The organism is Methylobacter sp. (genome assembly GCF_036845245.1).
Classification (GTDB): domain Bacteria; phylum Pseudomonadota; class Gammaproteobacteria; order Methylococcales; family Methylomonadaceae; genus Methylobacter_A.
This window is the reverse complement of record NZ_DAIUEH010000004.1, coordinates 115343-173013: the sequence shown is the minus strand read 5'-3', so window position 1 is coordinate 173013 and position 57671 is coordinate 115343. Positions and strand designations below refer to the sequence as shown.

Annotated in this window: 42 protein-coding genes and 1 pseudogene (1 of these 43 cut by a window edge); 20 read left to right on the top strand and 23 right to left on the bottom strand. The window is 47.5% G+C overall.

Annotation, left to right across the window (positions count from 1 at the left end; all coding sequences use genetic code 11):
- Nucleotides 1-360: 360 nt before the first annotated feature.
- From V7051_RS03550 to V7051_RS03520, 7 genes are all read left to right on the top strand, one after another.
- Nucleotides 361-3159, top strand: a complete 2799-nt coding sequence (locus V7051_RS03550; RefSeq protein WP_333873516.1) for an HD domain-containing protein — start codon at nt 361-363, stop codon at nt 3157-3159.
- Between the two features lie 396 nt (nt 3160-3555).
- Complete coding sequence (locus V7051_RS03545; protein ID WP_333873515.1) at nt 3556-5925, top strand: type I restriction-modification system subunit M; 2370 nt, start codon at nt 3556-3558, stop codon at nt 5923-5925.
- 9 nt (nt 5926-5934) lie between these two features.
- Nucleotides 5935-7032, top strand: coding sequence for a PDDEXK nuclease domain-containing protein (locus V7051_RS03540; protein WP_333873514.1), 1098 nt, complete (start codon nt 5935-5937; stop codon nt 7030-7032).
- On the top strand, nt 7022-8353 hold the full coding sequence (locus V7051_RS03535; RefSeq protein ID WP_333873513.1) for a restriction endonuclease subunit S: 1332 nt from the start codon (nt 7022-7024) through the stop codon (nt 8351-8353). The genes V7051_RS03540 and V7051_RS03535 overlap by 11 nt, the downstream gene beginning before the upstream one ends.
- A 508-nt stretch (nt 8354-8861) precedes the next feature.
- Entirely contained in the window at nt 8862-11894 is a 3033-nt protein-coding gene (locus V7051_RS03530; RefSeq protein WP_333873512.1) for a type I restriction endonuclease subunit R, read from the top strand.
- A 171-nt stretch (nt 11895-12065) separates the two neighbouring features.
- The gene (locus V7051_RS03525; protein WP_333873511.1) at nt 12066-12416 is read left to right on the top strand and encodes a Rap1a/Tai family immunity protein; all 351 of its coding nucleotides are present in this window, start codon (nt 12066-12068) and stop codon (nt 12414-12416) included.
- 159 nt (nt 12417-12575) lie between these two features.
- Complete coding sequence (locus V7051_RS03520) at nt 12576-12944, top strand: DUF5522 domain-containing protein (protein ID WP_333873510.1); 369 nt, start codon at nt 12576-12578, stop codon at nt 12942-12944.
- A 388-nt stretch (nt 12945-13332) separates the two neighbouring features.
- Here V7051_RS03520 and V7051_RS03515 read toward each other — a convergent pair whose 3' ends face one another.
- The 5 genes from V7051_RS03515 to V7051_RS03495 all read right to left on the bottom strand — a co-directional run bounded on the left by V7051_RS03515 (nt 13333) and on the right by V7051_RS03495 (nt 19568).
- Nucleotides 13333-13659, bottom strand: coding sequence for a P-II family nitrogen regulator (locus tag V7051_RS03515; RefSeq protein WP_333873509.1), 327 nt, complete (start codon nt 13657-13659; stop codon nt 13333-13335).
- 8 nt (nt 13660-13667) lie between these two features.
- Nucleotides 13668-16736: an efflux RND transporter permease subunit gene (locus V7051_RS03510; protein WP_333873508.1), complete on the bottom strand. Its 3069-nt coding sequence runs from the start codon at nt 16734-16736 to the stop codon at nt 13668-13670.
- Complete coding sequence (locus tag V7051_RS03505) at nt 16733-17899, bottom strand: efflux RND transporter periplasmic adaptor subunit (protein WP_333873507.1); 1167 nt, start codon at nt 17897-17899, stop codon at nt 16733-16735. Before V7051_RS03505 ends, V7051_RS03510 begins: the two co-directional genes overlap by 4 nt.
- Nucleotides 17896-19188: a TolC family protein gene (locus tag V7051_RS03500; RefSeq protein ID WP_333873506.1), complete on the bottom strand. Its 1293-nt coding sequence runs from the start codon at nt 19186-19188 to the stop codon at nt 17896-17898. The genes V7051_RS03505 and V7051_RS03500 overlap by 4 nt, the downstream gene beginning before the upstream one ends.
- A 119-nt stretch (nt 19189-19307) precedes the next feature.
- A complete protein-coding gene (locus V7051_RS03495) occupies nt 19308-19568 on the bottom strand; it encodes a hypothetical protein (protein WP_333873505.1) in 261 nt (86 codons plus the stop codon).
- A 1276-nt stretch (nt 19569-20844) separates the two neighbouring features.
- Between V7051_RS03495 and lgt the strand changes: the two genes are divergently transcribed.
- Nucleotides 20845-21651 (top strand): prolipoprotein diacylglyceryl transferase, encoded by an 807-nt coding sequence (gene lgt, locus V7051_RS03490; RefSeq protein WP_333873504.1) that lies wholly within the window; start codon nt 20845-20847, stop codon nt 21649-21651.
- Between the two features lie 205 nt (nt 21652-21856).
- On the opposite strand, the gene V7051_RS03485 is transcribed toward lgt, so the two are convergent.
- The 3 genes from V7051_RS03485 to V7051_RS03475 all read right to left on the bottom strand — a co-directional run bounded on the left by V7051_RS03485 (nt 21857) and on the right by V7051_RS03475 (nt 27442).
- Entirely contained in the window at nt 21857-25723 is a 3867-nt protein-coding gene (locus tag V7051_RS03485; RefSeq protein ID WP_333873503.1) for a non-ribosomal peptide synthetase, read from the bottom strand.
- A 318-nt stretch (nt 25724-26041) separates the two neighbouring features.
- Nucleotides 26042-26743 (bottom strand): MBL fold metallo-hydrolase, encoded by a 702-nt coding sequence (locus V7051_RS03480; protein WP_333873502.1) that lies wholly within the window; start codon nt 26741-26743, stop codon nt 26042-26044.
- Between the two features lie 102 nt (nt 26744-26845).
- Nucleotides 26846-27442 carry a DUF6875 domain-containing protein gene (locus V7051_RS03475; RefSeq protein WP_333873501.1) on the bottom strand — a complete coding sequence of 199 codons (597 nt, stop codon included), beginning with the start codon at nt 27440-27442 and terminating at the stop codon, nt 26846-26848.
- Nucleotides 27443-28630: 1188 nt separating this feature from the next.
- Here V7051_RS03475 and thyA point away from each other — a divergent pair.
- Together thyA and V7051_RS03465 are read left to right on the top strand one after the other, a co-directional pair.
- Complete coding sequence (thyA, locus tag V7051_RS03470) at nt 28631-29464, top strand: thymidylate synthase (protein ID WP_333873500.1); 834 nt, start codon at nt 28631-28633, stop codon at nt 29462-29464.
- A gap of 46 nt (nt 29465-29510) precedes the next feature.
- On the top strand, nt 29511-30125 hold the full coding sequence (locus tag V7051_RS03465) for an inorganic pyrophosphatase (protein ID WP_333873499.1): 615 nt from the start codon (nt 29511-29513) through the stop codon (nt 30123-30125).
- Nucleotides 30126-30189: 64 nt separating this feature from the next.
- Here V7051_RS03465 and V7051_RS03460 read toward each other — a convergent pair whose 3' ends face one another.
- Nucleotides 30190-31206 (bottom strand): asparaginase, encoded by a 1017-nt coding sequence (locus V7051_RS03460; protein ID WP_333873498.1) that lies wholly within the window; start codon nt 31204-31206, stop codon nt 30190-30192.
- A gap of 46 nt (nt 31207-31252) precedes the next feature.
- Between V7051_RS03460 and V7051_RS03455 the strand changes: the two genes are divergently transcribed.
- Nucleotides 31253-31744: a dihydrofolate reductase gene (locus V7051_RS03455; protein ID WP_333873497.1), complete on the top strand. Its 492-nt coding sequence runs from the start codon at nt 31253-31255 to the stop codon at nt 31742-31744.
- 88 nt (nt 31745-31832) lie between these two features.
- Here the strand turns inward: V7051_RS03455 and V7051_RS03450 are convergent, their stop codons facing one another.
- Both V7051_RS03450 and apaG read right to left on the bottom strand, forming a co-directional pair.
- Nucleotides 31833-32678: a symmetrical bis(5'-nucleosyl)-tetraphosphatase gene (locus V7051_RS03450; RefSeq protein ID WP_333873496.1), complete on the bottom strand. Its 846-nt coding sequence runs from the start codon at nt 32676-32678 to the stop codon at nt 31833-31835.
- 2 nt (nt 32679-32680) lie between these two features.
- Nucleotides 32681-33058, bottom strand: a complete 378-nt coding sequence (gene apaG / locus V7051_RS03445; RefSeq protein ID WP_333873495.1) for a Co2+/Mg2+ efflux protein ApaG — start codon at nt 33056-33058, stop codon at nt 32681-32683.
- A gap of 71 nt (nt 33059-33129) precedes the next feature.
- Here apaG and V7051_RS03440 point away from each other — a divergent pair, with 71 nt between their 5' ends.
- The 6 genes from V7051_RS03440 to V7051_RS03415 all read left to right on the top strand — a co-directional run bounded on the left by V7051_RS03440 (nt 33130) and on the right by V7051_RS03415 (nt 40183).
- Nucleotides 33130-33702, top strand: a complete 573-nt coding sequence (locus tag V7051_RS03440; RefSeq protein WP_333873494.1) for an ankyrin repeat domain-containing protein — start codon at nt 33130-33132, stop codon at nt 33700-33702.
- A 19-nt stretch (nt 33703-33721) separates the two neighbouring features.
- Nucleotides 33722-35083, top strand: coding sequence for a UDP-N-acetylmuramate:L-alanyl-gamma-D-glutamyl-meso-diaminopimelate ligase (gene mpl, locus V7051_RS03435; protein WP_333873493.1), 1362 nt, complete (start codon nt 33722-33724; stop codon nt 35081-35083).
- Between the two features lie 102 nt (nt 35084-35185).
- Nucleotides 35186-36202, top strand: a complete 1017-nt coding sequence (trpD, locus tag V7051_RS03430; protein WP_333873492.1) for an anthranilate phosphoribosyltransferase — start codon at nt 35186-35188, stop codon at nt 36200-36202.
- Nucleotides 36203-36216: 14 nt separating this feature from the next.
- On the top strand, nt 36217-37017 hold the full coding sequence (gene trpC, locus V7051_RS03425; RefSeq protein ID WP_333873491.1) for an indole-3-glycerol phosphate synthase TrpC: 801 nt from the start codon (nt 36217-36219) through the stop codon (nt 37015-37017).
- Nucleotides 37018-37351: 334 nt separating this feature from the next.
- Nucleotides 37352-39007, top strand: a complete 1656-nt coding sequence (locus V7051_RS03420) for a GGDEF domain-containing protein (protein WP_333873490.1) — start codon at nt 37352-37354, stop codon at nt 39005-39007.
- A gap of 24 nt (nt 39008-39031) precedes the next feature.
- Nucleotides 39032-40183: a mechanosensitive ion channel protein MscS gene (locus V7051_RS03415; RefSeq protein ID WP_333873489.1), complete on the top strand. Its 1152-nt coding sequence runs from the start codon at nt 39032-39034 to the stop codon at nt 40181-40183.
- 54 nt (nt 40184-40237) lie between these two features.
- On the opposite strand, the gene V7051_RS03410 is transcribed toward V7051_RS03415, so the two are convergent.
- Entirely contained in the window at nt 40238-41512 is a 1275-nt protein-coding gene (locus V7051_RS03410) for an OmpP1/FadL family transporter (protein WP_333873488.1), read from the bottom strand.
- Between the two features lie 346 nt (nt 41513-41858).
- Between V7051_RS03410 and murI the strand changes: the two genes are divergently transcribed.
- Nucleotides 41859-42665, top strand: a complete 807-nt coding sequence (gene murI, locus V7051_RS03405; RefSeq protein WP_333873487.1) for a glutamate racemase — start codon at nt 41859-41861, stop codon at nt 42663-42665.
- A gap of 209 nt (nt 42666-42874) precedes the next feature.
- On the opposite strand, the gene mtnC is transcribed toward murI, so the two are convergent.
- The 4 genes from mtnC to V7051_RS03385 all read right to left on the bottom strand — a co-directional run bounded on the left by mtnC (nt 42875) and on the right by V7051_RS03385 (nt 48367).
- Nucleotides 42875-43555 carry an acireductone synthase gene (gene mtnC, locus V7051_RS03400; protein WP_333873486.1) on the bottom strand — a complete coding sequence of 227 codons (681 nt, stop codon included), beginning with the start codon at nt 43553-43555 and terminating at the stop codon, nt 42875-42877.
- Nucleotides 43552-44112, bottom strand: a complete 561-nt coding sequence (locus V7051_RS03395; RefSeq protein ID WP_333873485.1) for a 1,2-dihydroxy-3-keto-5-methylthiopentene dioxygenase — start codon at nt 44110-44112, stop codon at nt 43552-43554. The genes mtnC and V7051_RS03395 overlap by 4 nt, the downstream gene beginning before the upstream one ends.
- Nucleotides 44109-44729 carry a methylthioribulose 1-phosphate dehydratase gene (locus V7051_RS03390; protein ID WP_333873484.1) on the bottom strand — a complete coding sequence of 207 codons (621 nt, stop codon included), beginning with the start codon at nt 44727-44729 and terminating at the stop codon, nt 44109-44111. The genes V7051_RS03395 and V7051_RS03390 overlap by 4 nt, the downstream gene beginning before the upstream one ends.
- A 134-nt stretch (nt 44730-44863) precedes the next feature.
- Nucleotides 44864-48367 (bottom strand): EAL domain-containing protein, encoded by a 3504-nt coding sequence (locus V7051_RS03385; protein WP_333873483.1) that lies wholly within the window; start codon nt 48365-48367, stop codon nt 44864-44866.
- A 215-nt stretch (nt 48368-48582) separates the two neighbouring features.
- Here V7051_RS03385 and V7051_RS03380 point away from each other — a divergent pair, with 215 nt between their 5' ends.
- The gene (locus V7051_RS03380) at nt 48583-49590 is read left to right on the top strand and encodes a DUF475 domain-containing protein (RefSeq protein WP_333873482.1); all 1008 of its coding nucleotides are present in this window, start codon (nt 48583-48585) and stop codon (nt 49588-49590) included.
- 225 nt (nt 49591-49815) lie between these two features.
- Here the strand turns inward: V7051_RS03380 and V7051_RS24600 are convergent.
- A pseudogene (locus tag V7051_RS24600) lies at nt 49816-50251 on the bottom strand (IS1 family transposase); the annotation flags it as partial.
- A gap of 354 nt (nt 50252-50605) precedes the next feature.
- On the opposite strand from V7051_RS24600, the gene V7051_RS03370 reads away from it, so the two are divergent.
- A complete protein-coding gene (locus V7051_RS03370) occupies nt 50606-52087 on the top strand; it encodes a hypothetical protein (RefSeq protein WP_334181121.1) in 1482 nt (493 codons plus the stop codon).
- A 526-nt stretch (nt 52088-52613) separates the two neighbouring features.
- Here V7051_RS03370 and V7051_RS03365 read toward each other — a convergent pair.
- The 6 genes from V7051_RS03365 to V7051_RS03340 form a co-directional block, all read right to left on the bottom strand.
- Nucleotides 52614-53357, bottom strand: a complete 744-nt coding sequence (locus tag V7051_RS03365) for an ABC transporter ATP-binding protein (RefSeq protein WP_333873480.1) — start codon at nt 53355-53357, stop codon at nt 52614-52616.
- 71 nt (nt 53358-53428) lie between these two features.
- Complete coding sequence (locus V7051_RS03360; protein ID WP_333873479.1) at nt 53429-54766, bottom strand: ABC transporter substrate-binding protein; 1338 nt, start codon at nt 54764-54766, stop codon at nt 53429-53431.
- An 86-nt stretch (nt 54767-54852) separates the two neighbouring features.
- Nucleotides 54853-55920 carry a branched-chain amino acid ABC transporter permease gene (locus V7051_RS03355; RefSeq protein ID WP_333873478.1) on the bottom strand — a complete coding sequence of 356 codons (1068 nt, stop codon included), beginning with the start codon at nt 55918-55920 and terminating at the stop codon, nt 54853-54855.
- 13 nt (nt 55921-55933) lie between these two features.
- Nucleotides 55934-56815 (bottom strand): branched-chain amino acid ABC transporter permease, encoded by an 882-nt coding sequence (locus V7051_RS03350; RefSeq protein WP_333873477.1) that lies wholly within the window; start codon nt 56813-56815, stop codon nt 55934-55936.
- A 17-nt stretch (nt 56816-56832) separates the two neighbouring features.
- Nucleotides 56833-57609, bottom strand: a complete 777-nt coding sequence (locus V7051_RS03345; RefSeq protein WP_333873476.1) for an ABC transporter ATP-binding protein — start codon at nt 57607-57609, stop codon at nt 56833-56835.
- On the bottom strand, nt 57606-57671 hold the end of the coding sequence (locus tag V7051_RS03340; RefSeq protein ID WP_333873475.1) for an AMP-binding protein. Its footprint extends 1080 nt past the window's final position; only the last 66 of its 1146 coding nucleotides appear in the window; its start codon lies beyond the right edge, outside the window — the gene reads right to left on this strand; the stop codon is at nt 57606-57608. The genes V7051_RS03345 and V7051_RS03340 overlap by 4 nt, the downstream gene beginning before the upstream one ends.

Below are 57671 nucleotides of genomic sequence, written 5' to 3'. Positions count from 1 at the left end.
AAGTTTTGCCAAATTTACACTAAAAAGAGCGTTAAAATTTTCCAAAATCAATTTCTATCTTATTGATAATAAGAGTATATGCATTTTTAATGGATGGCAAAGACACGTCGATTAGTGTAAAAAATTTAAAGCTGTTTTCCAACAACTCGCTTCCACACGGACGTTGAATGGCAGCTAGCTGGTGTGCAGCGGCCCTATATTTCAAGTCTTGAATGTCGTAATTTGGCCGAACTTGCTCTTTCGACGTCGAAAGAGCAAATCCGACATCGCAGTTACCTAATTTCAAATCAATAACAGTCGTTGAGGCTTATCGTCTATGCTCATATTTATCTTTGAGCCGTTAACTAAATAAAGGCAGCTATGCAGATCAGAGATCCAATAACTGAACTACACGACACGAAACTATACGGTCACCTACTGTCACTCGATCAGGAGTACGCAGACCGGATCACGACTTTTGTTCGTGAAGTCGCGCCGCTGATGGCAACAATCAAGGATCACTTTCCGTATTACACCCGTCATGACGCACATCACGGCTATCAGGTGGTGAGCAGGATCGTGCAGTGCCTGCTCACCTCATGTCTTGATCTCACGCGCCCGGAGGCCTTGAATGTTCAAGAGATATTTCTGCTGATTGCCGCAGCATACGCTCATGACCTAGGCATGACTGTCTTTCCGGGAGAGGAACAGGATTTGGCGAAAAAGCTGGGCCTGCCTCTTGAACCAGGCTGGCTTACCAACGAGGGTCTTCAACGCTACTTGCGGCAGAACCATTCGAGCCGAGGGGGCGAGTACATCGACAAGAATGCTGAACGGCTTGGCGTCCCCCGCAATCTTGTTGCCGCCTTGGACCTTCTGATGAAGGCGCATAACTACTCCATCCCCCAACTGGAGGGAGACCTGCAACGCCCGTTCGCGGCTGGTCAGAAAGAAAGCGATCTGGCTCAATTGGCCGTGATTGTGTGTGTTGCCGATGCCATCGAGTTCAGCGATACCCGTGTTATTGATGGCGTCCTTGACCGTGTTGGCACGGACGACAGCCGGGCTGCAAGAATCTCCTATGTCGAAAACATGAAGCATGTGTGCACAGGGGATAGCCTTGCAGTAACCGACGATGGACGCATCATTGTGAGCGGCACGTTCGCGGATGCAAATGTGCTGGCCCTTGCGCATCGTACCTTTGACCAAATGGAAGAGTGGATTCAGGGGTACAGCGATATTGACCACCGCTGCAAGCATCGGCGGCTTAAAGCAAGAGGGGAGTCCTTTCAGCGTGATCTTGTGTTCAGTGGCGGAAACTTTCAGCGCCTGGGTGTCAGGTTGAACAAGCGCAGCGTCATCGACCTTATTGCGTCGAATGCGATATGGCGTACTCATCAGGGCATCGCATTGCGCGAGCTTGTGCAGAACGCTGTGGAAGCCTGCCGCTATAGGGCGCATCACTCTGCCCCGTCAGACAAATATCAGCCGGAAGTCCGTGTTGTATTCGATAGGGAACACCATGCGGTAACGGTCAGTGATAACGGGTGCGGGATGTCTGAGCGCACGGTCCTCAATAATCTGCTGACCGTGGGCAGCAGCAGATCCCGCGAGGCCGCATACACGGAAAGCGACTATGCGCCGATAGCTCGGTTCGGCATCGGCTTTTGGTCTGTCTTCACAATCTCAGACGTAGCCACTGTGTCCACCGCTGCTTTTGAAGATTATAGGGGCCGACCAGGCGAAGCCCGGCGTGCGCGGGGCTTCGCGTTCGACGTTCAATTGACCGAGCTGAAAGACTTCACTGTCTTTACTCCGGTCGAGAGACCTTGCGGCACTACTATCACGTTGAAGCTCAAGCCCGAAGTGGTTATTGATGATGTCTACACGGCCTTGAAGGCACAATTGCTTTGTTCAATGATGCCTCTAACACTAGTTCTGGATGGGGTTGACGAAAACCTTGGGGCCGACGTACCTGATGTAAGCGAAGAGATTCTGTTCGGTGTGCGTCACCATACAGCGGAGGACCTCGGGATCAAGATTTTTCAATACAGGGGGGCAACATCACGAACCGAACTGGCTGTTGGGCTCGCGTACCGGATGGGAGATGGTCGAGCGACGTTTATGGCAAAGCCGGGAATACCCATGCTTAGCGTGATTAGTGGGATTCGGACGCAGCGATCAGCCGTGTGTGGCTTCTCGGTGCCCGTGCGAGTGACGTCTCTATGCATAGATTTATTCCGCGTTGGCCTCTGTAACGTGAATGCCCGGACGCCGCAGGGCTTCGAGTTCTCCATCGACAGGCAACAGCTCAACAGTAATGCAGCCGAGCAGGAGTATATAGATGATGCACGGCAACTCTTCCATGAGAGCTATCGTGCCTTTCTCAACGAAACTGATTCTTATCGTCCGGAGGCCATTCATGCCTTGCAAGAGGAAGCTGCTCTAAGCGGCGGCAATGTTTACGACCAATTTACAGGGGCTGAGCTAGCTACCGCCAAAGCAAGCTTTCCTGATCTTATTTGTGCCAAGCTCATCCCGGTCAATCCGGGCGTGCCATTCAGCACGGCAAAGGAAAGTGCTGAATTTCTAGATCTAAACGAGCTTTCCAATACAGATGGTCTGATTTTCTGTTTGCAGGCGACCCGTTCTCCAATGCGATACGAACCATCCATGCACTTGAACCTGGAGGACAGGGGGGCACTTGAGATTGCATATGCGCTGGCACAGAAAAACGCACAAGAGCATCCGGGCGAGCCCATCTATCTTGTGCAGCCGGATCGAACGTTCTCAATGCTATTCGATAACGATCCTTCTGCAAAGGCAAGCATACTGTCTCTCAATGGACAGCTTGATCTTTGCATGCTGAGTGTTCGACTGAGGGATGTAGACTATGAGAATCCCCCTGTGAAAATCATTTCAGATATTGGTGGCCCGTGGGCGGGGGCTCTCTACTGGCGGGAATTCCAGACACCTGACAATAAGCCCTACCTGTTCCTGGGAAGGTATCGCGTCCTAGTTAAGCCTGGCTCCCCACTAGAGACGCATCTCAAATCTCTTGTCGACGAAAAGAGATTTGCAACCGTTTCATCTATCATTAATCTGCTGAAGGAAGATGAGGCGGGACACAAGCCATCATCCTTAGAGAACATCCTATCGAACTCCTCATCCAAAAGCTGACATTCACTACTGACGTAATCGTATCGAAATCGATGGCCTGGTTTGTATCGGAACTAGTGGTGATTTTCAATCGGAATAGGTAGCGTGGTGGTAGGCTTGCTGGGATTTCATAAATTGTGAGATTTTGTTGGTTTTTTACCATTAATTATGAGATTTCTAGCTAAATATAAAATCCCATAATTAATGTAACCAATTGATCTTTTTATATTTTAATTTTTCATTAATTATGAGATATGATAAGTTTTATCAACTACTTTAATTAAACAGCACGTCATACCGGCAATTTCTGCTGGTATGACGTATTGGGAATTCTCGTTAACATAGGTTTATAGCAAATTCCAACGAGGGATAAGCGGCTTGGTTATTCAAAATTTAAGAACATAAAAACAATTCAAAATGAATCACGCCGCACACAATAAACTTGTCTCATTCATCTGGTCTATCGCCGACGATTGCTTGCGCGATGTCTATGTCCGCGGCAAATACCGTGATGTGATCCTGCCGATGGTAGTATTACGCCGCCTGGACACCTTGCTGGAACCCAGCAAAGCTAAAGTACTGGAAGAACTCGCGTTCCAAAAAAACGACATGGGCCTGATCGAACTCGACGATAACGGCTTGAAAGACGCTTCCGGCTATGTGTTTTACAACATCAGCAAATGGACGCTCAACCAGCTGTTCAAAACCGCGACGAACAACCAGCAAATCCTGCTGGCCAATGTCGAAGAATACCTGAACGGCTACAGCGCCAATGTCAAAGAGATTATCGACAAGTTCAACCTCAAGGCCCAAGTGCGCCACATGGCAGGCAAGGACGTTTTGCTGGACGTGCTGGAAAAATTCACCTCGCCGAATATCAACCTCACCCCGCATGAAGTGGAAGACCCGGACGGCAACCGCCTGCCCGCGCTTACCAACCTTGGAATGGGCTATGTGTTTGAAGAGCTGATCCGCAAATTCAACGAAGACAACAACGAAGAGGCAGGCGAGCATTTCACCCCCCGCGAAGTGATCGAGCTGATGACCCATCTTGTTTTCGACCCGGTTAAAAATAAGTTACCGCCGGTCATGACTATCTACGACCCGGCCTGCGGTTCCGGCGGCATGCTGACCGAATCGCAAAACTTCATCAAGGATGAGGAAGGCGCTATCCGCGCTACCGGCGACGTGTACTTGTACGGCAAGGAAATCAACGACGAGACCTACGCCATCTGTAAATCCGACATGATGATCAAGGGCAACAACCCGTCCAACATCCGAGTCGGCTCCACGTTGTCTGTCGATGAATTTGCAGGAACCCGTTTCGACTTCATGCTTTCCAATCCGCCTTACGGCAAAAGCTGGGCCGGAGAGCAGAAATACATCAAAGACGGCGGTGACGTGATCGACCCGCGCTTTCGGGTGACGTTGAAAGACTATTGGGGCAACCCGGAAACCGTCGATGCCACTCCGCGTTCCAGCGACGGCCAGCTGCTGTTCCTGATGGAAATGGTCAGCAAAATGAAAAGCCTGGACAACAGCCCGTACGGTTCGCGCATCACCTCGGTGCATAACGGTTCCAGCCTGTTTACCGGCGACGCAGGCAGCGGTGAAAGCAATATCCGCCGCCATATTATCGAAAACGACCTGCTCGAAGCGATTATCCAGTTGCCGAACAACCTGTTCTACAATACCGGCATCACCACCTATATCTGGCTGCTATCCAATAATAAAGCGCAGCCGCGCAAGGGTAAAGTCCAGCTGATCGATGCCAGCCAGCTTTACCGTAAGCTGCGCAAAAATCTCGGCAACAAAAACTGCGAATTCGCCCACGAGCATATCAGGGAAATCGTAGATACCTATCTGGCATTGGCAACCAAGGAACGCCAAGCCGATGATGTCGGTATTGCCGCCCAGGTTTTCAACAACAGCGATTTTGGTTACTACAAGGTTAACATCGAGCGGCCCGACCGCCGCAAGGCCCAGTTCAGTGCCGAACGTATCGAGACCCTGCGATTCGACAAGTCCTTGCGCGAGCCGATGCAATGGATCTACAGCCAATGGGGCGATGTCGTTTATCAGCCCGATACTTTGGCCGATCAGGAAAAGACCATTCTCGTCTGGTGCGAAGACCATGAGCTAAACTTGAACACTAAAAATCGGCAAAAATTGCTCAGCCCGAGTATCTGGAAAAAGCAGCTGGATCTGGTGCAAACTGCAAATACTTTGATGGCCGCGATGGGCGAAGCCGAGTCCAGCGATTTCAACCGGTTCAAGGAACAGGTGGATGAAGCCTTAAAAGCACAGGATATCAAACTGAGCGCCGGCGACAAAAATGCCATACTCAATGCCGTCAGCTGGTACGACGAAACCGCCGAAAAAGTCATCGCCCAAAAACTGAAACTCGGCGGCGACAAACTCGACCAACTGCTGCACCGTCTGGATTGCACCGGGCAGGAGCTGCCGGATTTCGGCTATTACCCGGCCGGTAAAAAAGGCGAATACCTGACTTATGAAACCAATACATATCTACGCGACAGCGAATCGATACCATTGGCAGGTCATATCCACCGCTATTTCCTGGCGGAAGTTAAACCGCATGTTGCCGAAGCCTGGATCAATCTCGACTCCGTAAAAATCGGTTACGAGATCAGTTTCAATAAATACTTCTACCGCCACAAGCCGCTGCGCAGCATGGAAGAAGTGGCCTGCGACATTATCGCGCTGGAACGACAGGCGGAAGGCTTGATTGCCGATATTTTGGGCATTGATGTAAACCAGATATAGGCGCCGCGCATGCAAGACTCCGGTAACTTAACACCATCAACGAATCAAGCCGTCACGGAAGACCTTGCGCCGTTGTTGACCCACATCGCCGCCGTCATCCAGCAATCCCGCCAGCAGGTGCAACAGGCGGTAAATAGCGCGATGGTGCAATGCTACTGGCAAATCAGCCGCTTGATTGTCGAGTATGAGCAACAGGGACAGGCCCGCACCGCTTACGGCAAACAACAATTGCAAGCGCTCTCGGAGCAATTGACGACGGAATTCGGCAAAGGCTTTGATGCCAGCAATTTGCGTAATATGCGGCGTTTTTACTTAACATTCCAAATTCAAGAGACAGTGTCTCTCAAATTGAGTTGGTCGCATTACAACCTATTGTCCAGAGTAGAAAACGATAAAGCACGTGCATGGTATCAACAGGAAGCCATTCAGCAATATTGGAGCGTGCGTGCACTGGAACGCCAAATCGACAAACTCTACTACGAACGTTTGCTGTCTAGTCAGAACAATGAGCCAGTTCGAGGCGAAGCGGCGCAAAAAATCGCTGAAGAAAACCGGCAGGAACAGCAATTGCGGCCTCACGATGTGCTGCGCGATCCCTATATCCTGGACTTTCTGAACCTGCCCAGCCGACAGCTTTTGGAATCCGACCTGGAACAGGGCCTGCTCGACAACCTGCAAGCGTTTTTGCTGGAGCTGGGCAAAGGCTTCGCGTTTGTCGCCCGGCAGCAGCGCATCCGCACCGAAGACCAGGACTTTTACATCGACCTGGTGTTTTACCATTTCAAACTGAAATGTTTTTTACTGATCGACCTGAAACTGGGCAAGCTGGCGCATCAGGACGTCGGCCAGATGGATAGCTATGTGCGCATCTACGACCGGCAGCAACGGGCTGCGGACGACAACCCGACCATCGGCCTGATCCTGTGCAGTCAAAAAAGCGAAGCGGTGGTGAAATATTCGGTGCTGACCGACAGCGAACAGCTGTTTGCGGCCAAATACCTGCCTTATCTGCCGAGCGAAGCCGAACTGAAACGCGAACTGGAGCTGGAACGGATTAAAGTGCAGGCGCAATTGCTGAACAAAACGGATGAGGCGGATGATGATTGAGCAACTGGTGGCGATGCCGAAATACGAGGCGTATAAGGATTCTGGCGTGGAATGGTTGGGGGAGATTCCGGAGCATTGGAGTGTTAAAAGAACAAAGTATCTTTTCAAGGAAATATATGAAAGGAGTAATAAGGGAACGGAGGAATTGTTATCTGTATCGCAATATACTGGTGTTACAAAAAAATCCGATAGAGTTGAAGAAGGAGACCTACTTACTAATGCGGCTTCTTTAGAAGGATATAAGAAGGTTTCAATTGGTGATCTTGTCAGCAATATCATGCTTGCATGGAACGGCAGTTTAGGTTTTTCCCCATTCAATGGAATCACAAGCCCAGCTTATTCTATTTACCGATTAAATGGTGGGGGTAGCGAGCGATATTTTCATTATTTATTAAGAACAGATTTATATAAGGCTGAATATAAACGGAAGTCATCTGGTGTTATTGAAAGTCGTCTACGGCTTTATACCGAAGATTTTTTTGATGTTTGGTGTTTACTGCCGTTACTTTCCGAGCAAACTGCTATCGCTGCCTTCCTTGATCAGAAGACCGCGCAGATCGATCAGGCCGTAGCGATCAAGGAAAAACAGATTGCCCTGCTCAAAGAGCGTAAACAAATCCTGATTCAAAACACCGTCACCCGAGGCCTGAACCTTGGCGCTCCTATGCGCGACTCCGGCGTGGAGTGGATTGGCGAGATACCGCAGCATTGGCAAGTCAAAAGGCTCCGCTTGATTGGAAATACTCAAAATGGTATCAGTGCTGGTGCTGACTATTTTGGTTCTGGCTATCCATTTGTTAGTTATGGAGATGTTTACAATAACCGAGAATTACCAATAGCAGTAAAAGGGTTAGCAAAATCCTCTGATAATGATAGAAAACAGTATTCAATTGAGAAAGGTGATGTGCTTTTTACGAGAACCTCTGAAACTATTGAGGAAATAGGCTTTGCATCTGTATGCATGAAGACCATTTTGAATTCGACGTTTTCAGGATTTTTAATTCGATTTAGGCCTAAAACAGGGGAACTATTTGAAGGTTTTTCTAAATATTATTTCAATGCTCCTATGCTTAGGCTGTATTTTGTTAAAGAAATGAACCTCGTAATACGGGCTTCATTAAGTCAAGAGTTGCTTAAGAGCTTGCCAGTTTTGCTCCCACCATTTTATGAGCAAAAAAATATTTATGACCACATCGAAACCGAGTCCGCCAAAATCGACCAAGCCATTTCGATACAACAACAGCAAATCGACAAACTGAAAGAATACAAAGCCACCCTTATCAACAGCGCGGTGACCGGCAAGATCTTTGTTAATTATTAATTTTTATCGTTCCCACGTTCCAAGTCTATGGAAGAACAGTAGGAGCGGGCCGCGCCCGCGATGATAGGCGGAGGAATATGAGCCATACCCGCACCCATCGCGGGCGCGGCCCGCTCCTACCGCGCTTAGCGCTCCGCGTTTATTTATGGTTCCCACGCGGAGCCTTTTACGCTGGTTCCCAAGCTCCCGTTTGGGAACCCAGTGAGCAAAGCTCTAGCTTTGCGAGCCGGGAAGCTGGAGCTTCCCGTACCGGAGTTCCCAAGCAGGAGCTTAGGAACTAGCACGCAGGAGAGGGCGCTTTTTTTCTTAACTTAAGCCGGACCGTGGGAACGAGTAAAACCGGTTTTTTCATTTGACGGTCATTTGATAACGAAGCTGACTGGTTCAATAGAAAATACATAAAAAGCCAATATATCAATAGCATAATTAACGTCGCCCATTTGACGATAAACACTAACCGGCTGTTTTACCAGCTATAGCACTACAAAACACAAGAACGGGAACAAACATGGTTTCGCAAACCAACGAACAAGCCCTGGAAATCGCCATCGAAAAACAACTGACCGGCACCTGCCTGGAAGCGCAAAAGGCGGTTGCCGAAGGCAAGGATATGCCGTTCAGCCGGAATCACGGCTACCAGCTCGGTTTGGCGGAGGATTTCAACGCCCGTTATGCGATAGACAGCAAACGGTTTTGGGCGTTCCTGGAACAAACCCAACACGAAGAACTGGAAAAGCTGCAAAAACACGGCGCTGATTGGCAACTCAAGGTGCTGGAACGCTTCGACCGGCTGATTAAAAAATACGGCATGCTGCATTTGCTGAAAAAAGGCCTGAATGTCGATGACGCAAACCTGCAATTGATGTATCCGGCCCCGCTGGCCAGCAGTTCCGACAAGATCAAACAGAACTTTGCCGAAAACATCTTCAGCAGCACCCGGCAAGTGCGCTATTCGCTGAGCAATACGCTGGAAGAAATCGACCTGGTGCTGTTCATTAACGGCCTGCCGTTCGCCACGCTGGAGCTGAAAAATCCGTGGACCGGCCAAACTGCCCGTTATCACGGTCAGAAACAGTACCGCGACGACCGCGATATTAACCAACCTTTGCTGCAATTCGGCCGCTGCCTGGTGCATATGGCGGTGGATACCGATGAGGTCTATATGACCACTAAGCTGGAGGGTAAAAACACGTTCTTTTTACCGTTCAATAAAGGACAGAACTTCGGCGCAGGTAATCCGACTAATCCGGGTGGACATAAAACCGCTTACCTGTGGGAGGAAATATTCAGTAGAGCCAGCGTTGCGAACATTATCCAGCATTTCGTCCGGCTTGACGGCAGCAGTAAAGAGCCGTTGCCGAAGCGCACGTTGTTCTTTCCCCGTTATCATCAACTGGATGTCGTGCGCAGGCTGGTGGAGCATGCCGCTAAAAACGGGGTCGGGCAAACCTATTTGATTCAGCATTCTGCCGGTTCGGGTAAATCCAACTCCATTACCTGGGCTGCTTATCAGCTGATTGAAACTTATCCGGCCAGTTTGAAAACGCCGGGCGCTAAAGGCCTGGAACAACCTTTGTTTGATTCGGTGATTGTCGTCACCGACCGCCGCTTGCTGGACAGGCAGCTGCGCGAGAACATCAAGGAATTTTCCGAAGTCAAAAATATCATCTCCCCTGCGTTCAAATCCTCGGAACTGAAAAGCGCCCTGGAGCAGGGCAAGAAGATCATCATCACCACGATCCAGAAATTCCCGTTCATCATCGACGGCATTGCCGACCTGAGCGACAAGCGCTTTGCGGTGATCATCGACGAGGCGCACAGTTCCCAGAGCGGCTCCGCGCACGACAACATGAATAGGGCGATGGGCAAGAGCGAGAATGGCGAGGAAGACGGTTTGGACGCCCAGGATAAAATCCTGCAAGCCATGCAATCGCGCAAGATGCGCGGCAACGCCTCTTATCTGGCCTTTACCGCAACGCCGAAAAATACCACGCTGGAGAAATTCGGCTGCCAACAGCCGGACGGCAGCTTCGAGCCGTTCCATCTGTATTCGATGAAACAGGCCATCGAGGAAGGTTTTATCCTCGATGTGTTGGCCAATTACACGACCTATAAAAGCTATTACGAAATTCAAAAATCGATTGCCGACAATCCGCTGTTCGACAGCAGCAGGGCCCAGAAAAAGCTGCGCGCTTATGTGGAACGGCATCAGCAGACCATCAATATCAAGGCGGAGATCATCCTCGATCATTTTATTCCGCAGGTGGTGAACAGCAAAAAGCTCAAGGGCAAAGCCAAGGGTATGGTGATCACCCAGAACATCGAAACCGCGATCCGTTATTACCAGGCCATAACCCGTTTGATGGATGAACGCGGCAAGCCGTTCAAAGCGCTTATTGCGTTTTCGGGCGACAAAGAAGTGGACGGCGTCGAGTACAGCGAAGTCGGGATGAACGGTTTTGCCGAAAATAAGACCCGAGATTTTTTCGATGAAGACGAGTATCGCCTGTTGATCGTGGCGAACAAATACCTGACCGGCTTCGACCAGCCCAAGCTCTGCGCGATGTATGTCGATAAAAAGCTGCAAGGGGTGCTGGCGGTGCAGGCGCTGTCCCGCCTGAATCGCGCTGCACCGAAGTGGGGCAAGAAGACTGAAGACCTGTTTATCCTCGATTTCTTCAATTCGGTGGATGATATTAAAACGGCGTTCGATCCTTTCTATACCGCGACCCGTTTATCGGAAGCCACGGATATTAACGTATTGCACGAGCTGAAAGACGCGCTGGACGATGTGGGTGTGTATGAGTGGCACGAGGTGGAGCAGTTCATCGAGCTGTACTTTGACAATGCCGATGCCCAGCAACTGAGTCCAATCATCGACACAGCGGCAGCCCGTTTCAATTATGAATTGGAGCTGGAGGACAACGATAAAGTCGATTTCAAGATCAAGGCTAAACAGTTCGTCAAAATCTACGGACAAATGGCTTCGATCATGCCGTATGAAATTGCCGTCTGGGAAAAGCTGTTTTGGTTCCTGAAATTCCTGATTCCCAAACTGATCGTTAAAGACCCGGATGCGGATCAGATCGACGAATTGTTGAATTCGGTCGATTTGTCGTCATACGGCCTGGAGCGCGTCAAGCTCAATCACAGCATTGGCTTGGATGCCAGCGAAACCGAATTGGAACCGCAAAATCCCAACCCGCGCGGCGCTCATGGCGGAGACGAAGAACACGATCCGCTGGACGAGATTATCCGCAGTTTCAATGAACGCTGGTTTCAGGGTTGGAGCGCAACGCCGGAAGAGCAGCGCATCAAGTTCATCAGTATTGCCAACAGCATCAAGGCCCATCCCGATTTCGAAGAAAAGTACCAAAACAATCCGGATGTGCATAACCGGGATTTGGCATTCGAGAAGATATTCGAAGAAGTGATGCTGAAAAACCGGCGTAATGAACTGGATCTGTATAAGTTGTTAGCCAACGATACGGCCTTTAAAGCGGCCATGCAGCAGAGTTTAAGGAGAATGGTGGGTTTTTAAATGTGGATCGGTATTTAATAAATCAACATCTTACAGTACATTAAGCCGGTAAAATATCCGTTGTTAATTGGAGAGATCCGGCGTTGGTTGACTGGGCGTGATAAAGCGCTGTTTCTATCCGACTGAATGACAGTACAAAACTATTTTGACGAAAATCTACGGAGTGTAAACATGAAAGCAGCAAAATTAATCCTGATCGCCGCAATGATGGCGCCAATGTCGGCTAACGCCGGTTTCAACGCTTTTATAGACGGGCATAAGCTTCACGACAAGTCCAGGGCTTACAAGAAAGACGACATAGAGACTGCCAACCTGTACGATGCCGGGGCTTATTTGTATTACATCATGGGCGTTATCGACTCGAATATCGGTTCGGGCTTATTTTGCCCACAAAACATAACTTCAGATCAAGCCGCGAATGTTGTGACAAAATACTTAAACGAGCATCCGCAATCGCTGGACTCTAGCGGTGAGGCGCTTGTTAAAGCGGCGCTCGCCCAAGAGTGGCCTTGTAAGCAGTAGCCGGATTCGGCCTTGTCGAGTCGTTTGTTATGATGCTGACAGGCCGTAGTCACAGGTAGTATTCCTCTTTGATGAAATGCCCACCCTGTCCAGGGATTTCAGTTAAAACTTATATGGATGACTGAAATTGTTGTACCTGATAAATAAATGGTAACGCTATTGAAAGATAAAATCAGCCTGGAAAATAAGCACTGTTCAGCATGTCATGCTGTTTTAGCTTGTGGCTCTGATCAAGCTGGAGAGTCGTGCTGGTGCCTCGCTTATCCCGCTATCATGCCCGCTGATTTTCAACAAGATTGCCTGTGTGCAGATTGCCTTGGCAAGGCTATTCAAGAAAAGATTGCTGAATTTATTAAGACATCGAGTCGGCAGGAACTACTGACCGTGGCAGGCCAGTACCGTGGCAATGATAAGCTGATTCAAGGCATAGACTACTTAATTGAAAATGATCAATACGTTTTTACCCCGTGGTATCACTTAAAACGGGGCTCATGCTGTGGAAATGGCTGTAAAAACTGCCCTTATTGAGCCGGTAAAAATTACAATTCACTGTCATACCTGGCAAAAAGTGATGAAATTTTGCCAATTTCATCAAAAAGAGCGTCAAAATTTTCCACTGTATATTGCCGCCATATTATTTTAATAACACTATTCGCTTTAATTGACTGGCAAAACTGACGCTGAATGTGTAAAAATTTCAACGCCGTTTTCTAAGCAAAAGAATTATTTTGCGCCTACGATCTTGAAGTCAGATTGGAAGTGGCGTAGGTAACAAGCTCAATCAGCAGCCATGGGATATTATGGATTACGCCAGGAACACCGTGCCGGTTGATGTACTTGACATAATGATATGGCATTCAAGAAACTGAAAACATCGGCAGTTATTACTAACCTGTACACCGGCAATACCAGTTCATCACGACAGATTACTTCCTCGCTCACCGGTGCTGATATGTCCGCCTTCATCAACGTTGATGATGTAGACCTTGCCTGCGCCATGCTGATGAGTATTGGCAACAGTCATTATGGCATTGAAAATACTGCTGACTAATTCATCCTTGGCAAAAATCTCGATACGTTTTTTCGGCATGAATGGGGTGTAGTCTTGCCCTTCGATAACTTTTTCACTCCCAAAACCTTCACAATCAGATACGCTCATGCCTGGAAATTGAGGTATCTCGAGCAGGGTCTGGGTCAGTTTAGAGAGCATAAAAGGCTGAATATAAGCTCGAATTTCTTTCATGGCATGCCTCAAGTTTCGTGTTGTTCTTCAAAATGGCGGTAGAGCGCCGGTAACATGGTCAACGTTAATAATGTTGCGGTAATAAGTCCACCAATAATAACCACGGCGAAAGGTTTTGCGGTTTCCGAACCGACACTGGTTGACAGCGCCGCAGGCAACAGTCCCAGTATTGCCATCAGTGCAGTCATTACCACAGGGCGTAACCGGCTGACAGAACCGTGCAAAATAGCTTCCTGCAACGGAATGCCTTCCCGTCTGAGATGATTAATCTGGGTTAACAGAATAACACCGTTTTGTACCGCAATGCCGAACAAGGCAATGAAACCGACCGCCGCCGATACGCTCAAATGGATACCGGTCAGCAGCAAGGCGACTAATCCGCCCACCATTGCGAAAGGCACGTTCATTACAATCAATGATGCGCTTTTGAGGGATTGAAAAGCCCAGAACAACAGAATAAAAATAAGCACTAAACTGACCGGAACGATAAAGGAAAGCCGTTTCATCGCACGTTGCTGATTTTCGAACTGGCCGCTCCAGACAATCCGGTATCCGGGCTCCAATACAACCTGTTCCTCAACTTTTTGCTGCGCCTCGTCTACAAAACTGCCTTGATCACGCCCGATCAGGTTGCATTTGATAGCGATGCGACGCATATTGTCCTCGCGACTGATACGCGAAGCGCCCTGGTTAATCTTGATCTCGGCCAATTCAGCCAACGGAATACGACTGCCATCCGGGGATAACACGGTAATATCCTCAATGGCCCCGACCGAATCGCGTGCCGGTGCGGCCAGCCGCACGGTAACATCAAAACGTCGCTCGCCTTCCAGCATCTGGGTCGCAGATTGACCGCCTACTGCCATGGCAATGACATTTTCGACATCGTTAATATTAATGCCGTACCGGGCGATTTTGGCTCGATCAATCGAAATAACCATCTGGGCCAGCCCCGATTGTTGTTCGGCAGCGACATCGGTAGCGCCTTCTATAGAGCGCAGAATCCGGGTGATCTGATTCGCCTTTTCCTGGAGGACTTTAAGATCCTCGCCGAAAATCTTGATCGCAATCTCGCCTTTGACCCCGGAAATAGCTTCTTCGACGTTGTCCTGAATTACCTGGGAGAAATTGAACTGTAAGCCGGGAAACACCGCCAAACGTTTCTGCATGGCTTCGACCAGTTCGTCCTTATCGCGATAATGCCAAGTATCTTTTGGATTGAGATCGATAAGGACTTCCAAGTTATTGAAACCTTTGGGATCAGTACCATCCTCCGGGCGGCCCAGCTGGGTGAGTATCGATTTGGCCTCGCTAAACTCACGCAAGTGCCCCCGTATATCCTGTTCCAACACTTTGGCTTTAGCCAATGAGACGGGTGTCGGCAGCGTGATAGTCAGCCAGATATTGCCTTCATCCAGCTTGGGCATAAACTCGGTTCCGATCAGCGGCGTTGAGGCCAGCGATAAAACCAACGTCAATCCGGCGCCAATGAATAATTTGCGAGGATGACGTAATACGGATTCCAATGCGGATCGATAGCGCCGCTCCATGCCTTCCACCAACGGATTATGCGATTCGATAAGGCGGGGACCAATCAGGTAACTCAATAGAACAGGCACCAGCGTTAAACTGATAATCAGTGAGCCCAGCAACGCAAAACTGAGTGTGAACGCCATCGGCGAAAATATTTTCGCCTCGACCCGTTGGAAAGTGAAGATCGGCAAAAAAGCGATAATAATGATGGCCTTGGAGAACAGGATAGGCCGGGCCAAGTCCACCGCCGTCATCAGCATCGATTGACGCATATGCGGAATACTGGCTTTTTGACTCATCTCTAAAGTCACTTTGACCATAATCGCTTCGACCAGCACCACCGCGCTGTCCACGATAATACCGAAGTCAATCGCGCCCAACGAAATCAGGTTCGCGGAAACATGCTCGGCATCGATCAAAATGAATGCGAACAACAGGGATAACGGGATAACGGTAATAACAACAGCCGATGCCAGCGCCCGACGCAGAAAAATGACCAGAATGGCTAAAATCAGTGCCGCGCCTTCCAGCATATTGTGCTCGACGGTATGTACGGTATGCTGCACCAGGTCTGTACGGTCATAGATAGGCATCATCTTGACCCCCGGCGGCAAAACATGATCATTAAGGTCCTTAACTTTTTCCTTCACGCCTTGCAACACCTCAATCGCATCCTTACCTTTGATCAGCAGGACCACGCCTTCAACGATATCATCGCGCTCGTTATATCCAACGATGCCATTACGCGGTTGCGGTCCTATCGCCACATTAGCGATATGTTTCACCAATACCGGCACACCGTTCCGGCTGGCAACAACGATGTCGCCAATCTCGTCAGCGGACTTTAACAGGCCTGCGCCACGGACTACCAGTGCCTCGTAGCCATGCTCGATATATCCGCCGCCGGTATTGGCATTATTAGCCGCAACAGATTGGTAAACGTCAGGAAGTGTTAATTTATAATCTCTCAGTTTGTCGGGATCAACCTCTATCTGGTATTGCTTAACCCCACCGCCAAAAGCTACGACATCGGCGACGCCCTGCACGGAACGCAAAGTCCGCTCGATCACCCAATCTTGCAACGCGCGCTGTTCAATCAACGGATAGTTCGGCGCTTCAATACGGTAACGGTAAATTTCACCGACGCCGGTCGTCAATGGCCCCAGCACCGGACTGACCTCGTCCGGCAATCTGACAGCTCGCAGCCGTTCCAGAACTTGTTGTCGGGAAAAATAATCCTCCGCCTCATCATCGAAAGTCAACGTGACTACAGACAAGCCGAAAATGGATACCGAGCGCATGTTGATCAAATGAGGCAAACCGTTCATCTCTTTCTCAATCGGTAAGCTGACCAGCTTTTCAACTTCCTCCGGGGCCTGACCGGGATATTGAGTCACCACCTGCACAAAAACATTTTGTACATCAGGAAAGGCCTGCACCGGCAGACGTTCGAACGATATAATGCCAACGACGGCCAGCAGCACCGACGCCCCGATGATTAGCAGGCGTTGCTGCAGGCAGAATGCAATGATTTTGTGAATCATGGCTTACTTTCTCCGCCTTTCTGTTCAGCATCTTGCTCGGCATCTTCCTCGGTGCGTAGCAATAAAGCGCCATCGACCACCAGACGCTCTCCCGGATTCAAGCCTTCAAGAATCACAGCCTTATCTTTAAGGCGCAGACCCGCTTTGACTGGACGTTTTTGATAGTGGCCGTCACCGATAGCCACAAATAGCCAATCGGATTCATCTTCAGTAAAGAGTGCCGTTAACGGCACAACAATCGCTTCATCATTCGGGGCACTTTGCACTTCGATGGCTGTGTACATAGCAGGTAACAGGCGGAACTCTGTATTAGGCAAAACGCAACGCACTTTCACCGTACGCGTTGTTTCTTCGACCACCTGACTCATATAACTGACGGTTGCGGTAAAAATCTCGCCGGGATAAGCCGGTACTCTCACCAGTACTTGGGCTCCGACATGAATCAAACCAATGTCCTTTTCGAAAATATCCATCTGCACCCATAATCTGCTCAGATCGGAAATGACGAACAGCGGCTCGCTCAGGTCGGGCCTGACTTCCATGCCGGGATTGATGTTACGTTCAGTGATTGCTCCGGCGATCGGCGCATGCAGTACAAAGCGGTTATCCGTGCGGCCATTGCGCACTCCGAGATTGGCCAGCCTGAGTCGCGCCCGCTCGGCTTCGCTACGCGCACGAGCCAAGTTATCTTGCGCCTGCTCCTGATCCTTGCGCGGAGCGATGCCGTTCTGATAAAGCTCCTGCATGCGCTGAAAAGCCCGGTTAGCCAAATTTAGATCGGCCTGAGCTCCTGCATAATCCGATTGCGCTTGTCCCAGTTCCGGGCTATCCAGTTCAGCCAGGGCATCACCCGCCTGAACATGGGCGCCCAATGCAGCGATAGTACCGATCACGCGTCCGGCAATAGGTGACGAAATCCGGGCGGTGCGGGTTTCGTCATAAGTAATCTTACCCGTTACCGGATCCATTAAGGGACGCCGCACTAATTTAACAATGGCTTCCTTGACATAATTGCGTTTGGGCGAATCAGGGCTGAGTATCACTTCATTCTTGGGGTGCGCCGTGACTTGATGTTGCGGCTCATTATTGTGCGGCTGACAAGCCAGTAAGGATAGAACTAGCAGGCCGGCGACCAGCCGCGGATCGAAAAACTTTATATTCATAATTTGACTTCTTCTCCATAAGCCATCAATAAGTCCGCCCAAGCGTTGCTACGATTGGCCAAAGCGGTGTAATAATCCAGCATCATTGCTTTGTAATTGCGTTCTGCATCAATCAAGTCCAACAGCCCTACCGCACCTTTCTGATAAGCAATCTCCTGCGCTTTGCGCAACATTTCAATACGCTTTACTACGGCCGTCTCAAAGCGCTGTGCGATAGCATCAGCACTTTGCCACGCCGACAAGGCTTTCATAACCTCGGCTCGCACACCCTGCTCGGTCTGCTTTAACACCAACTCGGCAGAACTTAAACCGACACGCGCTCTTGATATTTCACCTTCCTGACGATAGAACAACGGCAGCGGCACACTGACACCGACACCGCCGCTATCGGTAAAGAAATTACCGGGATCACGTTGATAAAATGCACTGACGGTCACGTCGGGAATGGCTAATCGATTTGCCAATGTCAGCATTTTTCCGGCCTGTTCAATTCGTACCCGGGCAGCTTGCAGGTCGGGCCGCCGCTCCAGTGCCTGTTCGGCCAATTGATCCTGCCCTGCTTTTGCGATTCCAGGGTTCGCTTCAGGCCAAGCCTCGACAGCGGAGATTTCCAGGCTGTTTTCGGGCCAGCCCAGCAATAGCAACAGATCGGCTCGAGCCTGATTTAATGCCGTCTTTGCCTGATCTTGATCGCCCTGAGCCTTAAGGCTTTCAACCTCAATACGGGTAAAATCCGTCGCAGAAATGTCGCCTACTTTAAGTCTGATGTTATTGACTCGAAGAATTTCACGATAGCGCTCGAAATTGTCGGCGGCCACCTTGGCCATTTTTTGCGCCAATAGCAGACTGTAATAGCTGCGCCGAACGGCATTGGTGAGCACACGCACAGTATCTTTCAAATCAAAGTTGACCGCTTCGGTCGCCAAGCCGCTGCTTTCTATCCGTAACCTTCGTTTCCCGGCCGTCTCGATCAATTGCTGAATTTGTGGTGATATCGCTGGCAACGGCGTGTTGCTGTATTGCTGACGAAACATGTTGGGATTTAGTGACGAGATGGTGAAACTGAACACCGGGTTTGGTATTGCGGCCGCAATAACCTCTTGCGCCTGAGCATCTTCAATATTGAAGTTTGCAGCAATCAAGCCAAGGTTCCGCTGATAAAACAGCGCGACGGCTTGTTGCTCTGTAATAGCCAATCCAGTCCCGGTTGCCTCGATGTCCGCTCGCAATGCCATCGACCATAAAGTAAAAACCAGGCAGATTAAAGCCTTAAAATTTAACATTGTCATAACTTTTCGCTAAGAAAGTAAGCCTCAATCGCTTATTTTTCATTGAATGGATTTACATTTTTTGTTCTTTAAGAACGGGGCTTCAGGATATTTTTCACTTGCGGAATGCTACATTTCTCTCATACTTTCGGTTCAATCTGGACTTGATCACCGATATTAATTTTCAGCGATTTCGGCACGATTGCAGCGATGTACACATATCGCCTACCTCGGGCACGCTTAATTTCAGCAACGGTGTTGTTCGCGATCACATTCGGTTCTTGCCGTTCAAGGCAAGATGGGGACTGTAATTCTTCCTGACTATAGAACTTGGTAACCCATCCTTTGCCGACAGTGGACTCAACCCAAGAAGGCAACGACGCGCATCCGGCCAGTAGCATGCTCCCAATTTATTGCAATATGATTGCAGAGCCACAGTCATCTCAATTTTTTTATACAACGGTTGCGAAGATTAAAGCGGTGAAAGTTCTCATCAAAGACCGATCTAGTATCCCTAATACTTGCGGTATATAGCTTCTGATTCGGACAGAATTTTGTGTTTTGTTTTACAGGTACTAGAACATAGAAAGACAGTGTTTTGCAGCGTCCGTAAAGACATCCGTTGGGAAAAAAATGATGGAATTGAAACTAATTTAGCATTCATTGCTATTTTATGGATATGTTTTTTTCATACTATCTGTTGTTAAAGTTAAGTTACTTTTAAGCAATAAATGGTTAATTAGTTTAGTCAGCTCATGAAAGCTTAAGCTATTTCCATGCCACAAATTGAATATCAAAAAACATTAATAAAATCAGATAGAACAATTAAAAAGTTCGCTATCAGTACGGATGAATAAGGTATTAAAGGTTTAAATGAACCACACCAATATGGTTCATGCCCCGGACATAACGTACATTGGAGTTGTCAGATATCGGTTGAGTGGGTAGCATGCCAACGTGTTACGTTTAGCGGTACGAGAACTGGTGTTTCGATGCTCTAGAAAGGCTGAATTAATCGGCTAAAGCTATATAAACTGCTTATAAGTTAGGAATGTTCTCTTAACAGCTGTCCCTTTCGAATCATATGCGCCGTTTCGATTCCATCAATGGTGATCTTGTAATCCTTGGAAAGCCGCCTGGAATTTTCAAGCCAAGTAAAAGAACGTTCAACAATGGTAAGGTTCCAGTTGAACATGTTTTTCGCCCATCCGCCCAAATCACACTGACGGCAGCAAACATCGTGTACAGCCGGATCATGAGCAACCGGCACCGCGTCGATCTTGTATGCCTGCTGAATGAACGCATACTGTCAGCAGATTTCCCATGGTATCGGGCAAACTTTGAATGTAAATGCCATACAGTTTTTTTGTAAATTGGCCAAGGAACTGAATTTGGATGAAAAAGTATTCCAAGGCAGTCTCATAATTGAGGCTCAAGAGATAAATCTTATTAGGCTGGTAGATAGGGCTAAAGATACAATAAGAACAACACAACAGGAGTTTGGGTAACAGCCGGATAATATGTGCAGCTAGGCATACAGAAATTTTCACAATTAACAGTATGGTATCGGATGGTTTCATTTTTACGACAAAATAATGTTTTCTGCATGACACTAAAGTTGAAAAAAGGCTTATCCATCAATGATCACCATTTCAATAAATTATTCATTCGACAATTATGCTGAATTTTCCACAAATTGATCCTATCGCTTTAAGTTTAGGGCCGGTAAAGATTCACTGGTATGGCCTTATGTATTTGATCGGTTTTGCCGCTGTATGGTTTTTAGGGCAAAAGCGCGCAGAGAAACCTTGGTCGCCGATCAAACCGGAGGCCATAGAGGATTTGGTTACCTACGGTGCGTTCGGCGTAATTCTGGGCGGTAGGATCGGTTATATCCTGTTTTATAATTTTTCCGGGTTTTTAAGCGATCCGCTTATCCTGATTAAAATATGGCAAGGCGGCATGTCCTTTCATGGCGGCATGTTGGGCGTTTTTATCGCGATGGGGTTATTCGCTAAAAAGCAGCATTGCAGCATGCTGCAGTTGACTGATATTATCGCGCCGCTGGCGCCTATCGGTTTAGGCGCCGGGCGTATCGGTAATTTCATCAATTCCGAATTATGGGGTAGGCCTACCGATGTGCCTTGGGCAATGGTTTTTCCTAATGGCGGCCCATTAGCTCGCCATCCTTCGCAATTGTACGAAGCTTTTTTAGAGGGCGTTGTGCTGTTTGTAATTCTCTGGATATATTCCAGCAAACCGAGACCGGTTATGGCGACTACCGGCTTGGCGTTGTTTTTTTACGGTTGCTTCAGATTTTTTGTCGAATTTTTCAGAATGCCGGACGTGCAATTAGGCTATATAGCCTTGGATTGGCTGACCATGGGACAGATACTGTCAACACCGATGATATTAATCGGTGCTGCGTTATTTTATTTGGCACATAAAAAAAGCATTCCAAATAACTGGACAACCACCAGCTAAAGTTGGTGGGGTTGAGTTACGGACTGGAAGCCGGATACGCGTCGATTAAACGATGCGTCTTGTATAGCCCTATGCTGGTTTTCTTTATATAAATCTTCTCAAAAGCAATGGTCGTTCTCAATATTCTCCAAACCGGCTTAGCCGTATTTTAAAGGGTAGTGATCAAACCAGTAATTTAGCTTGAATATCGTGCCAAACTAATAATTCAAGTAGTGGAACAGTTAGTGTCGTTCGGTTTAGAATGCCTTAAATTGGCCCGTATGGGATATTCTCTGCTGTTAATTGCCAAATCCATGCAAGCTATTAATTTTTCAGCCAGGATTTTGACATGCGGTTCAATGCACATATCAAGATGTGATCCGGAAACCTCTTGAACTTCTAAATTATCGCCAAGAAGTTTTCTCCAGGCAACTTCTGGCGGGGCGTAGCTAAAAAATGAATCATCACACTGGATTCCTTGAAATAGCGTTACCCTGCCGTTATATTTTTTTGGTTGATAGCCATTGCGACATGCTTTATCAGGTACAGATGTATAAAAATGAGGCCAAAAATCCGCACCATATTTATCCGCTATTGCCCTATCGTTGATTTTATTTTTGATCCGCTCTAATAACTGGGTTGTGTTTGGCTTAAACAATTTATGGATTTTCAGCGACCGTTTTTGATTGTCCAGACGCGAATCAAGCAAGCCCACAAAGTTCACTTGATGTCCATTTGCAACTAATTGGTTAGCCATTTCGTAGGCAATCACGCCGCCAAAGGAAAACCCAATCAAATAGTAGGGGCCACGCGGTTGCAGTTGCTGGATTTCGTTAATATAGTGGCTGGCGAGCTCTTCTAATAGTGGTAGACGGACAGAACGATTACTGCATTCTGCTGCCATGCCATATCGCAGAAAATAGAGTGGCTGATCCTTTCCCAGATACCGGGGTAAGTCATGGAGAGATATTGTGTGAATCGCAAACAGGGGAGGACGTGCACCTTGCGTTTGAATAGGAACAAGAGAATAACTCGAAGATTGTTGGTTGCCAGACGATATTGTTATTCCCAGTTCTTTAATTGTTGGAGATTGGTAAAGTGCACCTAAAGGGATGTCAAAATTGAACTGCTTGCTAATTTCAATAGTCATTTTAACCGCTAGCAAGGAATGTCCACCCAACTCGAAGAAATTGTCGTGAATGGCGATATTCTTCACACCCAGTAAATTTTTCCAGATAACGATCAGCTTACGTTCGATCTCATTGCATGGAGCGGAGCATTCTTTTGATGCTTCTTCTGCCAAAGGCAGTGGCAGGGCTTTACGGTTTAGCTTGCCATTAGGCGTGAGCGGCAGGGCATTGAGGAGCACATAGGCCGAAGGTACCATGAACTCCGGCAATTTTAGCTTAAGAAAGTCCCGTATTTCAGTTGGGGTGATCATGGCATTGTTTCGGGAAACCACATAAGCCACAAGCCGTTTGTCAGCTGGAACGGCCTCATACACGTCCACCACTACCTCACGTAGTTGCGGATGTTGGAGCAATGCCGCCTCAATATCATTCAACTCGATGCGGAAGCCCCGGATCTTTACTTGAGAGTCGTTGCGGAATAAAAATTCAATGGTGCCATCGGTCAACCATCGAGCCAGGTCGCCTGTCTTGTACATATGCGCGCTGGTCTCAGGAACAAATGGGTCAAGTACAAAGCGTTCCGCTGTCAACTCCGGACGATTCAGATAGCCACGACCAACCGCCACTCCGCCGATATAAATTTCGCCTGTGACTCCAATTGGCACCGGTTGCTGATAGGGATCCAAGATATAAATTCGGACATTCCAAATTGGTCTACCAATTGGCACAGATCGATTAAGGTATTGCTCAAGATCAGCGGACATACGGAAAGACGTAGCTATAGCTGTGCACTCAGTTGGTCCATAGTTGTTGAAAAACTCGGGTCGTGGTTCCGGCATTTCCAGCAGCTTGGATGGTTGCATCGGTTCACCACCCAGAAAAACTCGTCGTAGATTACTGAGTTCCCCGTTAGTATTGGCATCGATCAGCGTATAAAATCCGCTCGGAGTTATGGTCATCATGCTAATACGTTCTTGTAGCACCAGTTTTACGATTGCCTGTGGATCAAATGGTTCACTCGCTAAAACCAGCCTGGCACCTACGAGTAAAGGGCCGTAAATGACTTTTTGAGTAACATCAAAGGCCATAGACGTCACGACCAAAACCGTATCATCGCAAGTAAGATTTGTCGACTCTCTGATATACCAAGGAAGTAGGTTCTGTAGGCCTCGATGCAAAATTTCTGCTCCCTTTGGCTTTCCGGTGGAGCCGGATGTGTAGATAACATAAGCCAGATTTTCAGGCTTCAGTCCCACACTTTCGTGATCAGGGTTAGTATCAGGGAAGATTGCCCATGCTGGAAACTTGGTCGATAAATCAATCAAACGTGGGCATTTCGACATATCAGCGAACAGCGCTTCATACTGATCATTGGTCAGCAACGCTAACGGGGCGCTGTCTTCAAGCATAAATTCCAGCAATTCCTTCGGATAACAAGGATCAAGAGGTACATAAGCGCCACCTGCCTTAAGAATACTGAGCCAACCGATCACTTGGTCAATGGATCGCTCAAGACAGATCCCGACCAGCGCTTCCGGCTCAACGCCGATATGGCGCAGATAGTGAGCAAGTTGGTTGGCGCGAGCGTTGAGCTCGCCATAGGTCAGCTGTTGATTTTTATAAACTACAGCCACTGCATGGGGCGTGCGCTCAACCTGTTCTTCGAACAATTGATGAATGAAGTTGGTGCCGGAGACTTCTATGGCCGTATTATTCCATTCCACTAGCAATTGTCGGCGCTCAGTTTCAGTCAGCATGGGCAACTTCGACAGATGCGCCTCCGGATGAGCAATTATGCCTTCGAGAAGAGTCTGAAAATGGCCGATTAAGCGTCTTATGGTAGAGGCTTCAAACAAATCAGTGGCGTATTCGGCTATTCCATCTATGCTATGCGGGGTTTCCGACAGTTTTAGTATGAGGTCGAATTTGACAGCTTCGGTATCGACCTGTAGACATTCCGAGATAATTTCATTTAACTGCGGCTCGTCCTGAAACACGAACATAACCTGAAAAAGCGGATCGCGTTTTAGATCGAGCGTATCAGCCAATTTTTTAAAAGGCATATCTTGGTTGGCGTATGCCTCAAGTATAACTTCACACACTTGCGACAATAGTTCACGGAAACTCGGATTGCCTGAAATATTCGTACGCAACGCCAAGATGTTGATGAAATAACCGGTCAAGTTTTCGAGTTCTAAACGGCTATCCGCTGCTACCGGCGTACACATCACAATGTCGTCCTGACTGCTGTAGCGGTGTAATATAATTTGAAAAGCTGCGGCCATTGTCATAAACAATGTCACGCCTTCCCGCTTGCTCAGGATTTTCAGTCCCTCGGCTACGCTGGGCGGCAGGCTGAATAATTGACGTTTCATTCCAAATGACGGTACCTGAGGGCGAGGCTTATCCGTCGGCAAATGCAGAGTTGGCGCATCTGCTAACTGTCTCTTCCAATAAGTCAGTAGTCGTTCTCGTTCTAAAGCGATATCCTCAGCTTGGCTATACAGTTTTGGTAGAGGTTGTCCCATACTAAACATCCCATATAGCGCCAATAGGTCGCGTGCAAATTCATCCATCCAGCCTTTATCAGAGATGACATGGTGGAACTCCAGCAACAAAACCTGTTTTTCCCCTTTTAAGCGAATTAGCTTTACTCGTATAACAGGGCCTTTATCCAAATCAAAGGGCGCAGCTATCTCAGTTTGAATCCGTCGATTAATTTCGCATTCAGGGTGGTCAACCACTGTTAAATGAATCGGGAGGAGAGGGTGCTCCGATATTGGCAGGCCATTCAGTTCGATGAAAGTAGGTCGTAGCATTTCATCGCGACGAATTAGTTCGTGGAGGCTAGCCTTCAAAATTGAGATGTCAATAGAGCCGATAAACCACAGTAATAAATGATGTGAATGAAAATTGAAAGAAGTGGGTGTATCGTCATTGCTATTGTTGAACTGTTTTTTCATTGTCTCACCTGATCAGCAATATACTTCAACCAAGCCCAAGCATTAAGTCGTTGGACAGCGTAAATTGAACTCTATCCATTGCCTGAAAAAAGGGGGGAGTGTCATACAAGCGTTTGTAGGATAGAGCGCCCAACTTTTTCAATCAATAAGCACTTTTGCCGATCAAAAGAACCGGCTGTTGAGCTGAGTGCCTTACCAAACCAAAAACTTGGGTATTTCATTCAATTAATTTTTAAATATTAAAGAGGGTTGTGTCATGTTGATGAATCGCATTCAGTCCCAACCGGGCTTTTAATAAGTTATGGATATGAATAATTACTAAAAATTTAAATTTATTAATGAATCTATATAAAAATTAATATTATTTGATAACCCTGATCCATGCATTGGGAAAATAATATCAATCTCATTTTCTTTTATTTTATTTAAAGCATTAATTAGATGACTATGCGAAGGTAAGTAGTTATCTTTTTTTATAGAATTAACTATTCCAGCAATGCAATTGTTCGTATTTATGCCAGTAAACTCGCCGCCTTGTATGAATAGATCAGAAGAAAATAATATTTTTTGTTCGATCCAGTAAACAACTAAGCTATCCCATTGATGAACATGTTGTGTATGCATAAACTTTAAAGAGCATCCTTCAAAGACAGATATAATATCACTGTCTTTTACGGGTTTTGCTTTTGTATTAAAAATATCATTTAAACCAAACGTACAAATAGGATGAGCATATATATTTAGTTTTTTTTGTGATATTTTTAATATTTCAGGCAAGGCACCCATTTCATCCGCTTCGAAGTGCGGTACTATAATATTTTGTATATTTTCAGGAAATAGTCCAATAGATTTCATATTGTTATATAACTCATCAAAATCCTTTCTAAATCCGGTTTCTATTATGGTTATAATGTTATCTTTTGAAACTAATATAAATTGGTTAAATGATAGTCCCAATTTATCAATATAAACAGAATTGACATAAAGGTTTTCTTTTATAGTATGTATTTTTGATAGCATAATATGATGATATTTAGAGCATGTATTTCGTTGAGTTTGAAAGCGATAGTATCAAAGGTTTAGCAAAAGATAAAATAGAATTTTTATCCCTAATCCTATTGATTATATAGACTTCTTGCGTTCCATAAATTTTATTAAAAAATCTTCTCCTTTTTTTTCGAATACCTGTAAGTATTTCTCTATAAAACTATTGTCGGACATCAAGAAAGCAATATCGGTTATTGCCATATTCCTAATAGCTAATAAACTTATAGGGCTATCAAGAGGAAAAAATTTATCATTCCACAGGCCTTTTTCTTTACATCCTGGATAGAATTGTCCAATCATTAAGCTTTCTTGCACAAATACCGGTTTTAATTCATTTTGGATTATTTCGATCTTATTATATTCGCTTTTATCGATATAAGGATAAGCATTTATTATTACTTTATAGCTTTCATTATTAATTTTTAGTTCTTTAAATAGCCTAATTTGATTAGTTATTTTTTTTATCTCATTTTCCTGATTTAAATAAAAAGACTTTTCCAATGAGAAGTAGATGCTGTCTTTATCGATGGCATCTCTAGTAAATGGGCAAACATTCCCTGTCCGTCCTAATGATGGATGTGGGTTACATAAGAACTCATTTATCCAGTTTTTTATACTGTCTAGTTCTTCTGCATTATTATTTTTCCATGACAGTAATTCTGTTTGTATCATATTAGCTCTCGAAAATATTTATTAAATTGAAAACAAATACTAAGCTTTCGGAAAAGATTACTTCCTTGCGTATTGATAACCAACGAACTTCATATGAATTACTTAATGAGGAAATTTAAAATATTTTTATCGACAGTTAATGTTTTTATAAATTCAAAAAATTCAAGGTAAATCTTTAATCTGTTCTGAGAGATCGCCCAATGTGGTCTTAACCATAATTTAGTTAGTGGCTGATAATATAAACTAGAGTGTGATAAATTTTCTATTGGTATGAATACTGATATAAGCCAAGCAACACCGATTCATCCTGCAATCGCTTTCGCTACGATGTAGAAATTGCAGGGGTACTGAAATACCAATACAGAAGAAATGTTATGTTTAACATGCTGAAAAATCAGTTAACCACATAGGCCGTGTCAAAAAGCATAAACAAGATAGCCAGCGCTGGCATTTACTCCATTTATTTATCAAGCATGGTAAAATTCCAACTTAGCACCCCTTCGGAGTGATTAAGGCAATTGGTCGCTTTAGGCTTTTATACCGCCTAAGCCCAGAGTTGACAGCGGATGTTCACTTGGAAGATATCATTTGTATTAACAGGCAAAATCAGGCTGATTAAAGAAGCTGTCAATGCTTCAGTCTATTTGCTGGGATATTTACTTGAAATATAGCGCCAGAAGCGATGATTGGACTCTAAGCACCTTTGAAAATGTTAAACGAATATTGACTGATAATTCCTGTTACGACCCGATGATGCCGGAAAATTGATGTGGGTCAACTAGCGGGACGCTTTCTCAAGCAGGCTTTTTATAAAATTTATCCTCAAATTCCAGTCGAAATCGATAGCCTAATTTTGATGATATGCGTCTAACATCAAAAAAGGTGGTTTTAAAGAAGAGATTCCCTGATGAATGGATAAACAACATCAGCATGTTTTATAGTCTTAGAAAAAAGTTGGCGATAACAGTTATGATGACTCATTATCGTGGGTGCGGCCATTACCTGGCCAATTTACGTATTCGATGTAAACCCAGGCGGAACTTTATCTAACTTCTGGATGAAGTAGGCGGTTATAGGTAAAAATCCAAGAAATTTATTGAAGAAGCAGATATAAGATAGTAATCAAAATAACAATATCAAACTGAACCATATGTTGTTATTAAAAACCAATAGTCATGAAAAAAACGCATGAAGCAATATTTAGACTTACTCAATAAAATTATCAGCGAAGGAAATCCAAAAGGCGATAGAACAGGTAGCGGCACCCTATCCATTTTCGGCCATCAGATGCGTTTTCCGCTGGCGGAAGGCTTTCCGCTGGTAACGACAAAAAAGATACATTTAAAATCAATTATATATGAATTAATTTGGTTTTTAAAAGGCGAGACAAACCTGAGTTTTCTGCAGCAGCATAATGTCAATATCTGGAATGAATGGGCGGATCAAAACGGCGAGTTGGGTCCTGTGTACGGCCATCAATGGCGCTCATGGCCGACGCCAGACGGTCGGCATATTGACCAGATTCAGCAAGTTATTGAACAATTAAAAAACACTCCCAACAGCCGCCGGATTATCGTGTCCGCCTGGAATGTCGCTGATTTGCCTGATGAAAGTATCAGCCCGCAACAGAATGTCGCGTTAGGCAAAATGGCTTTAGCTCCCTGTCATGCGTTTTTCCAGTTTTATGTGGCCGATGGCAAGCTGTCTTGTCAGCTCTACCAGCGCAGTTGCGACACGTTTTTAGGGGTGCCGTTCAATATAGCCAGTTATGCCTTGTTGACGCATATGGTCGCCCAGCAGTGCGATTTGGAAGTCGGCGATTTTATCTGGACCGGCGGCGACGTACATCTTTACCTGAATCATCAGCAACAGGCTAACCTACAGTTAACCCGCAAGCCTTACGCACTGCCGACATTAAAGATAAAGCGCAGGCCGGAATCGATATTCGATTATCAATATGAAGATTTTGAAGTTATCGATTATCAGTCATACGAACATATCAAGGCGCCGATTTCCATTTAACGGTCATGACCGACTCTGAATTTTAAGCAAAAAATAACCATTACTCATGAATATACAATACAAAGCACATCCTTGGCATGGCATTAGTCCGGGCAACCATACGCCGGACGTCGTCACGGCTTTCATTGAAATTGTCCCGTCTGATACCGTTAAATATGAAATCGACAAAGAAACCGGGTATCTTAAAATCGATCGTCCGCAAAAATTTTCCAACACGGTTCCTACGCTTTACGGTTTTATTCCGCGAACTTTCTGTGCGGATAGGGTTGCCGAATATGCTGCATTAAAATCCGGCAAACCGGTTGCCAAAGGTGATGGCGATCCGTTGGATATTTGTGTTTTGAGTGAGCGCAGTGTGACCCATGGCGATATTCTGTTACAGGCGATACCTATCGGCGGTTTTCGTTTGCTGGATGGAGGCGATGCCGACGACAAGATTATTGCGGTAATGAAAGGCGACGAGTTTTACCGGCAGTGGACTGATGTATCAGACTGCCCAGAGTCTTATATCAACCGGCTGAAACATTATTTTTTGACTTATAAACAGTTGCCGAGCGAAAAAAGCTCCTGCGAAATAACCAATGTTTATGGGCGGGAAGAAGCGCACGAAGTCATCAGGCGAGCCATGGACGATTATCAAAATCATTTTATTGCTGAATAAGGCGATTCCAGCAAGCAGGGGCAATCCAAGGGATTGCCCTTAGTCAGAGTCTGATCAAGTTTAATTAAAGATGTTCACCGGCAACATCTGCAACGATAAAATCCCTTATTTCCTGCTTATCGTCAAAATTCCCATAGGCCAGCAGCAGTTTGACATAGGCGGCTTCAATCGACATATTCCAGATGACTTCGGCGCCTTGTTCGATTAAGGCCTGGGTGCTTTGATAGGCATCGGTTGATTTAATTGCCGGAGCCAGATAGACAGTGATGCCTTGATTTTCGCAACGTTTTATAAATTCAACTAACGAATAGTTTTCTCCCCATTGCGGCGATGCGCACGCAGTGCCTGAGTGGTATAAGTCATGCATAACGGCATCGACATCGTTCAGGTTAAACCGGCTGTAATCGAGTCCAGGATAGGGTTTGATCATTAAAATGCGTTCGGAAAAATCGGCTTTTAACAGGATATTTTTAGTCGGCGTTTGCGATGCAGGTGGATTCAATAATGAAAACTGCCGGTTTTCAAATTGCATGTAACTCTTGCCCTGAACACTGAAAAAATCGCCGCTTAGTTGTAAAGAACAAGCCAGGCGAGTGCCTTGATGCAGTTGAGTCGTTTGCTGTTGGTTTCGATAGGGTGCAAAAACGCCGGCCTTATTGATTTGCAGGACAAATTCAACGGCGCAGATAAAATTTTCCAGCCCGTTGGCTTGAGGATGTTCCAGCGGATAATCGCTGGAAACCAGCAGCATCGGAACTTTGGCGGCATTAAAGTAAAAGCTCAACGCGCAAGCGGTATAAGCCAGGGTATCGGTGCCATGCGTAATGATGATGCCGTCATATTGATCGGGCCGGGCGGCTTCTATCGCATCTATCAAGATTTTCCAGGCATCGGGTGCAAGGTTCTCGCTTAAAATCTGTAGCGGCTGGATTGTGTCAAAATGGATTTGCTGGTGGTTTTCGTAATGCTGCTGAAACAGCCGGATCAATTTGAACGATGTGTTGCCTTCGGTATTGATAGTGCCGTCAGTTGCAATAGAGCCGATAGTGCCGCCGGTAAATACAACCAGTATATTTTTCATAGTATGATGGTGAAGTAAAAAATTACTTCAAGAATACTGCATTAAAATGAAAATATCACTTATCGTCGCGATGGCGAGCAACCGGGCTATCGGCCTGAATAATCAAATGCCGTGGCATTTATCCGCCGACCTGAAAAAATTTAAAAAAATCACCATGGGAGCACCCATTTTGATGGGCAGGAAAACCTACGAGTCGATAGGCAGGCCGTTGCCTGGGCGCACCAATATCATCATCAGCAGGAATCCCTCATACAGCCAACCGGGTTGTCTGGTTTTTAACGATATTGAAAAGGCGCTGGAGAGATGCCGTGATGCCGATGAAATTTTCGTTATCGGCGGCTCGGATTTTTATAAGTCGATGTTGCCTGTCGCCGATACGCTCTATCTGACGCAAATACACCGGGAATTTCCCGGCGATACGTTTTTTCCCGAGATTGATGCAGACCAGTGGATTGAGGTGGAACGGGAAGATATTCAGGATGATCCTGATGTTGCATTCAGCTACAGTTTTTTGAAGTTGGAAAAACGAAGACTTTGATTAAATTATCACCACGAAGGCACGAAAGGCACGAAGTTTTTATTTTTTCGTGCCTTGTGGTGAAAAAAGATTTTTAGGCGTAGACGCTTTAACAGGCCACGGTCAGGTTATTTTTCCGCGGCTTTTTAGCTTCAGGGCAATCGATGCTGAAGCGTTCCACCGGTTCGCCGAGTTTTAATGCAGTCAATTGGCCGCCCCAAAGACAGCCGGTATCAATCGCGTAACAGTTAGGTCCCTCGTAATACCCCAATGAGGACCAGTGGCCGAAGATAATGCGCATATTTGCGCTTTTACGTTTAGGCACATCAAACCACGGAATAAGGCTTTTGGGCTGGGAACCTGGAGGGCCGCTATTAACAAAATCCAGGCGGCCGTTAACATCGCAATAACGCATTCGGGTAAAGCAATTGATGATAAAACGCAGCTTCTCGACGCCTTTCAAGTTTGACGACCAGATATTGGGTTTGTTGCCGTACATTTGCTTTAAAAACGCCTGGTAATCGGAACCTTGTAAAGCCTGCTCCGCTAATAAAGCCATTTTTTGAGTTCTTTTAAAATCCCATTGCGGCGGAACACCGGCATGGACCAGACAGAAGTCATCGTTAAAATGAAATAGCGGCCGATGCCTTAGCCAATCGATTAACTCATCCCTATCCGGCGCTTCAAGTATCGGCAGCAGCGAGTCTTTTTTATTGGCTATTTTGGGTGCCTGGGATGCAGCCAATAGATGCAGATCATGGTTGCCCAGCACCGTAATTGCAGAGTCTCCCAGCGCTTTGACGAAGCGGAGGGTTTCTAAAGATTTGGGGCCGCGATTGACCAGATCGCCGGCAAACCACAATTGATCGGACTGTTCATTAAAAGAGATGGCATCGAGGAGTCTTAATAATTCATCAAAACAGCCTTGAATATCACCGATAGCATAAATAGACATCTCTAATGTAAGGTTCGTGGGATTGATAATGTAAACTTGGGAACGTCCGCGCGGAAATGGTCACCCTCGTCCGAATGCATCGTATAGTCGCCCTGCATGGTCCCGACAGGGGTCGCTATCATTGCCCCGCTGGTATAACGAAAAGACTCGCCGGGTTTAAGATAAGGATGTTCGCCTATGACGCCATCGCCCCTGACTTCCTGCACCTTGCCGTTAGAATCGGTAATCAGCCAATGACGCTGGAGCAGCTTTGCCGGTATTTCGCCGATATTGGTGATAGTAATGGTGTAGGCAAAGACATAGCGATCTTCATCAGGGGAAGATTGCGCTTCTATGAAATGAGGAGTGGCCTCAACTAATATTTTGTTTTTTTCGTTCATTATTGGATCATATAGGTAATATGTTGAATATTTCATCGTAACTTTTCATTAAACGCAAGTAACTATTCAGTATGAAATACAAAGACGGCTTTTTAATCCTGTTATTGGCCTTGTCCCAAACGGCTCAAGCAGAAGACGGCAAAGATTTATTTGCGGCGGCGATGATGGGCAAACTTGAAAGAACAGAGGCTTTGCTGGCGCAAGGAATTGATGTTAACGGTAAAACAGCCAGCGGCCGCACCGCGTTGATGGCTGCGAGTTTTAACGGTAATGAACAGATTGTTAAATCCTTGTTGGCATACGGAGCCGATGTCAGCATTGCCGATAATTCAGGAACGACAGCATTAATGGATGCGGTGGTTTTCGGCAATGAAGATATCGTAAACTCACTGATTGCAGCCGGGGCCGATGTCAATGCGCTGGATAAACAGAAGGTGACTGTCATGGGCAGAGCCAAAAAAATCGCCCACGAAAAAATTATTAAAATTCTCGAAAAAGCCGGGGCGAAAGACGAAACAAAAGACGAAACAAAAGACGAAACAAAAGACGAAACAAAAGACCCAGCAAAAGACGAGGCGCAAGTGCCGATAGAAGATGCGAAAGCCAAAGACGGAGCCGGCGGCAAACCGGCAGATAAAAAATAACTCAACTCAGGACAAAACATTGCATATTCACATCTTAGGTATTTGCGGAACATTCATGGGCGGACTTGCCGTGATTGCACGGCAGCTAGGGCATCAGGTTAGCGGTTCCGATCAAAATGTTTATCCGCCGATGAGCACGCAACTCGAACAGCAAAGCATCATGTTGATGGAAGGCTATCGGGCCGAAAATCTGGATGCTAAACCCGACCTGGTGATCATCGGCAACGCCTTGTCGCGAGGCAATCCTGAAGTCGAAGCGGTGCTTAATAGGGGATTAAGATACGTATCGGGCCCGCAATGGCTGGCAGAGCATGTGTTACAGGATAAATGGGTGTTGGGTGTTGCCGGAACTCACGGCAAAACCACCACGACCAGCATGCTGAGCTGGATATTGGAATATCAGGGATTTCAACCGGGATTTTTAATCGGCGGCATCCCGTTAAATTTCGGCATTTCGGCGCGGTTGGGCGAATCCGGTTTTTTTGTGATCGAGGCCGATGAATACGATTCCGCGTTTTTCGACAAGCGATCAAAGTTTGTCCATTACCGGCCCCGTACTGCAATCCTTAATAACCTGGAATACGACCATGCCGATATTTTCCCGGACCTGGATGCAATCAAAAAACAATTTCACCATCTGGTCAGGACGGTACCCGGCGAAGGCCTGATCATCAGCCCCGAATGCGACGGCAATATTAATGATGTGTTGGCGATGGGCTGCTGGACGCCGGTCGCAAAAACCTCAATTGATGCCGATGCTCAATGGAATGCCCAGCTGATCAATAGCGACGGCAGTCAATTCAACGTCATGCTGGACAATCAAGCCCAAGGCTGCGTCGAGTGGTCGCTAACCGGCGAACATAATGTCTATAACGCGCTGTCTGCGATAGTTGCCGCAAAGCATGTCGGCATCTTACCCAAGGATGCAATAGCTGCGCTGGGGCAGTTTAAGAACGTCAAGCGCCGTATGGAAGTGATTGCCAACATTAACGGCGTGACTATCTACGATGACTTTGCTCATCATCCGACCGCGATACAAACGACGCTGGACGGCTTGCGCAAACAGGTGGGACAAGAGCGTATCATTGCGATAGTCGAGCCGCGCTCAAATACCATGCGTCTGGGCGTGCATACCCAAACCTTGGCGGAATCGTTGGGCAATGCCGATCTGGCTATTATCTACCAGCCGGAAGCGATGGGGTGGGACTTGGGTGAGCTGAAAAAATACGCCGGTAATATCGAAATCCGTTCATCACTGGATGACATCATCAATAAGCTTAAATTTGAAGCGCGCTACGGCGGGCATTTCGTGTTGATGAGCAACGGCAGCTTCGGCGGCATTTATCAGCGCTTGCAGGATGAGTTAACTTTTAAACATTAAAAAATTCACCACGAAGACACGAAGGACACGAAGTTTTTATTTTGGTTTTCTTCGTGCTCTTCGTGTCTTCGTGGTGAAACATAATTTACCCAAACAAAAAGCATGCAAATACAACAAGCCCTACAAGCCCTGCTGAACAAACAAGATCTCAGTTCCGATCAAATGCGCGAAGTCATGCGGCTGATCATGAGCGGCAACGCTACCGATGCACAAATCGGCGGCTTTTTAATCGCCCTGCGCTGCAAAGGCGAAACTATCGACGAAATCGCCGCCGCCGCGGAGGTGATGCGCGAACTGGCCGCCAAAGTAGAGATAACAGGCGACCATGTCATAGACACCTGCGGCACCGGCGGCGATGGCGCGAACACCTTTAATATTTCCACTACCTGCGCCTTTGTCGTCGCCGCAGCGGGCGGGCAGGTTGCCAAACACGGGAACCGCTCCGTTTCGAGCAGTTGCGGCAGCGCCGACTTGCTGGAAGCTGCCGGGGTAAACCTGGATTTAACCGCCGAGCAAGTCGCGCATTGCGTCAATGAAATTGGTGTCGGGTTTTTATTTGCGCCCAAACATCACGGCGCAATGAAATATACCAGCAATGCCCGTAAAGAAATGGGTGTAAGAACCCTGTTCAATCTGTTGGGACCCTTATCCAATCCCGCCGGAGCGCCGAACCAGTTGATCGGCGTATTTGCCAAAGAATGGGTGGAGCCGCTGGCGCAGGCGTTAAAAAAACTCGGCAGCAAGCATGTGCTGGTGGTTAATGCCGACGACGGACTTGATGAAATCAGTATTGCATCGCCCTCGACCATTGCCGAACTGAAAAACGGCAAAGTCACAACCTATGCGATTACTCCGGAACAATTCGGCTTTAAACGCGCCAGTCTGGCTGAATTAGCCATCGATGGTGCAGCTTCAAGCCTGGTGATGGTAAAATCGGTGCTGGACAATAAAGCCGGAGCGGCCAGGGACATCGTGGCGCTCAATGCAGGCGCGGCAATATACGCGGCCGATATCACCGATTCTTTAAGCGCGGGCATAGAAAAAGCCCAAGAACTTATCGCCAGTGGCGCGGCAAAAGCTAAATTCGAAGCGTTGATCGCTTATTCAAAAACTTCATAAAACGACCAGAGACCATGACCGATACGCCTGACATCTTAAAAAAAATCCTCGATAAAAAAGCCGAAGAGGTTGCCCGACGCAGACTGGGCATGACCATCGCCAATCTGGAAGAAATTGCCGGCGGCGTAGAAGGCCCGCGCGGATTTTATAACGCCCTGCAAAGCAAAGTATTGGCAAAAAAACCGGCGATTATCGCGGAAATCAAAAAAGCCTCGCCCAGCAAAGGCGTGATCCGGGAAGATTTCCAGCCTATCGCCATCGGTCAGGATTACGCAATGAACGGCGCAGCCTGCTTGTCGGTATTAACCGATAAAGAGTTTTTCCAGGGTTCGGAAGTTTATCTGCAAATGGTCAGGGAACGCTGCCCGCTGCCGGTGCTCAGAAAAGATTTTATGATCGATCCCTATCAAATCTACGAAGCCCGCGCTTTGGGTGCCGATTGCATATTACTGATCGTTGCCGCGTTGGAAGACGCTCAAATGCATGAGCTGTCGGATACCGCAACCAAACTGGGCATGGATGTATTGGTGGAAGTGCATAATGCGGAAGAACTGCAACGGGCATTAACGCTCGATACCAAACTGATCGGCATCAACAACCGCAACCTGCGCACCTTTGAAACCTCATTGCAGACGACATTGGAATTAAAAGCCAATATCCCTGCCGACCGGTTAATCATTACCGAAAGCGGCATTCATACGCATGAAGACGTACAGTTGATGCTGGATAATGATATCTATACCTTCCTGGTGGGTGAAGCGTTTATGCGGGCCGAAAGTCCCGGGCAAAAGATGAAAGAGTTGTTTGCCTTGTAGGATAAGGCTCTCGTTAGCCGGAAGCTTTAACTTAGTTGCTTTCCGGTACCTAACGAGTATGGTTACATACTGCGTATCTTTTGTAGACTTAAAACTGTCACGAAACGGGTAAGCGCCAAGCAATAAACCGACATGCATTTAATTTTGCAACACGCTATATAACCAATGCGAATTTCTTGCTTGGAACTTAACACTTATACGCCAGTACTTGGAAAATCAATGCTACAAGCTCACGCGAGTTGTAAGAATCGAAGCAAGCGTTGTCAATACTTCAAATATACAACGCTATGCCCAAGCCGCTTCGGCCATTATTTGGAAGAGCTTGGGACTATGAATGAACGTTTTAGCCGTTATTAAACACATGCCCCAGCGCTTGGCGTTCAAAACGATTGTTTGTTTGATCGCCTGCCTGATGGCATGGCCGTGCGTTTGTACTGCCGATGTGCGTGAGCTTGCCGGCAGCTGGTACCAGGCGCCGGAGAGCTGGGCTTATCAGGGACAGACCGATCTTGCGGCTGCGGGACTGAAGCCGGTAGTTAACGTAACGCTGACCGGCGGTCATTTCTGGCAACAGGTGGACTTCGACATCAACACTGCCGGCCGCCATGTGCTGGATTTTAAGAACACCGGTATCATCGGGCAGTTCCGCCATATCATTTTCGATCAACGGGGGCACCCGGTTGCCGATATGCAAGGAGGCATTGAAAGCAGCGAAGTTAATCCTTTTTTCCTGCGCCATGGCCGCGAGGTTGATCTTCCGGTCGGACATTATCGCCTGCTGACCGAACTGCGTTCTCCCTTTTTCCTGGCCGATCCACAACCTTACCTGAATACGCTGGACACTTACCGGCAAGCGATTAAGCCCGGGAATGCCCTGACACTGCTTTGTCTGGGGATATTTTTGGGCTTGATGATCTATTATGCGGCGTTGGCGACTGTACGTCGGGATCTTTCCGCGGCAATGTATTCGACCTTCATTTTAGGCAATCTGCTGTTCAACGGCACGGCTCTGCTGGTGTTTTCGGAACTGTTCGGCATGCATAGGATCTATCTGGCCAGCATTCCTATCTTGTTTTCCAATTGCGCCTATATCCTGTTTGTGATGGCCTTGCTGCAAATCCGGCGTGACGCTTATCCGCGGTTGTATACAACAGGTGCAGTGCTATTGTCTGTGTTGGCCGGGCTGATAGTATTGGCGATGATCATGCCGCACTGGTCGCTGGAAATCGACCGTTACGGTGTTGGCCTGTTCCTGATTTACGGGCTGGTTACCGGTATTGTGCGCTCGCTTGAGGGCAGCGTTATCGCGCGGCTTTATCTGTGCGCCATCGGTGCTTTTTTTGTACTGGGGATCACCACGATCTCGGTCAACAGTCTGAGCTTCTATACCCTGTATGTCGAGCATATGGGCCTGTTTTCAGTATCGGTAGAAGTCATGCTGCTCGCGCTGGTGCTGTCTTATCAGTTTGCCCAGCTTTATCGGGAAAAGGAATATGCCCTCGAATGCATGGAGCACAGCACTCGCATTTCCCGCACCGATGCCTTGACCGGCCTGCCCAACCGTGTGGCGCTGGATGTAGCCTTGGAAACCTTGCCTGAGCATGGCAGCCTGACGTTTATCGATATAGACGGCCTCAAGTATTATAACGACCGCTTCGGGCATGAACGCGGCGACCAATTGCTGTGTGTGTTCGCCCGGCACCTGAGCGGGCGTTTGGGCATTAGCGCACAGGCGCACCGTCTGGGTGGCGACGAGTTCGCCGTTACTTGCGAGCAAGAGGATGTGTCGTGGGTCGAAAGGATGTTGATGCAGGCACTTGATGATATGCGAGCCGACGGGTTTGAGTTTGCCGGCGCCAGTTCCGGCTCGGCGCATGTGCATGAAACCCCGAACAAAGAAGAACTTAAGCACATGGCTGATTGCCGAATGTATAAAAATAAGCGTCTTCGCAAGCGGAGCCGCCATGAAGATCAGGAAAGTCAGTTTTAATATTAACCAGCAAGGAGAAGAGTGATGAAACGTGTCTGTGGTTTGGTCTGGCCGATCGTGTTGTCGATCCTATTACCGTTAGTGGCGGCGTGGTTTGCCTATCCCGAAACTCATTTGCCGCCCGGCTTCGGCGTATTTCCGCCGCTATTTGTGGAAGATGCTCCGGGTTTCAATTGGGTAATTTTTATTGCGCTGGCGCTGGTGGAAGCTTTCATCGTCATCTTTCTGGTATTTCCGCAATGGTTCGGCTTTACTATCCCGACCCCGCCGCCGAAGCCTGTCCCGGCGCAATTTCCGGTATGGTTCTGGCTGGGTGCGGCGCTGACGCTGTTTTTCTGGTGGCTGATGTGGACGCGGGTGACACCGTTCGGCGATCTGGTGTATTACGCGTTTACGCCTTTGTGGTGGGGTTTTATCCTGGTGCTGGACGGGCTGTCATATCATCGAAGCGGAGGATATTCGCTGCTGGCGGCGCGCCCCCAAACCCTGCTCATCAGTGCCGCGGTTTCGCTGGTCGGTTGGTTCTATTTTGAATATTTCGATTATTTCGCACTGGGCGACTGGTACTACCCTAACAGCACGATGCCGGAACTCAGCCATACCACTGTCGTGCTGCTGTATTTAACCGCCTATACTACGGTTTGGCCGGCCATTTTTGAATGGTATACCCTGCTTAACACTGTACCCGGTTTAGTCAACCGTTATAGTAACGGCCCCAAAGTCGTGTTGTCGGGCAGGCTGATGTGGAGCGGGTTTATCCTGATGTTTGCGCTGGTGTTCTTTCCCTACCCGCTGTTCTGGGTGATGTGGATCGGGCCGCTGGTGATTTTTTCGGGACAACTGCTCAGGAAGGGCATATGGAACCCGTTCACTGCAATGGCGGAAGGTAACTGGGGGCCTGTTTTACTGATAGCGCTCGGTACCTTGTTCAACGGGTTTTTCTGGGAATTGTGGAATTGGGGCAGCGCCCATCCGGCACAGCCGGTAACCAACCCGAATTACTGGGTGTACGATATTCCCTACGTCAATGTTATCCACATTTTCTCCGAAATGCCGCTGTTGGGGTATATGGGCTACATGCCTTTCGGCATTTTGGCTTGGGCGGTCTTCATTTGGCTTGGAGTATTATTCGGTTTTGACACAGAATTACTTAAAAGTGATCAAGACGAAGGGTGAACATTCCGCGCCCGGAGGGATACACAACAAAGACACCCTCCTGATTATTTTTGACTACCAGCGCCGGCTCAGCATTAAGTGCAGGAATAGCGCTTCGTTCCTTACCTCGGCATTGCCGAACAGCGGACTGGTATAGTTCACCTTGACCGGCAGCATGTATTCTAGGCCCCCGGTCAGCCGCCATTGCGGGCTGATTTGGCGCGCTATGCCCAGCGTGACATGGTGTTCCAGGATTCCCGCCAGCAACGGGGTGGAGTTCTGCGCTGGGATCGGGTTACGCCCATAGTTGTGTCCGGCGTAGAGCGTGGTGCGTTCATTCAAGGTGTAAGCCAGACCGGAAGCGAACACCCACTGGTTTTTCCAGTCGCCTGGCGTCACGATTTGATAGACTGCTGGGGCCGAGGAGTTGCCTGGATCGGTGGCGCGCAAGGTCGCGGACTTGACCGCGTCGGCCCAATTGATCCAGTTGAGCTTGAAAGATAACAGCCAGGTTTCGGCCGGTTTGAACGCTGCGCCTAACGCAACTTCGCGCGGCAGCGCCAAGCCAGTCAAGCTGGCATTGTTGTATTTGACCGTACCCAGTCCCATTGCTGAATAATCGGCATTCAGCTCGCCGTCGGTCAGCGGCAATTCGGTCTTTTCCGTATAAGTCGCCGCCACCGTCAGGGACGGATTGACGCGATACTGCACGCCCAGTTTGAACCCCACCTTGAGCGCGGAGGCATCTTTGAGCGAATACCCGGCAAACGGGACGGCGCCGACCGAGGTATTGGGAAAAAACTTCTGTGTTACGCTGGCATAAGTGATCGCCAGACTGGCGCCTACCGACCAGGCATCGTTTATCCGGCAGCCAATGCCGGGGCTTATTTTAGCCATACCGAACAGCGAACTCATGTCGTCGCGGTTGCCGAACGGGGTGTTGATGTTTTTAAACTCCCCGCCCGCGCCGCCTTGACTGAACAGCCCAATCCCGGCGGTGCACGGCACCGAATCGAGCGATGCGGCATAGCCGCCGCCGCCCAGAAAAGTGTATTTGTTGTCGGCGTGCTTATCGTTGCCGAAACTGTCCTGATGCGAAAGATCGAAAGTGCGTAGCCCGGAGCCAAAGCCGTCGAATGCCTGCCCTTTGATTTGCGTTAATCCTGCCGGATTAGTATTAAGTGCGCTGGTATCCCGAGCCACTGCAATATCGGCTCCTCCCATCAGTGTCGATTCTGTCCCGAAGCCGATCAGATTGATGCCGTTAGTGGCAATTGCGATCGGGCTGAACAGTGTAATAAGCAACGCCAAGCCGAAGCGGCCGTCGTGATTCCCTAAGATTAAGTGCATGATATTAGACAGTGGTATTTATTATTGTTGTCGGTGTAGTTTAAATTCTATTTTATTTCGATATTTAATTTATCCGAGTTAATGAATTGGGTTTACGAGTTGAATGTCAGGCCGAAAGTAAGAAGGTATAATGCGGACTATCACAACACAAAAGTTGCAAAAAGAAAGCGCTAAATTATTAAATGACCGAAACTAAACAATCAACCGGGCTATTGGGATTCATGTCCTCTTTTTCAGACTCGTTTGCCTCGTGTGGGTATTTATCGGCAAATCTTGCCTTTCAAAAAATATTTCCGGGTCATCGCCGGTGCATAAAAATCCTGACTGTCCGGTAAAGTTGTAGAACATGAATGCCGCAAATCCGATTGGTGTTTTCGATTCAGGCGTTGGCGGTTTATCGGTCCTGCACGAGATTCGCAGGGCTTTGCCGGGTGAAGATCTGTTGTATGTGGCGGACTCGGCCCATGCGCCGTATGGCGATAAATCCCGGCAATTCATTGAAGCCAGGTCCATTGCCATTACCGAGTTTTTGGTGAGCCGGAACGCCAAAGCGATAGTCGTCGCCTGCAACACGGCAACAGGCGCTGCGGTAACAACGTTGCGCTCAAAGTTCTCCATGCCGATTATTGCTATGGAGCCTGCCGTTAAACCGGCAGTGACGAACACAAAATCAGGCGTGATCGGCGTTCTGGCCACCAGCCGGACATTAGCCGGCGATAATTTTGTGAAGTTGTTTGCACGCTATGGCGAGCATGTCCAGATATTGGGGCAGGCATGTCCCGGATTGGTTGAACAAGTGGAAGCGGGCGATCTGTCAGGTGATAAAACCCGGCTATTGCTTGAGCGGTATGTGCTGCCATTGCTGGAACAGGGTGCAGACACGATAGTGCTTGGCTGTACGCATTATCCGTTCCTGGCGCCGTTGATACGGCAGATAACAGGACCCACGGTGGCGGTGATAGATTCTGCGGCCGCCGTTGCGCGGCAACTTCGCCGTCGGCTGGAAGTGGGGGATTTGTTGGCAGACGAAGACAGGGTGGGCGCGGAATCCTTTTGGACCAGTGGCAGATTGGCTAATGCGCAACCGCTGGTTGCTCAATTATGGCAAGCGGAGGTTAAGGTAAGTGCTCTGCCAAGCCAGTCCTTTGAATAAAGGCATTCTCATCATTAAGATATAAAAGCACGAAGAATAAACGTAACTCTCACCCCTTAGGTCAGTGGCTGTAAAACTTGTAGGAGCGGGCCATGCCCGCGAAAAATTTCAGTTGATGTCAAATGTCGCGGGCGTGGCCCGCTCCTACGAAGCTATTGTTATTAGCGATTACGAAAAAACATAATTTCGTGTCTTCGTGGTGACAGGCTTTAAGTTGCAAGGCTGATTTGATCAAAACTGTTTACTTGGTGGTGTTCGGCTTGCGGGTCAGGCGTACTGTCCCTGACCAGCCAGATGGTTTCAAAACCGGCGGCTTTGGCGGCATCCAGTTCTTCTTTAATATCCGATAAAAACAACAGTTGGTTTGCCGGTATCGCAAGCTGTCCGGCGATGTTGTCATAAGATTGTTTTTCTTTCTTGCCGCCGATATGGGTGTCGAAATAGCCGGAAAATAACGGCGTTAAATCGCCGTATTCGGTATGCGCGAACAACAGCTTTTGCGCGTAAACCGAGCCGGAAGAATAGATGTATAAGTCCAGTCCTTGGCTTTTCCATTCTTTGAGTTTTTCTGCGGCATCGGGATAAAGATGGCCGTTGAAATCCCCTTGCCGGTAACCGGCCTCCCAGATCAGGCCTTGCAAGGATTTTAACGGCGTGGCTTTTTTATCTTGGTCTATCCATTGGATTAATTGAGCGATGATTTGTTCAAGAGACAGTTCCGATCCGGTTTCTTTACAGACATCTTCCAGCAGCGGTTTTACTTGCGGCTCATCTGCATGGTCGCGGACGTAGTCGGCTATGTTTGCCCGTGCATAGGGAAACAGCACATCCTTGACGAACAGGATCGACGAGGTTGTGCCTTCAATATCGGTGACGATAGCTTTAATCATGATAGCCCGGCAACGTACTGATCAAGGGTAGGGAAAGATTTGGCAATGTCGCTGCCGGTAAAATCAGCCACCCAGCCATCCGGTGTAATAAAAAGGCGTATGCATTTAAGCAGTGGATTTTCGCCCATATCGAACCAGTGTGTCGTGTCGGCCGGTACGCTGATTAAATCGCCCTGCTCGCACAGCACGGCATAGACTTTATCGGCAACATGCAAATAAAACAGGCCGCGACCTTCGACAAAAAAGCGTACTTCAAAGTCGGCATGGATATGTTCAGCCAGAAATTTCTGCCGGATGGCATCTTTGTCAGGATGATCCGCATTTAAGCTGATCACGTCAACGGACTGAAAACCGTATTGCTGTTTCAGGCGGTCAATCGAATCGCTGTAGGCAGCCAGTACGGTATCCTGGCCGGCATCGGCGGCCAATTCGCAGTTGGCGGCCCAGCGTTCGAACTGTACACCGATGGCGTTCAGCTGATCCCGGATCGCGGAAAAATCGGTGGACATTTCGCCCAAATCAGGTTGGTTATCGGGGTAAACGGTTAATGCGCTCATAGTCTTTTGACTCCGTGTAATCGCAATTCACAATCAAATAAAAATTCCAGCGCCTCAAGATGACGCAGTGTTTCCTGTACTGAACCGCCCCAGGTATAAAGCCCGTGTCCGGCAATTATATAAGCATAAATAGCGCCGTGTTCATTCATGTATTGCTCCACTTGCTCGGCTAAGCGGGGAATATTTTGGTCGTTGGCAAAGATCGGTATTACCACCCGGCTTTCGTGGGTCTCAATGCCAGCCAAGGCTTTTAGCAGCTCATAATCTTCCAATACGATTTCGGATTTGAAAATCCGTGACGTCAGCGTGGCATTGATCGAATGCGGATGCAGCACCGACTGAACTTCCGGGAAGCGTTTATACAGCGAGGTATGCAGCACCGTTTCCGCCGACGGTTTTTTGCCGTCTAAAGAATTGGCATCGGCATCGATCAGCATGATGTCGTCCAGTTGCAAACGGCCTTTATGTTTACCGGACACGGTGATGGCGATGTTGCCGTCAGGCAGCCGCGCGGAAAAATTGCCGCTGGTTGCAGGTACCCAGCCTTTGCTGTCGATGAATCGACCGGCATCTATCAGCTGATTAGCCAGTATCAAAAAGTCTTCGGTATAAATCATGTCGGTAAATGATTGGGGTAGTTAAACGTTGTGGACGGGTTGCAAATCTCGTCCGGTTTGGAGCGACTTTGCTTAACCGGTTTAATTATTTGCCGCCTGCGGTTTTTTTATGCAGTAGATTATATTTAATATTTTTATTGATGATGGGATATTTTCCATTCCGCCGGGGCTTTCCATTGTTTTATCCAAGCGGCAAGCTTGGAGGCGGGCATCGGTTTGGCAATGCCGTAACCTTGTGCATGGTGGCAGCCCATTTGCAAAAGAGCGCTGCCGTGTTCGATCGATTCCACGCCCTCGGCGATGACTTGCCGCCTGAACGATTCGGCCAAACCGATGACACCTTGCACAATAGCCAAATCATCTTCATCTTCCAGCATATTGCGCACGAAAATTTGGTCGATTTTAAGGGTTTCCGCGGGCAGGTGTTTGAGATAGCTCAGCGATGAATAGCCGGTTCCGAAATCATCCAACGCAAACTGTACGCCCAATGTTTGACAGCCTTTAATAACCTGGGATATCAGCGACAAGTCGAGTAAGGCCTGGGTTTCCAGAATCTCCAGCTCAAAATGAGCCGGTTTGATGGAAGGATAGCGTTCAAATGCGTAATACAGTTGCAGGATAAAATCGTCCGTTTGCAGCGATCTGGCGGTGATATTGATGCTGATTTGGAGTTGCAACCCCAAACGCTGCCAATTTTCCATGTGCTGCAAGGCCTTGTCGATAACCCAGGCATCGAGCCGGGTGATAATGTCGTGATTTTCAAGCAGCGGCAGAAAGTCGCAGGGCATGACCAAGCCGCGTTCAGGATGCCGCCAGCGTATCAACGCTTCGGCTCCGAACACTATGCCTTGAGCCATGTCGACTTTGGGTTGGAAGAAAAGCTCGAATTCCTCGTTTTCCAACGCCTGTTCAATGCGGTTTAGCGCCTCGCGATGCGAATGGAGTTGACGATCCAGTTCCAGGTTGTAAATATGAAAGCAGTTTTTGCCTTCTTGTTTGGCTTGATACATGGCCTGATCGGCATGGCGTAACAGCGTATCCGGGTCGGTGTTATCTTCGGGATAAATACTGATACCGATGCTGGCGGATACCGAGACAGCCTGGCTTTTCAAGAAAACAGGCTCGCTGATGACTTCCAGCAGGCGATGCAAAGTGGTTTCGCAGTCTTCGACTTTCTCCAGCCCCAGTAATAAAAACACAAATTCGTCGCCGCCTAAACGAGCTATCGTGTCGCCTTCGCGCAGGGCGTTTTTAATTCGCAGCGCAATTTCGATCAGCAGCTGGTCGCCCGCTTCATGTCCCAGTCTATCGTTGACGGGTTTAAATCCGTCCAGGTCAAGATAGCCGACCGCCATTAAACAGTGATCGCGTTTGGTTTGAGCAAAAGCCAGATGCATACGGTCGCCCAATAAAATCCGGTTCGGCACACCGGTCAGCGGGTCGTAGTGAGCCATAAGCTCCAGTTTTCGTTCTTGTTCTTTAAGCTGGGTAATATCTGAAGACGTGCCGATGTAATGCGTTATGTTGCCCTGCTGATCGGCAACAGCGGAAATAGTGAGCCATTCGGCAAAAACTTCTCCACCTTTCTTACGGTTCCACACTTCACCGCGCCAGTAGCCTTGGCGGTTGATGGCTTGCCACATTTTTTCATAAAAACCGCTATCGTGCAGTCCTGACTTCAGCAAACTTGGCTTTCTACCCAAGACCTCATCTCGAGAATATCCCGTTATGCTGCCGAACGCCGGATTGATATCAATAATGTTACGCTGGGCATCGGTAATCAGGATGCCTTCCTGAGTGCTGGCAAAAACGCTGGCGGCCATGCGCTGTTCTTCTTCAACCTGTTTTCGTTGGCTGATGTCGCGTCGTAAACGCATATTCCAGGTGATAATAAAAGCAAGCAGCAATAAGGCCGCTGCCGAATAGAGCAGGACGGTTTCCGTTTTTATACCGGCTTCGTACTTCAAACTCATCCAACGATTATGGATAGCTTCTTTTTCAAGCTGGGGAATATCGGCCAATGCTTTGCCAAGCAAGCCGGCCAGCTCCGGATTAGCCTTGGTAGCCGCCATACGGTGCCAGCTTTTGTAATAGGTATCTCCGGAAAAACCGAGATTAAGCATGCCTTCTCGTTTAATCGCGTAGTTTGTTGAAGCCGCATCGCCGATATAGGCATCCGCTTTGCCACCGCTGACCAAGTTCAATGCATCGTGAATATTGTCGGCGGGAACCAGCTGTATTTCCGGGTGGTCATGCTTTAGCAGTTCCTGCATGAAGTAGCCTTTTTCCAGGGTGACCTGTTTGCCGGCAAGACGATCCAGCGTACCGATAAAGCCGTTATTGTTATCGCTGATAATAATCGCAGAGGTGTTTAAATAGGCTTCTGTGAAAATCAAATAGCGCTCGCGTTCGGGCGTTTTATTGGCGTTGGCAAGCATATCCAACTCGCCGCGCTGCGCCATTTCCAATATGCCAGCCCAGGATTTATTTTTCACTATGTCAAACTTCACGCCAAGCCGCTGCTCGACCAAACCAATATAGTCCGCGCTCAAACCGATGTAATTGCCTTTGGCATCGATCCATTCGTAGGGCGGAAAGTCCCGGTCTATGCCTACGCGAATAACCGGATGCGCTTGTAACCAAACCCGTTCTGCCGGTGTGAAGTTAAGCTTGCCTGATTTTATCTGTCCGTAAACAAAGCCTTCCAGGTGATCGATTGAACTTATCAGGCCCAGTTGCCGATAGGTGTCGGCGATGCGGTGAAAACGCTTGATATCGGTCTGACCGATGGGGACGGTCTCCGGTAAAATCATCTTTACCGTTTCCTGTGCCTCAAACTGCAAATGATCGGCGGAAAGCCGGTTGCCGGTATTGTATTGACTGAGAATGATCCCGATCAGTTCATCCGGGTGTTTGAGCGCATAATCCCAGCCTTTGAGCGAAGCGCGCAGGAAACGCTGGACCCTTTCAGGGTGCCGGTTTATTTCCTGTTCTGTGGTAAATAAATTATCGCTTAAAAAATCAACACCATAGTTCCGCGGATCAATGATATTGATTTCGACGCCTTTCTTTTTGAAATAATCAACCTGGTCGGTCAGATAACCGATCAAAGCATCGGTTTTGCCGTTGGTCAGGTCATCGGGGTTGAAGGAATTGTCCAGATGGGTCAATTCATCCGTAGAAATACCCGTTTCATAAAGCATCGCCAACAGCGGCGCATTGTCATAACTGTCCTCCATGACCCGTTTGCCCTTTAGTTCGTAAGGGCTGACTATGCCGGAACTTTTTAAAGTAAGGTATACCAGCGGGTTATGCTGAAAAATAGAAGCCAAAACCACTACCGGCTTGCCGACCAGCCGTTGTTCCAGCAGGCCGGTATCGGCTACGCCGTATTGAGACTCATCTTTTAGAACTTGGTCTATATTGCTGATGCCGGGAATACGCTCAAGGATAGTGACATCCAGATTTTCTTCAGCGTAAAAGCCTTTTTCCTTGGCTGCGTAGTAACCGGCAAACTGGAAAGAATGCAGCCACTTGAGTTGCAAAGAGACTTTTTCGGCAGGCTGTGCGAGTTCCGCCAATAAAGGGGATGAACAGAGCGCCAGATACAATAAAGCAGCCAACCGGAACAAGGGCATAAGCATCAGTGTGTGAAAAACTGTAATTCTAGCATTTTGGCATTGGTAGGGTCGGTCTGTAATTTAATGCTTAGGTACTTTATAAAAAATAACCGGTGAATTTATCGAAAAGTAGCAATTAGCAAAGAGCCGTGCCGGTTTGATAAATATTGATTTTAAATCAAATACACCTATAGTTGCCTAACAAAAATAACCAACTTTTTAGCGAGTACACTATGCAACATTTTCGTCTGTCTTTTATCGTCACCGCAGTCTGTTTGGCGGCGGCATTTTATTGGGGAGGAATCATCGGGGCTTTCATCGCCATTATTTTGGGCGTTCTCGAAGTCAGCCTATCATTTGACAATGCGGTTGTTAACGCATCAATCCTAAAGCGCATGGATGAACGATGGCAGAAGTATTTTTTAACCTGGGGGATTTTGATTGCCGTTTTTGGCATGCGTTTGCTGTTTCCAATCGTGATTGTTTCGGCCGCTACCGGTATCGGGTTTATGGGCGTAACCGAGATGGCGTTAAACGACACCGCGACCTATGCCAAACATTTAGACGAGTCGCATGTACAAATTGCGGCCTTCGGCGGCATGTTCTTGCTGATGGTGTTTTACTCGTTCATCTTTGACGAAACCAAGGAACTGCATTGGCTGGGTTACGTCGAAGAAAAAATGTCCTCATTCGGAAAGCTTGAAGCGATTGAAATTATCATGGCATTAGGGCCGCTGCTCATCATCCAAAACTACTTGCCGCAGGAAATCCGTTTGGATGCGCTGGTTGCCGGCGTCACAGGCGTTATCCTGTTTGTTATCGTGGATAGTTTAGCGGCCTTGTTTGAGCATGAGGAAGAAGGCGAAGAGGTCGTCGCGGTTCTTAAAAAAAGCGGCATCATGAGTTTTATTTATCTTGAAGTGCTGGATGCGTCATTTTCATTCGACGGCGTGATCGGCGCGTTTGCGATTACCCAAGATGTGGTTATTATCATGCTGGGTTTGGCTATCGGCGCGATGTTTGTACGAAGCCTGACGGTCTATCTGGTACGGAAAGGCACGCTGGATGAATATGTGTTTCTGGAGCATGGCGCTCATTATGCGATCGGGGTGCTGGCGGGAATTATGCTGGTTAGCATCACTCACCACATTCCCGAAGTTATTACCGGCTTGACCGGCGCTCTATTGATAGCGTTATCGGTGATTTCGTCAATTCGCTATAAAAAGAAGCTGGAAGTCTGATTTGATTAGGCCGGAAACGCCGATAATGCTACATATGTAATGCTTGCCTCAGGCAAAAAAGCTATGAGTATTTTGGCTAGCCTCCTTAAACTATCCAGAAATGGTAATGCCATGAATAGAGAAGTTTGTCCGAGTCGTGGTTCCGGCCGTCATAAAAAAACGGGTAGTAGGTCAAATCTATAATTAGGCATGAATATCCAAGCCAAACTCAACCTTGTTAATCAGTCATCCGATGACCGTATCATGCAGGGTTTCTGATTTCGAAAAGCAAATTGTTTTTCGTGTGAGCCGCTTTATCCCCGTTCTGAAATTCAGATTCTTGCGTTCAATTTTTTGGGTATTACGCTTACCCACCTGATGCTGATCAATTTCAAGATTTGTTGCCGACATAAGACCCTCGCTCATCCCTTTCAGCTTTTTCACAAGTGCGTTCCAATCTCACAGCCCAATTTCCTTTCTCATTTAAAACCTGAAAGTTAGGATTCACCTGAACAATACGGATCGACTTTTTTTAACGTGCTCATCACGGTATTTTTGTTGATCTTGAGAACCCGAGCGGTATTGCGGATACCGCTGCCATTGATAAACCTGTCCACCACTTGCTTTTTGATACCGTCTTATAGCGGTAAGCCAACATGAAGGTTCTAGTGATGCAATCCGGTAACGCTGAGTACTCGCGACACTAAGGCCGGATTTCACCATATCCACATGCTTTAGATATGCCACATAAATTAGCAACATCTATTCGGTAAACTCTTTTAACACATAGATTTGTTAACGCATCCAAATACTGCCATCTGCTTTAAAAAGTTTGATGAGCCGACTGCCGATATAACGGCAGCCGTTCAGCAGAATCTTCGAGAAAACAGCATAGCGTTCGGTCGGGCTCACTCCTATAGATTGACTATAAGCACATGAATTTAATGAATAATAAAACAGGCATTAACCGTATGGCATGCTTAATGCCCTGTCCTAAACAGATATTATCTCGAAATCTACACAATAGGACTCATTAATGAACAATTTAACGATAGAGCACCAGATGCTCAACAATTCCAGACTAAAATTTATCAGGTATTACCCCGCTATAAAAAAAACTGTCGGTTACTCCATAATGGTAAGTTGCTTATTATCGCCATCCATAGCTATGGCCAAAGAGGGCAGCACCGAAATTCGTAAACTGCTTAAACAAATGCAGGAATATCAACGGCAGATTAAGGATACCAATGAACGTCTTCAAGAATTGGAACAGAGGGAGGCCTCAAGAATCGCATCCAGCCAGAACGGTAACGGCCTAAGCGAAACCAATGGAAACGGTAAAAATGGCAACGGCAAACACATTGTGACGGACACACCTACGGCAAAAAAACGAAATGTTCAACAAGAGCCGGATGTCGAAGATCCGGAAGCAGCCAAAGTCCCCAAAGAACGCCATCTTCGGGGATTTTATGATAATGGGTTTGTTTTAAGGACTAAAGACAACCGCTTTTCACTGGGTATCAATGGCTTGGTTCAGGCCCGTTATACCTTGAATCTCCCCAACAAATACACCGGGAACGACAGCCAAAACTTCGATTTAGCGCTTGGACGGCTATTTTTCTCAGGTACCGCATTCGATCCCAATCTGTCCTACTTTTTCTTCTATCAAAGCAGCACGCTCAACGACAGTAATCGCGTCGATACCATCGATTGGTGGGGCAAGTATCAACTAGGCGATTTAGGGATTAAGGCCGGACGCATACTGCCGCAATTTTCCAGACAGTTTTATACCGATATCGGCAAATACTTGTTCATGGATCTTCAGCAACCGGAATATGCTTTTAGTCTGCAACGTACACCCGGGGTTGAGCTGAACTGGAAAGCGGGAAAATGGACAACCAGTTTAACCGTCGGCAATAGCGTAAGGGCTTTAGACTCAATTACACAACAAAATAGCGGCACCAAGCTGGCTGGAATCGGCCGTGTTGTCTATGACCTGCTGGATCCGTATACCTACGTGCAGGAAACCATACCTGATAGCGTGGAAATTCCGCAATTATCATTAGGTGCGGCTATCGGCTACAACCCGGTCGACGCAAACTCCGGCCTGCAGAATACGCGCATCGGCATGGACACTTATACCGCTACTGCGGATATCGGTTACCGGTACAAATTGTTCAGTACGGAAGCCGCATTTTTCGGACGGCAAGACCACGACTCGAACAGTGCCAATCCAGCCATAGCCACAAGCCACAATTATGGCTGGTATTGGCAGGCAGGTTATTACTTGCTCCCGAAGCGTCTGGAATTAGCAGGAACCGCCAACCAAGTCTTGTTTGATCATCAAAATGGCAGTAACTACAAAAATGAAACCATTGGATCGCTAGGGCTGAACTATTACTTTTACGATCATCACTTCAAATTGCAGACGGATTATAGCCATATAACGGGGAACGATTGGACCGGCCACACTTTGGAAGATGATCGCCTACGGCTTCAGGGACAAATTTATTTCTAAACAACAGCAAGATGCGGAGCCTATTCTTCAATGAAGCCGTACCGGATACCCGGCTAACGCTTATTTCCATAAAGCAATGATTCATTTTCCATCTCACTGGTAATAACTACCTCATCGATAAGCCGATGAGGTAGTTTCTGTCACGACCATCGAGAGCAAGGTGTAGATCACAGCGTGCTTCAAGCCCATTGTGTTAGCGTTCACCGACGACGGTTGAGTAATATGGCTACAGGCCCAGGAATTGTATGTCGTTTATGTGACTGAAAAAAGTACCGTGCAATAAGCAATGGGTTGCCGCCAGATCAAACTTCAATTCGATGCTGCGTCCAAGCTGATGATAGCGGACGAATAATCTATTTCGGTACCCGAAAAAGGCTTGACCATTACACACACGTGATTAAGCTCATCATGAGCCTATGCTTTAATTGAAGTAGAAATGGAATCAGATAGCCACCAAATGATAGCCGGCATTGAAAGCGCGATGGGTTAACAGAATCTGTCTTTAAGAACTAGAACGACTGTAAATCTACCCGCCAAGATAGGAAGCTTGAAGAAGTCCCGATTGGTTAATCTTCTGTGCATGACCTTCGTTCGTTATCCTGCCGTTTTCCAGTACATAAGCGTAATCAGCGTACCTTAAAGCGACAGTTGCATTTTGTTCAGCTAATAAAAAACTCACATTTTGCTCATCCCTGAGGCTTTTTACAATTTCAAATATCTCTTCGACGATTTGCGGCGCTAAACCCATGGATGGTTCATCGAGCAACACTAACTTGGGTTCGGCGATTAGGGCCCGCCCTATCGCTACCATCTGTTGTTCTCCACCTGAGGTGTAGCCGGCAAGATTTTTTCGTAATATTTTAAGTCTGGGAAAATGGCCGTAAATTTTTTCCAACTGTTGCTGCAATTTTTTTCTGCCGGGTTTGTGTACAAATGCCCCCGTCAGCAGGTTTTCCTCTACCGTCAGGTGCGGGAAGCAATGCCTGCCTTCCAATACCTGCACTAACCCGGCTTCAACCAGTTCCGACGGCGCGGCGTGGGTCACATCTTGCCCCTGATAATAAATCCGGCCATCGGTAATATCGCCGCTCTGTGCGTTGGACAAGCCTGAAATTGCTTTGAGCGTGGTGCTTTTTCCTGCCCCGTTCGCTCCCAGCAAAGCAACGATGGCGTTGTTGTGCACTGAAAGTGAAACATCTTTAACGGCTAATATCACTTTTTCATAGATCACTTCGATATTTTCAATACGCAATATGGGAACAATTGGCATGATTTTTCCTGACGATGAAATAGTTGATAAGGCGCAAAAGCAATTGTTTTGCGCCTTATATTGAAGGAGTCTCAGGACTCTTTTGAGCAATCCCGCGGGGTGATGCCCTTTTCTTTGGCGTATTGGTGTGATGATTCTTCAATAATTGGACGCAGCAAGGCGCGATCTGCCAGCACCCAATCTGAAATAACCTTCCATTTGCCGCCATCCCATTGTTGGAAGCGCACCGCACCGCCGCCTTCATGGTCGGTACAAGACAATTTTAGCGGCTGAACCAAGCCTAACGCGCCTAATTGCTGTAGACGCTTGTCGTCAAGCCTGATATTTTCAAAACCCCAACGCACCTCTTCGCCTGTAAGCGGACGTTTACCAAACTTTTCTTGTGCGACTTTGACCGCTTCTACATTGAGGATGCCATTAACAACGCCTAGATTGTAATATACGGTGCCAAAGCGTTTTGGGTCTTCCAGATTGCCTTTGCCTTCTTTAATGACGTACTTTTCAATATCTTGCAATACCGGAAATTGAGTGCCCGAAGGATGGGTCGTAATTGAAATAAAGCCTTTCGCCGCCTTGCCCGCAGGTGCGGCATCGTCTTCAGAGTTGCTCCAAATATTGCCGATAATATGGTCGACGGGGAAACCCGTTTTTTGCGCCGTTTTAAGCGCGACAGGGTTCATTACGCCCCATCCGCGCAAAATAACCCAATCCGGTTTGGTACGGCGGATATTTAGCCATTGCGATTGCTGTTCGTTACCGGGATGCGGAACTTCTAACAAAGTCAGTTCAAAGCCGTATTTTTTAGCCAATAACTCAAGAATAGGGTTAGTTTCTTTACCGTAAGGCGAACCGTGATAAAGGGTCACAATTTTCTTGCCTTTAAGTTTGTCCAAACCGCCTGATTGCGTGCCGATATAATTAATAATCGCCGATACTTCGCTGTATGGATTTAATTGTAAAGGGAAAATATAAGGAAAAACGCTTCCGTCAGTCGAATCTGTCCGACCATGATTAATAGTAATCAAAGGCAGTTTATCGGCGGTCGAGCGATCCAGCGTCGCGTAAGCAATGCCTACCGATAAAGGATTAGTTGCCGCTGCGGGCGCGCCGTTTAAACCTTTTTTCAAGCGCTCGTAACACTCCACACCTTTTTCAACCACATATTCAGTTTCGCATTCGCTCCAGGTCAATTTCACGCCATTGATGCCGCCGTCTTTAGCGTTGACGTATTGCAAATAATCGATAAAACCGCCAAAAAAACCCGAACCACCCGCGGCATAAGGTCCAATACGGTAACTTTGTAAGGGGAAATATTGTTCATTGTCCGCCCGAACATTACCGGCCAATAAAGTCGCGCCGAGTCCAAGCGCCAAAAACAGCTTAGCCCTTTCAGTTAAAACACTTTTCATAGCTATACCTCTTGATTGAATAATAAAACGTTAGTGACACAAATGGGTTTTTTCGAAAGCCGGCGATTACTGCATAACTTTGACAGTTAGAATCGCAATGGCCAGACACGCGCACGCTGTTTAAAGGTTTGCCAGATTTTGGCAAGTCCATCGGGTTCTTTAATCAGAAAAAAGATGATCAGCGAGCCGAAAATAATTTTTTGTACATTTTCCAATTGCCCGGTGTCTATCGACCCGGCCAATAAGCTCGCTGAAATATTAGACAGCAGCGCAGGCAACAGTACGATGAACGCCGCGCCTAGAAAATTGCCCAATATGCTGCCCATACCGCCGATGATAATGATGAATAAAATTTGAAACGAACGCGTTAAATCGAAACCGTGCGGCTCAACCGTACCCAGGTAAGTGAACGCCCATAGAGACCCGGCAATGCCTAAAATGAATGAACTACAGGCAAAGGCCAGCAATTTGGTTTTGGCAATGGGAATACCGATAACGGCGGCGGCTGTATCCATATCGCGAACGGCCATCCAGTTTCGGCCCAGCTCGCTGCGCACCACGCATTTGCTCAGATAAGCAAAGACCACTACAGTCGTTAAAGTCAGTAAATAGCGGCCTGCCGGCGAGCTGAAATCATAGCCAAAAACCAGTAAGGGTGGAGCGCTGATAACGCCTGATGAGTTGTTGTTGGAAAACCAGGAAAAGTTGGTTAATACCCATTGCACAAAAAACTGCGCCGCTAACGTAGAAACCAGTAAATAAAAACCTTTGATCCTTAAACTGGGCAAGCCGAAAAAAACGCCAACCAACGCTGCGGTAAAACCGCCAAGCAAAAAACAAAATAAAAAAGGCAGTCCTTCAATACGTAAATGAAAGTTGTAAGTCGCAAACGCCCCAATAGCCATGAATGCAGCCGATCCTAGCGATAATTGCCCGGCATAACCCGTCAGGAGATTCAAGCCCAGGCCTGCAAGCGATAACACCAGATAGGGGATCAAAATTGCGCTAAACCAGTAATCATTACCAATAAAAGGAACGACCAAAAAAGCAAACATTAAGCCCAGCAAAAACATCCAGCGTTCCTGATACAAACGGAAAATGCGATAGTCGCTCCGATAGCTGGTGCTGAATTGTCCTGATTCTCTATAAAACATAATGGACTCGCATCTAAACTCGTTCGATGGCGCGTTCGCCAAAAATCCCGGCGGGCCTGACCAGCAGAAACAACATGGCTAACGCATAGGGAAACCAATTTTCGATGCCCCCGCCTATATAAGGGCCGATAAATACTTCGGCCAGTTTTTCCGAAGCCCCGATGATTAGCCCACCGGCAATCGCCCCGCCTACGGAGGTAAAACCGCCGATAATCAACACAGGCAGCGCTTTCAATACAATAAGCGATAAAGAAAACTGCACGCCTAACCGCGCGCCCCACAGCAAGCCGGCTACCAATCCAACGAAACCGGCTACGGCCCAGACGATGAACCAGAGTTTTTGTAGTTTGATACCCACCGCTAACGCCGCTAGCTGATCGTCAGCCACCGCTCTAAGCGCTATGCCTGTACGGGTCTTATCGAATAGCAACGACAGCAACAGTACCAAGGTGCCGGCGACGGCCGCGGCAAATAAATCAAACTGTGAGAGCAATATGCCGAGAAACTCGAAGGGTTCATCATTGATGCCCAGCTCTAATCCATGCACTTGTGCACCCCAAAACAATTGCGCCAGGCCTTCGATGATATAGCTCAGGCCCAGGGTTGCCATAAACAAGGTGATCGGCGGACGGTTGACCAGTTTACGCAACACAAAACGCTCAATAACCCACGCGAGCAGCAGCATGATTAACAGTGTTATGCCGAATGCAAACCAGAACGCGATGCCGCGTTCCAATAAACTGACAAAAGTAAGCGCGCTAAACAGCACCATCGAGCCTTGGGCAAAATTAAACACGCCTGAAGCCTTGTAGATCAGCACAAAGCCAATAGCAACCAAGGAATACATCAGTCCGGCCAATAAACCGCCGAGCAAAACTTCAAAGAAAAAATTCATCGTAAGGCATTCCCGTATTAGTGTTTAAGCCCCAGATACGCGTCAATCACTTCAGGATTGATGCGTACCTCATCTGGTGTGCCGTCGCCGATTTTTTTACCGTAATCCAAGACTACAACGTGTTGTGCCAGCGACATCACTACGCTAATATCGTGCTCGATTAATACGATGGTCGTGCCGAACTCGCGTTGCGTATCGAGAATAAAGCGGCTCATCTCGTATTTTTCGTCGTTGTTCATGCCGGCCATCGGCTCATCAAGTAACAGTAATGTAGGTTCGGCCGCTAACGCTCTGGCGAGTTCAACCCGTTTTTGCAAGCCATACGGCAAGTTACCGACTATGCTGTTACGCCAGGCTTGAATGCTTAAAAATTCAATAATTTCTTCAGCTTTTTTTCGTTGGAATACTGCATCGCCAGGGGCTCTACCCAGATTGAACAGTTGCTCTATCCAATTGCTTTTTACTTTTAAGTTGCGTCCTGTCAGAACGTTATCCAGTACGCTCATGCCTTTGAATAAGGCGATATTCTGAAAAGTACGCGCGATGCCTTGTTCAGCCGCATGATGCGGTTTCATCGCCTGCCTGGTTTTACCGTCAAACGTAATAGAGCCTTTATCGGGTTGATAAACGCCGTTAATAATATTCAGCAGCGAGCTTTTACCCGCCCCATTAGGGCCTATCAATGCGCAAATTTCGCTTTCACGCACGCCAAAGCTAATATCCGTAACCGCTTTGACGCCTTTAAAAGAAAGCGAAATATGTTCGAGATTTAACAAAAAGTTTCGGCCAGTCATTCTGTTACCCTGGCTGTTTCAGTTAGGGCGGCATGACGGCTATTTTGATTCGGGGACGCTGC

What these genes read in the sequence shown, in the direction of transcription:
- V7051_RS03410 (WP_333873488.1), bottom strand. Translation starts at nt 41,512, where the DNA reads ATGCACTTAATCTTAGGGAATCACGACGGCCGCTTCGGCTTGGCGTTG.
- V7051_RS03515 (WP_333873509.1), bottom strand. Translation starts at nt 13,659, where the DNA reads ATGAAAGAAATTCGAGCTTATATTCAGCCTTTTATGCTCTCTAAACTG.
- V7051_RS03360 (WP_333873479.1), bottom strand. Translation starts at nt 54,766, where the DNA reads ATGAAAAGTGTTTTAACTGAAAGGGCTAAGCTGTTTTTGGCGCTTGGA.
- V7051_RS03450 (WP_333873496.1), bottom strand. Translation starts at nt 32,678, where the DNA reads ATGTCTATTTATGCTATCGGTGATATTCAAGGCTGTTTTGATGAATTA.
- murI (WP_333873487.1), top strand. Translation starts at nt 41,859, where the DNA reads ATGAATGCCGCAAATCCGATTGGTGTTTTCGATTCAGGCGTTGGCGGT.
- V7051_RS03505 (WP_333873507.1), bottom strand. Translation starts at nt 17,899, where the DNA reads ATGAATATAAAGTTTTTCGATCCGCGGCTGGTCGCCGGCCTGCTAGTT.
- V7051_RS03535 (WP_333873513.1), top strand. Translation starts at nt 7,022, where the DNA reads ATGATGATTGAGCAACTGGTGGCGATGCCGAAATACGAGGCGTATAAG.
- trpC (WP_333873491.1), top strand. Translation starts at nt 36,217, where the DNA reads ATGACCGATACGCCTGACATCTTAAAAAAAATCCTCGATAAAAAAGCC.
- V7051_RS03480 (WP_333873502.1), bottom strand. Translation starts at nt 26,743, where the DNA reads ATGCTATCAAAAATACATACTATAAAAGAAAACCTTTATGTCAATTCT.
- V7051_RS03475 (WP_333873501.1), bottom strand. Translation starts at nt 27,442, where the DNA reads ATGATACAAACAGAATTACTGTCATGGAAAAATAATAATGCAGAAGAA.
- V7051_RS03530 (WP_333873512.1), top strand. Translation starts at nt 8,862, where the DNA reads ATGGTTTCGCAAACCAACGAACAAGCCCTGGAAATCGCCATCGAAAAA.
- V7051_RS03465 (WP_333873499.1), top strand. Translation starts at nt 29,511, where the DNA reads ATGAATATACAATACAAAGCACATCCTTGGCATGGCATTAGTCCGGGC.
- trpD (WP_333873492.1), top strand. Translation starts at nt 35,186, where the DNA reads ATGCAAATACAACAAGCCCTACAAGCCCTGCTGAACAAACAAGATCTC.
- V7051_RS03545 (WP_333873515.1), top strand. Translation starts at nt 3,556, where the DNA reads ATGAATCACGCCGCACACAATAAACTTGTCTCATTCATCTGGTCTATC.
- lgt (WP_333873504.1), top strand. Translation starts at nt 20,845, where the DNA reads ATGCTGAATTTTCCACAAATTGATCCTATCGCTTTAAGTTTAGGGCCG.
- V7051_RS03550 (WP_333873516.1), top strand. Translation starts at nt 361, where the DNA reads ATGCAGATCAGAGATCCAATAACTGAACTACACGACACGAAACTATAC.
- apaG (WP_333873495.1), bottom strand. Translation starts at nt 33,058, where the DNA reads ATGAACGAAAAAAACAAAATATTAGTTGAGGCCACTCCTCATTTCATA.
- V7051_RS03495 (WP_333873505.1), bottom strand. Translation starts at nt 19,568, where the DNA reads ATGCTACTGGCCGGATGCGCGTCGTTGCCTTCTTGGGTTGAGTCCACT.
- V7051_RS03455 (WP_333873497.1), top strand. Translation starts at nt 31,253, where the DNA reads ATGAAAATATCACTTATCGTCGCGATGGCGAGCAACCGGGCTATCGGC.
- V7051_RS03345 (WP_333873476.1), bottom strand. Translation starts at nt 57,609, where the DNA reads ATGACTGGCCGAAACTTTTTGTTAAATCTCGAACATATTTCGCTTTCT.
- V7051_RS03460 (WP_333873498.1), bottom strand. Translation starts at nt 31,206, where the DNA reads ATGAAAAATATACTGGTTGTATTTACCGGCGGCACTATCGGCTCTATT.
- V7051_RS03395 (WP_333873485.1), bottom strand. Translation starts at nt 44,112, where the DNA reads ATGAGCGCATTAACCGTTTACCCCGATAACCAACCTGATTTGGGCGAA.
- thyA (WP_333873500.1), top strand. Translation starts at nt 28,631, where the DNA reads ATGAAGCAATATTTAGACTTACTCAATAAAATTATCAGCGAAGGAAAT.
- V7051_RS03440 (WP_333873494.1), top strand. Translation starts at nt 33,130, where the DNA reads ATGAAATACAAAGACGGCTTTTTAATCCTGTTATTGGCCTTGTCCCAA.
- V7051_RS03540 (WP_333873514.1), top strand. Translation starts at nt 5,935, where the DNA reads ATGCAAGACTCCGGTAACTTAACACCATCAACGAATCAAGCCGTCACG.
- V7051_RS03420 (WP_333873490.1), top strand. Translation starts at nt 37,352, where the DNA reads ATGAACGTTTTAGCCGTTATTAAACACATGCCCCAGCGCTTGGCGTTC.
- V7051_RS03350 (WP_333873477.1), bottom strand. Translation starts at nt 56,815, where the DNA reads ATGAATTTTTTCTTTGAAGTTTTGCTCGGCGGTTTATTGGCCGGACTG.
- V7051_RS03380 (WP_333873482.1), top strand. Translation starts at nt 48,583, where the DNA reads ATGCAACATTTTCGTCTGTCTTTTATCGTCACCGCAGTCTGTTTGGCG.
- V7051_RS03385 (WP_333873483.1), bottom strand. Translation starts at nt 48,367, where the DNA reads ATGCCCTTGTTCCGGTTGGCTGCTTTATTGTATCTGGCGCTCTGTTCA.
- V7051_RS03365 (WP_333873480.1), bottom strand. Translation starts at nt 53,357, where the DNA reads ATGCCAATTGTTCCCATATTGCGTATTGAAAATATCGAAGTGATCTAT.
- V7051_RS03390 (WP_333873484.1), bottom strand. Translation starts at nt 44,729, where the DNA reads ATGATTTATACCGAAGACTTTTTGATACTGGCTAATCAGCTGATAGAT.
- V7051_RS03485 (WP_333873503.1), bottom strand. Translation starts at nt 25,723, where the DNA reads ATGAAAAAACAGTTCAACAATAGCAATGACGATACACCCACTTCTTTC.
- V7051_RS03500 (WP_333873506.1), bottom strand. Translation starts at nt 19,188, where the DNA reads ATGACAATGTTAAATTTTAAGGCTTTAATCTGCCTGGTTTTTACTTTA.
- V7051_RS03415 (WP_333873489.1), top strand. Translation starts at nt 39,032, where the DNA reads ATGAAACGTGTCTGTGGTTTGGTCTGGCCGATCGTGTTGTCGATCCTA.
- V7051_RS03355 (WP_333873478.1), bottom strand. Translation starts at nt 55,920, where the DNA reads ATGTTTTATAGAGAATCAGGACAATTCAGCACCAGCTATCGGAGCGAC.
- V7051_RS03525 (WP_333873511.1), top strand. Translation starts at nt 12,066, where the DNA reads ATGAAAGCAGCAAAATTAATCCTGATCGCCGCAATGATGGCGCCAATG.
- V7051_RS03510 (WP_333873508.1), bottom strand. Translation starts at nt 16,736, where the DNA reads ATGATTCACAAAATCATTGCATTCTGCCTGCAGCAACGCCTGCTAATC.
- mtnC (WP_333873486.1), bottom strand. Translation starts at nt 43,555, where the DNA reads ATGATTAAAGCTATCGTCACCGATATTGAAGGCACAACCTCGTCGATC.
- V7051_RS03370 (WP_334181121.1), top strand. Translation starts at nt 50,606, where the DNA reads ATGAACAATTTAACGATAGAGCACCAGATGCTCAACAATTCCAGACTA.